Raw genomic sequence first — 57671 nt, 5'->3', positions numbered from 1 at the left:
AGACATGCCTGTCCCGTTATAATTTACAAGCTCCTTTTGCACTTTCTCTAAAACTGGCAAAGGGAGTATTGATGGTCCAGCTGAAAAATTATACACTCTCTCCATCACCCTAATAACCTCCCTATTTCTCATTCGATTATTTTTTAAACTTTCTGAATTATAACCTATATACAATATACGGTCAATTTGTTTTCCGTTATTATGGCGTAAGACGCAATGGAATCGCTTGCATGTGCACCCTATTTTTTATAAACATACAAAAAAGTGTTAAGTACATAATCGTACTTAACACTCTAGTAATAAAGTATAATAGCTACTTACTCGTAAAGAACCGATCAAAAATTTGATAAATAGCTGAAAGACCAAAGAGCCAATAAATGGTATCCACAAGCGCCGGCATAGAACCAAACCATTCCTCAACTACATTGTAATCTAACGCCACAAACAACCAATTCAAACCGCCAAGAATCACCAGTATTACTGTAAGGTAAGACAAAAATTTCATTATGATTGCCCCCTAGGTGATAAGATGGTGAAAGGCCTTTCACTAGAAATATATGTAGTAAACTTCAAAACTTACCTATTTTATAAAAATTATTTTCGATACCATCCATTAATAACTGTCTCTGCTTCTTTACTATGTATTTGATATGAATGATTACTATCATTTGAGCCAATAAACCATATTGAAAACCCTTTAAAATACGGCTTCGGTTCTAATACATCACGGTAAGCACGCCACCCGTTAAGTTGTACGTCCTTTGAAAACACATTCGTAACATCTGGGTTCCACGGATTTTGCAGTCCAAGTTCACGTGCTGGAACGTTAAATCCACCAAAGTAAACCGGTTTTCCTGTTGCTTTATGTAATTGTTCCAATTGCTGAACAACGTTTTGCCCACGATTATATACTGTCGTTGCATATAAACTTTTCTTCACTTCTTCGTATGTTGGATTTCTTTTTCCTGAAACTTCAAACCAACTATCAATACTTACGATGTCCACCTTTTTTAAATACGGACGATTTATTTTCTCTACAAACTTCGCTTCATAAGATGGATCAAAGCTTGCAGTTAACCACCAGTTCATTTGATACAAAACATTTCCTTTATACTGTTTACGAACAAAATCAATTGTATCGCTCCAGTATCCTTCTGCATATTCCATATTCACGAAATTAGAAGCAATCTTGAGTCCATACACATTGTATTTACTAGTAATGGAATCAAAAATATCCTGCAGTACAACCGTTTTCCAATTCCAGAAGAAATCGTTAATATTACTCGGGTCCCATTCCGTCTCTCCAATATTTCCTTGCTGAATAAACGGGAACGGCTCCACTATAACTTGAATATTACGCTTTAATAATTCTTGAATTAAAATAATAGCTTGTTTCTTTTGCGCCTGATTAATTACCATATTAGCAGAATTCACATTCGGAATATCAACTTGGATCGGTACATTCACCGTATTTAAATTCAAACGCTCCACATCTGCTAATACTTTCTCTACATTGCCTACTTCCCATACCGTTACGTTTCCTGATTTTATTTTTCCAGATTGAACAGTATTTACATCTGCCTGTACATTCCCTTGAAAACAAAAAGAAAACAATATAATAAACACTCCTAAAAAACTTACTAAACTCTTATTTTTCTTCACAACTTTCCTCCTATAAATTTTGGCATACTTGTTTATTCTATACAACGTTTCACATATATTCCATAAAAATATTTAATGAATTTTTATAATTGAAAATGACATTCATTATTTATTCACATCTTATTCATACTAACCTCCTAAAAATAGTGCGGCAAATAAAAAAAGAGCGTATTTCCGCTCCTTTTTTATCTTTTTACGATTGAAGTTATTGAACTTCTTTTAGTAATCTCATCAAATCCGTTTTTTCGTATAAATCAATTTTTATACTCAGAAATGTATCAAAAAATTTTAATCTATATTCGCTTTTTGTATTATTTTTACATTTACTTCATTTGTATTACTTTCATGTCTTTGAATATTCATAATTATACCTCCATTATATTTGCGAATAACATGTGACTAATTATGATATTTATGCATGATTTAACTATATTTTTCTAATATTTTTAGGGGCATCTTATTTCGCCTCGTCATATTTCACTAATTGAATTTACAACACATCCGTATGCTATTTAGTAAGATTTACTATTCGAGACGTAATTATTGCAGTAATTACGATAATAATAGCGGTTATCAAGCCAGATTCTCCAATCCAAATCTCAGTTTGATATCCTGTACTTGCACGTGCGAAAGGTCCTTGAATAATGGCATTCCAAGTGGTATGGATGATAACCGAAGGCCAAACGCTACCTGTGGTAAGTCGTAAATAAGCTGTAATATAACTGAATGGCACAATACAAAAATAGATGCCAAGTACTGAAAGTAGGACAGATGCCCCCTCTACATATAGGCCAGCAATAACAATTGGAACATGCCACGTTGCCCAAATCAATCCACTAATAAGGATAGGCCGTGAAAACTCTGCATCGACTAGCCTTGTGAGCATATAACCTCGCCAACCCATTTCTTCTCCCATAACTGGGATTAAGTTAAGCAAGCTTCCTAAAACGCCGCTCAATACTACTAGATAAATGAAACTGAATGGTGCCGGTAAATACTGAAGTCCAAGTATATTGTAGATTGGTTCTAACATACCACCTTCGGGATGCTGAAACCTCGCAATTCCGCTCAACCAGGCGATAGAATAAGTAATTCCACATATTATCATAGGTATTAACAGAGCAAGACCAATCCCCTTCCATATCTTTAAGTTACCGAGACTAAAAGATACATCTTTAAATCCTTCTTTCAGTATTATGCGAGTTAAAATAGAAGAAAATGCTGGGGTAAACATATATACCACAATAAGCGGCATACTTTTAGTAATTATTACTAATACATTTAGGATGATAGAAGTAATGATTAAGATACTCAGAAAGAGTTGAAGTCCTATTTTAGCACGTTGGATTTTATCTTTATTGTGGAACGATTTTACATGTAATATCATTGTAATCCGCCCTTCCCCTTTAATTCACTTGTTTATCGAATTTACTTCTTGTCATTTCCACAGACACAACTTAGAATAAAAATATTTTGGCAGACAGATCATTCATCTTTAAAACCCCTCCCAAACTCATAATCTAGTCTTACTTGCGACTCATCAATGTAATTATTATTTATAAGTTGTCATAGCCGATAGTACAAAAGTGTAATGATTAACCTATGACTTGTGTCAATTTAACCTTATGACAATATGTAACTAGAAAATATGATATGGAATAGATAACAATTGAATTAAGGCAATTGATTCGTGCAAGTACATGAATCAATCTTGCTTATAAAAATAATTCAATTGAGGTGGCAAAGATGAATAAGAAAAGAATAATTGCAATGGTTAGTACAGCTTTATTAGTCACAGGATGTGTGGAAGTAGGAAACGCTCAAACGGTAGCAGTCGAAAATTCAAATCAATCAGTCCAAAAAAATATAGTTAAATCAATACAATCACAGGCTATCCCATTAAAAACGATAGAACCGTCAAAACCATTTGATGATCTAAGACCACTTAAGAAAATGATTGGGAGCGCACAATATGTAGGATTAGGAGAGAATACTCATGGAAGCTCTGAAATTTTCACTATGAAGTTTCGACTTGTGAAATATTTGGTTACTGAGATGGGTTTTACAAATTTCACAATGGAAGAAGATTGGGGAAACGGCTTAAAGCTAAATGAATATATCCAAACAGGAAAAGGAAACCCTAGGGAATTTTTAAAATTGTTATATCCTACTGATGAAATTATAGCCATGATTGAGTGGATGAAAGATTATAATGCTGATCCATCCAATAAAAAAAAGATCCAATTTATTGGGCTCGACTTAAAGGCGTTGGACCAAGGTAGCTTTAATAAAGTAATTGATTATGTAAGGCTGCATCGACCAGATTTGCTGGCAGAAGTAGAAGAAAATTATAAAGAATTGTCGTCTTTTACTGGAAGTATACAGGAATATATGAAACTTGCTCCTGAAAGGAAAGAGAAGTTTAAAGCAAACGCTGAGAGAGTAGCCCGATTACTAAAAGATGAGAATGAGCAACCCAACACAGAAATAATTCCATCCGAGTACATCTGGGTTAAAGCAACGGCGAGTGCAATAGAGAAATTTACCACAATGCTGCTCCCTAACGACTATCCAAGTATGATAAAGCTACATGAACAATACTTGGCCGATCATGCAATGTGGGCACAAGAGACATTGGGTGGTAAAACTATGGTATGGGGACACAATATTCATATAGCTAAAGGAATTATCGATGAGAAATTATACCCTTATGTTGCGGGGCAATTTTTGAAGGAACGTTTAGACAATAATTATGTCACAATTGGTAGTACAACTACGGAGGGAAATTTCACCTTATACAGCGAATATGACCCTTCCACTGGAGGTAAGATTACAACCCGTACAATTCCACAAAATGTAAATAGCTTTAATTATACTCTCGGGAAAGTACCATATAACATGTTTTTATTGGATAACCGTCACCTTAAAGGACAAGCAGAGAAATGGGTTAAAGCAAAAAGACCATTACTAAGTATAGGGGGACAAATCTTCCCGAACGAATCGGCATACTTTGATAAATCATTGCTTGAGCAATTTGATATTATTTTTCATATTCGAAAAACAAGTCCATCTCATATTAAATAAAATTACAAAACAATCCCGTTCTTGCAGATGCAAAAACGGGATTGTTTTGTGGAGGATTAATAACAGCATCTTTTTTAACCAGAAGTGGGCTGCTCTCCCATTTTTAACATCATTTAGAACTGTCATATGACACTTTTACACTAGTGAGAATGACAAAAAAAGCAGTATGGTTCAGTTATTACATAGATAGGAGCGATGAACTTTATGAAATCAAGATTCATCCAGAATGGTTATTTTTTATTGCTAACTTTCGTTACAGGATTGTTTTATTTTTGTTTTTATCTAATAGCTCTGCTATTCAGTTTCACCCTTTCATTTACGGTAGTTGGGATTCCACTAGTTATACGCGTACTACAGACTACCACACCCTTTATCCAATTCGAGCGCATACAGACGAAAATTTATACCGATATTTCGACCGACTCTTACGATAGAAGTATAACAATGGATACATCGAACTGGGCTCAGGTGAAATTAGTGCTTACAGATCGTCGCACTTGGTTTGCTATCTATTGGTTAATGCAGAAATTTGTGATTGGCATTTTCAGTCTCATTAGTGCAATCATTTTTTATGTAATGCCACTTATGTTCCTGTTGGCACCACTACTATATCGATACATCGATATGAATATTATATTCATACAAATAGATACTTTTGCCAAGTCACTCTTTGTAATGTTTATGGGTATAGTATTTACCGCCATAAGTATTAGAATAGTAGATGGTTTGACAAAGAAAATTGGGGGCTATACACGTAGTATGATTCGGCAACTAAATCAATAGAAGTTTGCAGTCTGTGAGTAGTATCGCAGTTTTAAATTTAAAAGTATAATAGGCATGAAAGATTAAATTATAATATAGGAAGTAAAAAGGTAGGCTACTTAGGGGGTAAATGACTTGTTAGATATGGTTAAGTATTGGTTTTGGTACGATTGGATTATGTTAGGGATACGTCTACTTACTAGTGTGTCTATCATCCTAGCTACATTAAATTTTCAGGATGGTTTAACATTACCACTTTGGATTATTATTCTTTGGGAAATTATTGCCTTCTCTGTTCCATGGGTAGCCTTACTTTTCAATTATAAATATTATTTATTCACAGAAATATTGCTTTATGGTGGACTATGTATATATTTAACCTCTTTATTTCCAGAGGCTTACAATATTTTTCTTATATCAGTGTTCCTTATTGCAGCAAATAGTAAGCATTTGTCCTATTATTGGACAGCTCCAACAACAGTTTTTACAACAACTGGAATTTTTTATGCGGTTGCGCCAAGTAATAGCTATTGGGTTATGGTCACCTATTATGGATTCGCATATGTAATGGGCTTCGCTTTTCATTTATTAATCGCCAACCATAAGCAAAATGAAGCAATTCGTAAACAAAACGCATTACTTGAGCAATATATGTCTCAGATTGAACGCATTACACTGGCAGAAGAACGGAACAGGCTGTCGAGCGAGCTTCATGATACAGTTGGTCACGCTTATACTTCTATTATTATGGGAATGGAAACGTTGCGTACCGAACTTGCTACTGAAATGGGTATACAGAGGCTAGATTCTCTGCTTGAAATGGGACGTAAAAGCATCGAGGACGTGAGAGGTTACCTACATCAAATGGATTCTCCGTATCAATCGCCTTCCTTGATTCAATCTCTACAAAATCTTGGAACCGAATTTCAGGAGCACGCTCAGGTAAATGTAAGTTTTCGGGCATACGGAGAGGAATATGAATTGTCTCGGCAAGCGAAGATCGCATTCATTCGCTGCTTACAAGAGTCCCTTACGAATGCAGTACGTCATGGTCAGGGGACTGAAATTATAGTTTCATTGCAGTTTGAACAACAATATACGAGATTAGAAGTTCAAGATAATGGAAAAGGAAATGTAGAATGGCAGGAAGGCTTCGGTATGAATGCGATGAAAGAACGAGCAATGAATTTGCAAGGTCAATTGTCTGTATATACAAAGCCAGATGAAGGAATGCTTGTTACATGTACCATACCGCGACAAACTGAAATAAAAGATGGACTTATTCGTTTGTTAATTGTAGACGACCAGCCATTTGTTCGGGAAAGTTTGAAGACACTACTTGATAGATATGAAGATTTAAATGTAGTCGGTTTGGCCGAGGATGGCAATCAAGCCATCGATTTGTGTGGGCGCCTTCAACCCCATGTTATACTTATGGATTTAGATATGCAGCACATGGATGGAGTCGAAGCAACTAAAAAGATCAAGCAACAATGGCCACATATCCGCGTATTGATTTTCACAACATTTCAGGATACGGAACAGGCGTTGGAGTCATTTCGCAACGGTGCGGATGGTTTTTTACTCAAATCTATTGAAACGTTGGAACTAGCTAATACGATTCGACTTATTCACAAAGGTGGGACACTGATTGATCAGGGAATGTCTCACAAAATATTTGAGAAGTTTGATGAGCAAAAAGAGACACCACAATCAAAAGCAACCGCTTATGAGTTAACAGCTAGGGAGATTGAAATATTGCAACTAGTAGCAAAAGGACTTCGATACACTACCATAGCATCAAGGTTATATTTATCGAATGGTACGGTCAGAAATTATGCATCCACAGCTTATACAAAGCTAGGAGTCCGTAACAAAGAAGAAGCTGTTCAAAAGGCTCTAGAAATTGGAATTATTGAATAACAAAATATTTTTCGGTGTATAAAAAGGAGTGACAAAGAAACAGAACGCTTTGTGTGGTTTCTTTTGCAACAGGGTAAATAAGGCCCGTTATCATATAAGTAAATGTTAAAACACTTACTGTTTTGTAATAATAAAATCATTGAATCTTATTCTCTAAAACACAAAAGCCTACTATCCACTTAACTTATAGTAGGCTTTTAAAATTATTTTAGGAATGGTTTATGTTCTAATTTATAAGTTTTCATCAGTGGAAATATTATCACTTCGGCTGTAAAGTTAACACTTTCCCCTCTATTCCATCCGTATTCAATGTAGTCGTATGATACGTGCCATTTACCCAGTCATCTATTTGATCATGATACCAATCACTTCTAAAATGTCCTGATTGTCCTGGACCTACGATATGGTAACCGTTTGACATATCTTTCGTATCAATTACGAATCGCCAAGAAGCTCCGTGATTGACAATACCGTTATCTCCGTAACTCGCTGCTTGAACAGTAACTTGACTTCCGCCAATTGGAATTGGTTTTTCGCGATTAAACGCAAGTAGCGCTAGCATACTAGATGATTTCGAGATTGGATGTGTAAACGCCAGTTGATGATAATCGCCCCACTTCCACTCCGCAACATCAGGTCCATATTCCTTCTGTAATTTCTTCATTACATTCTCGTACGATGTATGCACAACTTTCGTGAAGCCTCCGTACTTCGTAAACCAAGCGCTATTTTCTCCTGCTACTTGTTTTCGAATCAATTCATCAACAACTTGTGACTTCCCTTCAAATAACTCCATCACATCTTTTGGAATTTCTTTTGAAAATAACGTATTCGAAATTTCTTTCATTAACAAATGGTATATTAACGGTGCCGCTTCATCTTTACTATCGTAATAATTCCACTTTGTTAATTGTTTTACGCCTTCTTTCTCTACTTCATTTAAAGATGCTTTATTTAACTCTTTTAAAAATATAGGAGCAAATTCTTTCCCGTATAAATTTTTTTGATCCATCTGTAACTCTTCTAAATTTTTTACCGTATACTTATCCTTCTCTTGCAAAAACTCTTGAATACGCATTTGCCTATATGGCTGTGCCCACGTATTACTAATATGGTACGGATAATTATCATCAACAATTTTATTATTCGCAGTTGAAATAAACCCTTGTTCTGGATTTATTACTTTTGGAAGCTGATCAAATGGAATATACCCTTCCCATTCATATTCATCTGTCCATCCCGGCACTGGTAAACTACCATCTCCTTTTTTACGCACTGGTATATTTCCATTCGCTTTATAAGCAATTGTGCCGTCGTTTGATGCAAACACAAAATTTTGAGTTGGTGTATGAAAATCTTGAAGAGCTGTTTCAAACTCATTCCAGTTTTTTGCTTTATTCATATTTAATACTGCCTTTAATTCAGCGGAAGGCTCCAAAGCAGTCCATTTCAAAGCGAATACTGTTTTCGTTTTCTCTTTCCCTTTATCTGCAAACTCTGAAATGACTGGACCATGCCTCGTAACCGTCACGTTATACGGAATTGTTTTCCCGCCTTTTACTTTAATAGATTCATCAACAATAGTAGCCTTTTCCCACTTATCGTTATACAAAAATTCATTTTCATTATTAGGATTTCGCTTCTCAATATATAAATCTTGCACATCAGGACCTGTATTCGTAACGCCCCATGCTATTTTGTCATTGTGACCTAATATAACACCTGGCACTCCCGCGAAAATAACGCCACTCACATTTAAGTCTTTCATTTCAAGTTTCGATTGATACCATATGGAAGGCGTCGCAAGCGATAAATGAGGATCATCCGCTAAAATCGGCTTACCAGACGCACTCTTCTCACCGCTTATCACCCAGTTATTACTACCATTAAACTCTGGTGGAATGATCGTTTTTGCAAAACTTTGTGCTACATCCACATTTGTATTTTTCAGTTCAGCTAGCAATCTAGGTGCATCTTTCGGATATGTAGGAAATAGCTCATTTGCTTGCTCTTTCGGTAGATTTTTCAGCGCCCAATATCGAAACGCCTGTCCGTGCCAATGTCCGCCTAAATCAAACGCCATATACTTTCCAATCGTTAAAGAATCCACGATTGACCACTCAGCAGGCTCATAGCCTAATAAAGTAAACTCAACTGGCAATTTCTTTTCCTCTTTCGCCTCGCGTATAAAAGCGTTTATGCCATCAGCAAATGACTGCAAAGCGTATTTCGCTTCCCCATCATATTGACTAACAGACGCTTCTGCTGCTCGCCGTAAACCGAGCGTTCGAAACAACTTATCTCGATCAACAGCTGCCTCCCCTACAACTTCACTTAACATACCAGAAGCTTGTCTTCTACTTAAATCCATTTGAAACAAACGATCTTGTGCTTGTACATACCCTTGCGAGAAATATAAATCATGCGCATTTTCTGCTTTAATATGCGGTACACCTTTACTATCTCGCTTCACCGTAACAGCATGTTGTATATCCTCTAGCTTTATCGTTCCATCTATCTTTGGCATAGATTTAAGCGTATATATGTTCAAAAAAATCGATGTACAAATAACTAACAAAAGAACGATACTACTAGACCAAATAAAAATTCTCTTACCCCTAGTTCGTTTTTTCTTTATGACGACTTCCATATCCATATAACCCCTCCTTTCTCAAACTATTCGCTTCTATTTAAGGAAGAACCTTTTAGAAAAGTTGAAAAACCCCCTTCATTTTCCTACAAATGAAGGGGGTTTTTCTTATCGTCCGCTACGCCAGCTTTCATTATGACCAAGATTTGACTCGGTCGCTAATTTCACATCATATAATATTTCACTAAAGAAGCGCTTATCTACTCGTTTTGGTACAATGCGTCTCTCAACATCAATTTCGTCGTATTCATATGAACCGCGGTTCACTGTGCCCGCTTTATAAAATTGAATTTCAAATACACATACATCCTCTTCAACTTCATATCCGATCGGCGCTCCGCTAAATGAAAGTTCCGCTCCTATTCCAGTTCGAGTATCTTCTTTATAAAACGTATAATAAAAACTGCCATCTTGAACCGATCCGCGAGTCCATCCAAGTTTCGTCATCTTACCAAATAACGAGCGACCATTTAATAAAATACCGCCAAATCTCTCAACAACAATCTCATCATTTTCCTCTACTACAAACACTGGACGTTCAATTTGTAGAAACGGCTGCACAATTCCGGAATTGGTCAGTTGCTCTTTCCATAGCTCCTTTTCCGCTCCTGATAATTCTAACGGATGAATTAAACCAATAATAGTTCCAGGTGAAAGTTCATGATTCTCTCCTATCATTGAATAAAACGAACCATCCGCCGCATAACGGAACATTTTCCGCAACTTTCCTTCCGTATATTCACCCCAAACAAGCGAAATAGCAAATTGCTTCATAATTGGATTTCCCAAAAATACCGACTTCCACATTTCGTATAACCAGTAGCGCTTTCGTGATAGAGCGTCTTCCAAACGTTGTTTCTGCATAGAAAGAGCACTTCGAAGTTCTTTCTTTAATACGGCTAACTCTTTCTTAGCCTCTTCAGCTTTTTCTATATCATCTTTTGCATTCGGCTTTGGAAGTGACTTCATACGTTTTCCTTCTTCTGTCTCAAATTCCATTTTCGTCTCTGCAGTTAAAATAGCAGTAAAACATCTATTTCCAAAATCAATTACCTTTTCACCACGTATATTGAAGCCAAGGTCTGGTACCAGTTGATCTTCCAGCTCTTCCTCCGTTATACCACGTGTTTTTGCAGCAAGACTTAGCGCTTCTTTTGCCGCATTACGCACTAACTTATGCTTATATTTAAATGCCATTGCATGAATAGACATGAGTGCAAGCTTAGATGAGGACAAGCCCAGAGCCCGAACAGCATCCGCTGCAATATTTCCTCTCATATGAAGCACCCATTCATCAATTTTCTTTTTAAGTATGCCGACCATTTTGTCATCGCTATACATTCCATATAATGTAAGGATTCCGCGTTTCTTCACATCTGCATCTTGAGAAATCCACATTTGATATATTGTTTGCACATACTCTTTCAAGTCTTGCTCATTCAAAGTACCACCAATTACTTCAGCTGCCTCTTTCTTCTCAATAACAGAATCTGAAATATACTGTTGTAAATAGGCTAACGGAATTGTTGCATCTGCTATTTCATTTGAATTACGAAGACGGATTTGTGGTTCGTTCCCCATCCATTGCACAAATGAATTTCTTTTTTGTTCCGTTACTATACGACTACAAAGTTCTTCGATATTTTTTGAATCTTCTCCGATTTTTTCCATTTCAAGTAATGGAGCAAACTTCTGAATAAAAGAAGCATTCTTCTTTTCTTGTAAAGCTTCCTGTACAAGTTGCATATACTTTTCAATCTTATAATCTATTAGTATTTCCATCACATGTTCACGGACAATTTTCTTTTTATTATTAAGTTCGGCTACTACATCTTCTGCCGACTCTACATCTTTCGAAAGCAGTCTCACTACAGACTCACGGATTTTTTTAGAAGAAGCACCTAAGCTTTTGATTAAAATCGGACGCATTTTAACCATGTTTTCCCTCGCTAATTCATCCAAAATATATGCTTTTGCCTGAGCAGAATACTCGTCAAATCGTTCAATTATGTACGCTTGTTCTTTTACAATGACATTAACGAGCGCTTCCTTCGCCTTACTTCTCTCTTCCCCGTAGCATGCAGCTTGTTCAACTGCATAAGTGATAAGCTTTGCCTTACTTAATCCATACGAAAGAAGATCTTCTAATACTTGTTTCGGTTCTATCCCTCTGACAGAACATTCGTACAGAAGTTCGTATAAATTAACGTTATATTCATCTCCGAATTGCAGGGTGAGTGCAGCTTCTCTCTTCGCTACATCATCTATATCCCAAAGGATTGCGACCTCTAAAACTGGCATATCCCAATACATATTTCTATATTTCGGATTTTCAAGTATTCGCTCCATATCCTCAAGTGACAATTTCCCTAGTAAATAATCACGATATGTATCACGTATTGTAGACAATTTAATTTGCAAAGCAGCGACAAAAAATTCTTCCCGCATTCTCCCTCTATTTAACTCATACCCTTTTCCAGCTAACGTTCGTGCGATAATGAGATAATTAATTTTACTTACATATTGCAAAGTACGTTGAACAAATTCAGGATTTTCTTCCGCCACGGAGCATAACATTTCATATTCATACGTCTTACAAAATCCTTCATTATTTAAATCATGTTGCCTCAGCCGGTGTGCAAAGAATCTTTCCTCAGAAATCCAAAACTGTTTACAAAAACTTTGAATTTCTTCATATGTTTTCTTATTTACACTCCCTGTTCGTTTATAGTTTTGAGGCTGATTGAGAGCTTGACACACGTAACGCGTAGCATGATTCATAAAACCCCAAACGTTTTTCTTCGCTACTATTTCAACATATCGCTTCGCAACATTTGAATACTGGTGAACATTAAATAATAATCGCCAAATATATTCTGGTAAATTTCTACCTAAAAATACTTCCCTATCACCTTCACCTTTCATATACCGTTCAGCTGCTTCAACCTTTTCCTTTTCTCCATTCAAATTCAATATGAATTCTGCATGTTCTTCTAATCTCTCATCCAACAAAGAGCTATATGTACGGAATCTCTCATAATCTACTTCAAACATTACGAGAAGTAGCGATAATTGCTGTTGATTTGATAATTTTGATAACCACTCTTCTATATAATTCGGATTCTCACCTATTAATTCTCGAAGAAAAACATACGCTTCTTCCACATAACTTGAAATATTGGATAAATATTTGCATGCACTTGCTACAAGTTTCTCCAAAGGAAGTTCACTTTTTTCTAAATAAACCTTCATATTAGAAAAGTCCACATATTTAAACCTTATTATAAGAACATTTAACAATTGCTCCCCTAGCAAATAATAAAATAACCTAAAGAAAGCCGGATTTTGTTTATGCACTTTCCTAAAATCGTTTATAAATTGCTCCGCAAAATCGGCTCTCTTTTGATCTCTAATTGTCGTTTGTTGAATATCTTTTAAAATCGCTTCTTCTCTCGACTCTAAATATCGCAGTGCTAATTGTTTCTGCTCTTCTGTCATATTCATATATTGAAACAACTTTGATGTACTAGTTATCAAACTCTGTTCCTCCCGCATCTTTTTATCTATTATAAAAGCAAAATACCCATATTTTTTCTCTATCATTCAAAAATAGTATAGCATACAACCTACCGAATACGAACGTATATTCTGTATTAAATTTATGTAAATTAAAAAACACTACTCAAAATACTTCTCCTTCGCTCTAAACTTCCTATTACACACTTTTCCTCACTAATATCCCCACTCCAATTCCTCAAAACCCCCTTTACATAAGCGAACGTCCCCTTATTATTTTCAAACGCAATTTTAAGTGCCTCTAGTACTCTATCTCCTGAAATCCTTTGCATCCATTCCTTTAATTCCTTCGCGATATATGGAGATAGATTACTAATGTTTTGTTCGTAAAACTTATAAACTTCACTATGCGGAGTGGCATCCTCTACTCTTTCTACCTCTTCTGCCTCTTCCTTCTCTTGAATAATCGCTTGTTGCGAATTACTACTAACCTCTTCCTCTGGCATTCCAAAATGTTGAAGTAATAACGGAATCTTGCATTCTTCTTCAATACATTTACGTAAAAACATATGCAGGAACTCTTTACTTTTCACCATTTTCAGCTCACGTAATACACATTTCTCTATGTTCATATTAAAAATAGGATTATAGTGTAACCAATTTATAATGAATAACTCTTTCGTTTCCGCATCATATAAAATCTTCCCGTATTCCACAAACCGGTTCAATAACTTCTCAACAGTCTCCATACTGTAACCAGTTTCAAGCTCTGCCAAACGCTTCGGTAATATGTAAATACCACATTGCTTCGTTTTCGTACCAGTTAACAAATATATGTAAAAATAACGCTCTTCTGGCGTTAAATCTAAAATGAATTCATCTTGCCAAAAGTTCACCTGCACATTACGGTACACCGCCATCAGTTTCCCCTCCGCTCTTTACTAGTAAAAAGGAAAATTCCAATCCTTCAATATAAATATAGGAATGAGCAAACGGTTTTGGCATTCGAGTTCCAAATTTTTTTACTACTACTACTACTACGCCGGTTTTATTTTTTCGCACTTGTTTTGTTCTTGTAGTTGTTTTTGTTTTTGTTTTTTCTTAGTGATTTATTACTTGGTAGGTGCTTATGAGGGGCTTTGAAGGGGCTTATATAGTTTTTCCATTCCCCTCTTATCTAATATCTAATTACAAATGTCTCCAACAATCTTCATACATTGCAGACAACCATTATGATTCACCTGCTCATATTTACCCGAAAACAAAAAGCACTTGTTGCCTTCATAGACAATTCAGTGCTTAAGGTTGAAAGTTTATAAATAAGAGTGTCTACAATCGACATAGTTGATTGAAATATTTATTTTAGTAACGATAATATGATACATACCGTATTATCTACAACTGAACGTTCTGGGCGAGATTTCATTAACACTGTTAATCCAATTAATGAAGTGACTAGCGTTTGTGCTAAAGCTTTAGCATTCACATCACTTTGCAGTTCTCCAGACTGAATACCTTTGGCGATTAATTCTTGAAATATAATTGAAAGGTACATTTGATGTTCTCTAGTCAACACTTCAAATTTTTCATTATGAGGAGAAAGCTCAACCATTGTGTTAATACAAAAACAGCCTTTATTTGATTCTCTTTTATATTCCTCTTCCACCATATTTTCAAAAAATGTACGAATGGCCTCTTTTACAGATCGTTCTTTTTGAAGTTTTGTTCGAATGCTGGTCGCGTGTATATTTGTGTATCTCCGTAATGCAGCTTCAAACAGCCCTTCTTTATCACCAAATGCCGCATATAAACTCGGTCTTTGTATTTCCATTTTAGCAGTTAGATCACTTAATGAAGTAGCAGCGTATCCTTTCTCCCAAAAAAGTTGCATAGCAGCATCCAAAGCTTTTTCTTTATCAAATTCGCGTAGTCGAGCCATTTAACCCCTCCTCTTTTTTTACCTGTTTTCTAAATTACAAATCACGTTTTTATGTACCAATCAGTATATTATATATCGTATTAAATTATAAATGATATGTCAAAATAAACTGAAATCAATTCACTTGACACAATAATTTATCCCTGGTTATATTTTATTTAATAAATAACATACCGTTCGGTACATTATTTTAAAAACAAAAGGAGATGATATTATGGATGCTAAAGAACAAATGACAACTGCTCTTACACAGAATAATGATCAGTTCCAATCAACTATCAATACAATCATGCCCCGCTATATAACTCTATTATTTTCAATAGCTTGCGGGATGGCTGTGGCGAATATATACTTCGCTCATCCCCTACTTGATTCTTTATCAAATGAGTTTAAAATCAACCATTCAACTATTGGCTTCGTTATTACTATTACTCAAGTTTGTTATGCACTCGGATTACTTTTATTAGTTCCACTTGGTGATTTGTTAAACCAAAAAAGACTTATTATTTTCCAAATGCTTTTATCCGTTTTCGCTTTAATTGTAATCGGATCTGCTCCTTCAAGTACCGTACTTTTTATAGGTATGGCCTTAGTCGGAATTCTTACGACTGTTACGCAGACACTCGTCGCATACGCATCCATTTTAGCTAATCCAAAAGACCGTGGGCGAATAGTAGGTTTCGTCACGAGTGGTGTCGTAATAGGAATTCTACTTGCACGTACATTTGCCGGAACATTAACAGATCTAGCCGGATGGCGTTCCGTTTATCTTATCTCTGCTGCACTTATGCTCTTCGTAATTTGTTTGTTATATCGTAATTTACCTAATTTTGAACATAAAAAAACAGCTATGACCTATCGTAAATTATTACATTCCGTTCTCTTATTATTTGTAGAAGAGCGCCACTTACGCATTCGCGGAATATTAGCATTGCTCATTTTCACTTCATTCAGTATTTTATGGACTTCATTAGTTTTACCTCTAAGTGCTGCACCATATAATCTATCACATACAGCTATCGGAGTATTTGGTCTTGCTGGAGTTGCTGGTGCATTAGCTGCCACTAAGGCCGGACAACTTGCTGATCACGGATTCGGAGAAAGAACTACTGGCATAGCCTTATCCTTATTATTACTTTCATGGCTCTTAATTAAATTAATGAACCATTCTCTATTCCTACTAGTTATCGGTGTTATCCTTTTAGATTTAGCTGTGCAAGCTGTACATGTAACCAATCAAAGTATGCTGTTCACAGTGCGTCCCGAAGCAAGAAGTCGACTCACTGCCAGTTACATGATTTTTTATTCTATCGGTAGTGCAACAGGTGCAATTCTTTCAACAAATATGTATGCAAAATATGGTTGGGATGGGGTATGCATATTAGGTGTATCTGTTAGTGCTTGTGCTCTTTTATTTTGGATAATTACCTTTCGGCGATCATCACAGCTGAACGAAGAATAATTCATTTATGTTAAATACGTGTTTTTCTACAAGACTATAAAATAGTATTTACTTTTTAACACAAATCAACGGCATTTTTATATAAAAAATGCTGTTGATTCACAATTTCATGATAAGAGATCCTATACTATCGAAATACATCTATTACAAACTCCCTTTAACGTTTTCGACAATCTCATTTATTGTATTTCGATCAAACTTATCACTAATTTCGTATGTATCACGATCTCCTACTAGTTGTACGCCTACGATATCGTTGCGGTCCTTACCAAATTGCACTTCAATAATAGACCCCTGCTCTATCTGTTTCCAAATGTAACCTGCTTCATCTTTATTATCTAAAATAATACAGTCCTCAATATTTTCTTCAATTCCAATTAACTTGTTATCATCTATAAACCCAACCTCATATTGTTGACGTTCTTTCGCTTTGCCGCTTACTAATATACCTTTGCTACCATATGAATAATCCATATAGTTCTTTTTCTCAGATTGTACCACTTTCGTCTCTTGTGCTTTAGTTTTTTCAGCGTTCCCACAACCCATGATAAGACTAATTGGCATCACCATAGTTAGTACTACTCTAGTAAATTTCTTTATCATTTAGAATCAACCTCACATATTTAATGTAAAACTCCATTTATTACCTTATTAAAAGATAACATGATACTACAGCAAAAGCGTCAAAGAGAAAGCATTATTTACATCCCCTCACTTTGTGGAGAGCCATACATCCGTATTGTTTCTTCCCCCTTTTATCTTAATGTTGTATCTTCACAACAATAAATAACTAACTGAATTATCAAGAAATTGCAGAAAGTAGACATCCTACTCACATAAGATTTAAAATTGAAAAGTATGGAAGACATGATAAAAGATATAGGCTAACTCGCAATTAAAATGGTCTTTATATTAAGGAAGAAAGTGCACAGCTTTGGATTTTAAAACAGTTATGCAAGAGCTTGAAGCTCTCGGTAAGGAATGAACGAAAAAAATATACATATCTAACGGTGCACATGAGCCAATTTTCGGCGTAGCTAGGGGCGCTATGAAACCAATCGCTAAGAAAATAAAATTAAATCAAGAGTTAGCTGAGAAACTTTATTCCACAGCTAACTACGATGCTATGTACTTTGCAGGTATTATTGCCGATCCAAAAGCTATGAGTGACTCGGATTTTAATCGTTGGATGGATGGGGCGTATTTTTATATGCTATCTGATTATGTTGTAGCAGTAACTTTATCGGAGTCAAATATTGCACAAGACGTTGCTGATACATGGATTGCAAGTGGGGACGAGCTTAAAATGTCTGCAGGCTGGCGTTGCTACTGCTGGCTTTTAGGCAATCGTAAAGACAATGAATTTTCCGAAAGCAAAATTTCCACTATGCTTGAAATGGTGAAAAATCCGATTCATGATTCGCCAGAACGAACAAAATCCGCTATGAATAATTTCCTAAACACTGTAGCAATTTCATATGTGCCACTACACGAAAAAGCAGTCGAAATTGCAAAAGAAGTTGGTATAGTTGAAATAAAACGTGAAAATAAAAAGAGCAGTTTGCTAAATGCTACAGAGAGTATTCAGAAAGAACTTGATAGAGGAAGACTTGGTTTCAAACGTAAATATGTTAGATGCTAGATGATCAAAAAAGGTGTCAATCTAAGCAAGATTGACACCTTTTTGATGAGAAAAACGAATGAACTCCCCTAGGAAATTATTCATCCCCCCTGTACACCTTATCCGTTAAAAACTTCTTCATTCAATTTATAAACCCTATCTCTTTTCTCATCACTTTTGACAAAAATAAGCTTTCCTTCTTTAACAAAACCTTCTAATAGTAAGCATACTTGTCCATATGCTTTCGGCTTATTCGTAGTGAATCTTTCATCGGGTATTTTACCAGCTCGTATTAATTGTTCGCACAGCTCCAGTGCACTTATTTCTTCAGAATTAAATAATCCTAATATATCTTGTTGCAATGGCGATAAAGGTACTGGTATTTCAGCTACCTCCACCTTTTCTTTTTCTTTTTCGTTTTCTTCTTCAAATAAATCTTCAAATGAAATTTGATTCATTACTTCTTTTCCTTTCTAACGATTGATTTGTATAACATGAACTGAATCCTATAAAGAGTAGTTATTGTTATGTATTACTTACCTTATTACATAAATCTCAAACTCATGTACATCGTTTCATATAGTATGTTTTGATTATACCAAATATACGTTCTGTCTTCTATCGGAGATTGAAAAAAGAAGCATTTTACTGTCCACAAATAGCGAAAAGGTATTTAGATGATTTTGTTGAATGGATTTATAAAAGTAAATTAAGCAAATATAACTTCAACATCAACTTTTATTGTATATTTTTGAGTTACTTTACATTTCACTCTATATACCATTTTTAAATAGAGATGAATATTTATAGATATTATGATTAAGTTTCATGCAGATTAGTAAAATAGATATTTATTCCATAGAAATTTATGGTAAATACTTATCGTTTATATGTTATAATCACGATGTAAATATTTAATATAACAGGGGGGTTCCAAAATGGGCTTTAAAACAAGTAAAGTTAAAAATTTTTTCGGATTAGTAATAACTGCAGCACTAGCAACTACAACGATGGTAGGCACAGTAAATGCAGAAACAACTACGAAAACAAACTTTAATGAAAATAGCTATAAGGTAGTTAGCAATAATGACACTGTATTTACAGATGTACCAAAGGACCACTGGTCAAAAGTTGCTATCGATTACTTAGCGTCAGCAGGGATTTATAAGGGATATGGAAATGGGAAATTTGGTTTTGGGGACAATGTTACTAGAGGACAGGTAGCTTCTTTAGTCAATCGACATTTAGGTTTAATAGCAGACGATAAACAGGCGAATATGTTTAGTGACATTACAAATCATATGTTTGAAAAGGATATTAAAGCCATTGCGCAAGCTGGAATTATGAAAGGTGATGGAACAGGTACATTTCGTCCAGATGATGTATTAACTCGGTATGAGATGGCAGTAGTGTTACAAAAAGCATTTCAATTAAATTCAAAAGGACAAGAGAACTTTAAAGATGTACCAAAAGATCATTGGGCCTACGAATCTGCCAATGCACTGCGTAGTAACCGTATAGCACAAGGTGACGAGGCAGCTAATTTTAATGGCAACATGCTTGTGAAGCGTGAACAGTATGCCCAATTTTTCTATAATGCAATAGCAAAGAACAGATCTTATAATTTCAACATCAATTCAAAAGAAGAACTGAAACAAATGTTAACAACAGCTTTACAGAATGGGACGTTTGGTCCATTTAAATTAGATGCACTAGGTAAAGATATATCTGAGGTAAAAAAAGAATTTGGAGCGCCTGATGTTTGGAAGCAAGCACCATGTACAGAATGTGATGCACCTAATACAGCGGTATATGGAGATTATAATATTGATATGTACCCTTCGGACGCTAGATATATATGGGTGAAAATGGATATCTCTATCAACGAATTAAAAGAGTGGTTTGGTGAACCAGATGGAATCGGAGAGGATATGACTAGTGAAGGCTTTATATATAATCGAGGAAGCTATTCTCTTTATTTCAGCTTCTCTGATGGTTATATTCAACGCGCTGAAATTTCTAAAATTGAACATCATTAATACGTTACAAGCAATATAAAATATATACAGCATAAAAAAACCCTTCAAGAACACCCTTATTCTTGAGGGGGTTTATTTTGTTCCTATCCATTTTACATAATACAAAGCTATAAAAACGCCCCAAAGAACGCGATCAAAAGTAAAATTGGTCAATCCCAAGAATATCTACTATTTCATTCAACCAATCTATTATTAACAAAATATCTCTTCACCCTACTCAGCTCCTAAAATTTTTCCCTACACCAACTATTTCACCTTAACAAATTTCTTAATGTTCTAATAAATAAAAAAAACACTACCAATCGCAGTATTTGGTCTACCTCTACATTTCTATCAAGCTAAGAAAATCCAGCATCCAACACAAAAAAGATAGCAAGGTTAATATTGTAGCACCTGTAAAACAGGCAGCCTCTAAAGCCTAGTTAAGCAGATACAGTAAGTAAGCAAGTATTCTATGTTACGAATGAAAAAGGATCTGATACGAATATCAGATCCTTTTTCACTGCTTCTTGTATAGATTTAAGTTCTTGATACATATATCGGTTCATACGTGCTTACATTATCATACACAGTTTTCGCAATACTAGGAGAAAGATTAACACATCCTCCAGATTCACTGGCTTTTTAATAGAATCAAAGTGTATTTTTATTTGTCGGACTTAATTTTTTCGCAATACTCTTCTAAAGTTAATCCCTTTTCTTTTAGATAAATAGCAACTTCTTTTCCTACATAACGATAGTGCCATGGCTCATACTTAATGCCAGTAATATTCTCTTTATCTTTTGGATAGCGGAGAATAAACCCATACTCTGCAGCATTCTTATCTAACCATTTGAATGCATCGGTAGTTTCAAATTTGGCATTTAAATCTTCTACAGTATTCTGCCATTCAACTGAAATAATGTCTAACGCTAATCCAGTATGATGTTCACTTGCACCAGGATACTGAAGATATTCCAATGCCTTAGCACTAGCCTCTTTATCCGACAAACCTTGAGATTTATAACTTTTAACTGACGCATCATAATAAGTTTGTTGTAATTTTATAGCTCGATAACCTGATCTTAAATAAAGATTGATTCCATCTTTTTTTGCAGCTGTTACCATATCCTGATAGGAAGTTGCAATTCTGCTATCTATTTTCATATTGGGCTTAGCATTTTGGGTGATACTTGTTAATTCAATCCCTAGTTCCTTTGGTAACATATGTTCTCTATTTACAAGAATAATTCTCCAATCATTAAGATCAGAGATAGGTAAAACATCTTTCTTATTCGCATTTATCTCATTTTTATTTTTATCGTTATTATTAGTAGTTTCCTGAGATGTTTGTTTTCCACTACAAGCAGCAAGGCTCCATCCCAATGTCAATACCAATGCTAAAATTATAAATTTTTTAATTGTATCTCATTCCCTTTTTGTTTATTAGTCTTTATACCAATTTCCCAACACATCTCTAGGAATATCCTTGAAATTCTCTAAAGAAACGGGGCCAACAAATTTTTTAATCCCATGATTTTTAGAATCTTCATCCGAATAATCTTTTAAAAATTGAATTTTAAAATGTGTCTTACCATCAGCATAGTCAGTTACTGTCGGTACGAATGCCGCTTGTCGTATACCAAAAGTTTCATCTTCATACTTCACAAATTGTATATAAGATAGTCCGCCAACCAATGTTTCTAATTTTTCTTGAGCAGAAATAAGATTTCCAAGAGAATAATAGATTAGTGTTTGATGTCCATCTTTATTTTGTTTCCACTCAATTGGTTGAATTACGTGTGGATGATTTCCAATTACTACATCTACACCTAAATCTGTTAAATATTGAGCAACTTCTTTTTGTTGCTTTGAAGGTGTAGAGGTATATTCTACTCCCCAATGCACCATAACAATCACCATATCAGAGCTACTCTTTGCCTTTTCCACATCATTTTGTATCGCTTTTTTATCAATTAAATTTAATGCCCAAGACTTATCAGCTGGAATTTTAATTCCATTCGTACCATATGTATAATTAAGTAACGCAAAACGAATACCATTTTTGGTAATCGTTTTTATTTCATTACGCTCGTTTTGACTCTCATTAATACCTACTGGGATAACATCCGGATATTTCTTCCAGTATTCTCTTGTATTCAAAACACCTTTGATCCCCATATCCATAGCGTGATTTGTCGCTTGAGTCACTATATTGAATCCAGTGTCCACTAAAGATTGACCTACTTCTTCAGGTGTATTGAAAGTAGGATATCCCTGTACTTTTAGATTATTTCCTGCAATTGGAGTCTCCTGGTTCACTATAGCAAGATCACTTGATTTAACAGCTTTTTTGATATTTTCATAAATATAGTTATAATCATATGAACCGTCTTTTTGTTTGCCATCTTTAATTACTGCGTCATGATATAAATTATCACCCGTTGCTAATAAATTCACTACCGATTTTACTTTTTTATCTTCAATAAAATTAGGAGACTTTTGAATAGGACTTTTATCTACCCAATTCGGTGTTTTTAATGATTTATCTGTATTTGATTGAGCCGGTGGTAATGATGCTTTAGATGCCTTAACATCTGTTTTATCACAAGCGGTTAAAATCACTAAAAAAATAAGACATAATAAAAAAAACTTTTTATTTCTCTGTAAATTATGTAACATGTAATCCTCTTTTCTGTTTTATTACTTATAACCAATTCTAACAAATAACTTTTTAAACAGCGTATTTTGGTTTTACACTTTCTAACAACCTATCGTTTCCATCAGAATTAATAGATTGCTAGAAAAACATTATCCAACAGGATGTTAAATTTGATATACCAGTTCCAATTGTAGTAGCTGGTTAATCTAAACAAGAGAGGAGAATAGCTCATATAGCCTCCTCTCTTGCTTTACGTTTGTGAGTGGCTCCAAAAAGAGGGAATCGCTGCCGTCCCCTCTTTAGATAGTGCGAAATCTGTGTAACTAATTTCTTTAAGTTGAGCGACAATCATTATTCTGATAACAACAAGTAAGACCCAAGAACTTATTTTATCAATATACGAATAAAGTAGCAATCTTTTCTCCACCCAATATAAAGAAGCCGATTAGGAGAAATAAAAAAGGAAGTAGCATTTTATATTTGTTGTTTCGTACTGTGAATTGTACATAAGTTTTAGCAAAAACAATAAATAAAGGCTCTGTTGCAAAGTTTTATTTTTAATTTATTATAGCAGCTCTAGAATCCATGTCCGTACAACTAATTTCTTTTCGTTCTTCCTAAAAAATATCCGTTCATTCTATTCAATTCCTAATCTCCCTATTTCTTCATTGATCAATAAAGTGAAACTTTAATCAGCCCTCACCAATCGGGCTGCCCGTTAATGTGGGATAAAAAAACAAGCCATCCAACTCAAATGAACTGGATGGCTCTATACCGTAAAGAAAATCTGTTATTAAATTACTTCAATTTCCCCTCAAAAACAATTTTTCTACCACACGGTTCAACTTCTGTTTTCCCGCCTTTCTTCACTTCATGAAAAATTGGCTCTTCCATGCGACGAGATGGTGCATATCCTTCTTGTTCCATACGTGCTAAACAGTCTGTAATTGTTTCATTTTCGAGAACTTCAAATTTCTTTTTATTAGGTTGTTTTGTCATGCCCTAACCTACTTTCTATTTTTCTTGATGCGAATTGATTCTTCATGTAAATAATATATAACATTGCGAGAATACCCATTATAATCATAACCGCAATAAAAAAGCTTGTATACTGTATTTTCTCTATAAATACGCCTCCTAATACAGGGCCCATAATACTCCCTATACTAAAGGCGATTCCTGATAATATATTACCTGCTGGTAGTAAGTGTCTCGGTAATAAATCTGTCATGAATCCAAGTCCTAATGAGAAGCACGATCCAATGACCATACCGGCTAAAAGCATACAGGCAAAGACGATCCAGTAATATTGATTAAATACTGCTGCAAGCAGGAAAATGCCAGTACTTATGCTGAATGTCCATGTTAAAATACGGTCTCTTCCGTATTTATCACTCAATATACCGAGCGGAATTTGTGTAATAATACCCCCAATCGCGAATGCTGGTATTAAGAAAGAAACATCTGATACAGACCACCCTTTGCGAAGGGCGTATACTGGTAAATTACTATTTAGCATTGCTTCAAGCACACCATATGCAAGTGGACCAATAAGTGCAATCCAAGCTAATCCCACGACTTGTTTATAACGAGAAAAGGATGATTCACTTTCAGTTTTCGTTTCATCTTGTGCTGGGAATGCATTTTTCGTTGGTAAAAGTAAAATCCAGCCTATTAAGCAAAGTATAGTAGATATGATAAACGGCGTTGCTAGACCATACTGAACTGTACTTGCCAGATAAGGGCCAATTGCAAAACCAATTCCGCAGAATACGCCGTATATCGATACTTGCCTACCTATTTTACTTGGGTCTGTCGTTGTTGTAATCCACGTTTGTGTTCCGACATGAAGCATATGATCTCCAACGCCAACTAAAAATCTAAGAATAAACCATACCCAAAATGAAAATGTTTGTGTAAAAAAGAGTAATGAAATAATAACGAGAAAAACACCAATTACGATAATTGGTTTCATTCCAAATCTTTGCATCGGTTTTTCAAGAAATGGTGAAATAAATAATATCCCGATGTATAATGCCGTCGCATGAATACCGTTAATAGTTGAACTAACTCCTTCTTGTTCAAAAATCATGGCGATTGTAGGTAGTAACATTCCTTGTGATAAACCGGAAATTGCAGCAACTCCAGCCATAATCCAAAAAGTAAAACGCATTGACATCCCTTTCCCCCTCCTTCTCACACTTTCCACTTTTCATTATAAACGGTTTCTTTACATGCGTGTACGAATATTCACAATAAAAAAGAAGCTAAAAAATATAGTTTTTAGCTTCTTATCCTTCCCAAACTTGCGCTTTCACATGGTAATGAAAATGTTTAAAATATGGATTTTCATAAAATGAAGGACCATATAAGTATTGATGTGAATGAACTATTGGTTGCTGCTGCACTTGTAAAGGAACTACTGCTGGTGAAACTTGCATATACATCGGATCAATAATAATTTTTATATATTGATGATTATATGGAGAATGATATATTAAAAATGGATTATGCATTGACTCTCTCCCCTTATACATACAAATGCTATAGTATATGCAAGGTTTAATATTTCGGGAATTATTTATTGTCTAACCAATCCTCTACATGCTGTATAAATACATCTAAACAATCAATAAACGGTGAATGCCCGCAATCTTCTAACACCTTCAACTCCGCATTTGGCAAATGTTTCGCTAATTCCTCACCAACTACTTGTGGTACGACATAATCGCGGTCACCTTGTATGACGAGTGTTGGAGCTTGGATACGGTGAATGTGTCCATTTCCTCGCACAACACCATTATGTTCATCTGAAATATTAAATGTAACTAATGAATAATTCACATCAACGAAATTGCGCTGTGTTAACATATCATCTAAATACTTTTCATAACGATCCGGTTCAGGTTGATTATGTGTATATATTAATAGATTCCACACTGTACGGTAGTATACTTTATTCATATTTTTTATTGCATCTAGTACTGGTGCAATTTGCACTGGGTCTAGCGCAATTTCTTCTTTCGTTTTTAATAAACTCGATCCAATTGGTTGCCCGTTAATATCTTTTTTAAATATCGGGTACCCTTTCATCCCTACCGATTCTACTAATATTAGTTTTTCTACAAAAGTTGGGTAGCTCGCTGTAAACTCCATCGCAACACCACCGCCCATTGACCATCCCATTAACGAAAACTTCTCTAGCTTTAATTGATCGATAAATAGTTTTACATCTTCTGCGAAGTCTTGTAATGAATCTATCGGCTTATTATACGTCGATTGTCCAAATCCTCTTAAATCAATTGCGTAAATATGATATTGCTTTTGTAGTTTCTCAATAACTAAATCAAAGTGTTGTGACGATGTCATATTCCCATGAATGAGTACGAGCATTTCTTCATTTTGCCTTCCAACTTCTTGATACGCAATCGTTTCTCCATTCGATAGTGAAACAAACTCCATTGTTGCAGGCTTAATCATCACAATTTCCCCCATTCTTTTTAATAGAAAGAAAATTCTTTACTTACTTAAAGAATACCACGCAGAATGTATGTTCTCAACAAAAAAACTATATGAAATTTTTACATAATACAACATGTCTATTACTAGACAATTATAATAAAAAAGTATATAGTTAGCTAGGTAACTAATTTGAAAGGATCCAAATACATGGACGAAAAACAACATTTTTTCCACATTGTCAGTCAAACTTCTCGTAAGTTTACGAAGAAATTTAATGAACGTGTATCTCCAACAGGATTATTTAGTGCGCAGTGGGCAGTTATTTTCCGCATCAATCAAAGTGGATCTTGTACCCAAACAGAATTATGCCAGTATTTAAATGTTGAATCACCAACGATGACTCGCACATTAACTCGTATGGAAACGATGGGCTGGATTATTCGTACAGAAGGAAAAGATCGCCGTGAGAAGCTCATTTCATTATCGGAAACAGCACTAGAAATGATACCAGTATGGCAAGAAGAAGTTGATTCTTTTGAAGAAAAAACGCTAGAAGGTATTAAAGAAGAAGACTTACATCAAGCTTTTCAAGTGTTACAACAAATTATTAAAAATTTAGATTAAATTGGAGGGATGACGATGCAAAGTGAAAAACTTTGGACGAAGGATTTCCTCGGAACTTGTTTTAGTAGTCTATTTCTCTTTTTAACATTTTACATGCTTATGACTACTCTGCCCGTCTACGTTATAGACGGCCTAAAAGGAAAACCTGAGGAAATTGGTTTAGTTGCAACTGTTTTTCTTATTTCATCTGTTTTATGTAGACCATTCACAGGAAAATGGCTCGATGATTTAGGAAGAAAAAAAATATTATTCATTTCACTTTCACTATTTTTAGCCGCTACTGTTATGTATTTCGGTACGCAAAGTTTATTTTTATTACTTGCCCTTCGCTTCTTACATGGTATTGGATTCGGAATGGCAACAACAGCAACTGGAACAATTGTAACTGATGTCGCACCAGCTCATAGACGCGGTGAAGCACTTGCTTATTACGGTGTATTTATGAGTCTACCGATGGTAATTGGTCCTTTTTTAGGTTTAACAATTATTTCTCATTTTTCATTTACTGCATTATTTATCGTTTGTTCGGTATTTTCATTACTCGCATTTTTATTAGGATTAATAGTGAATATTCCTCATGAAAAACCAGTAAGTAAACAAACACGAGAAAAAATGAAATGGAAAGACTTAATTGAACCATCTTCTATTCCGATTGCTCTAACAGGATTTGTTTTAGCCTTTTCTTATAGTGGTATTTTATCCTTTATTCCTATTTATGCAAAAGAACTCGGTTTATGCGAAGTTGCTAGTTATTTCTTTATTTTATACGCACTTGTTGTTGTAATTTCTCGTCCATTCACAGGAAAAATCTTTGATCGTTTCGGTGAAAATGTGCTTATTTATCCAGCTATCATTATTTTCACAATTGGAATGTTCATTTTAAGCCAAGCGCAAACTTCATTTTGGTTCCTTGGCGCAGGTATGCTAATCGGTTTAGGATACGGAACATTAATTCCAAGTTTCCAAACGATCGCGATTTCTGCCGCTCCAAACCATCGACGTGGTTCTGCGACAGCTACTTACTACTCGTTCTTTGATAGCGGCATTGGCTTTGGTTCTTTCATTTTAGGTATAGTCGCTGCCAAATCAAGTTATCATAATATGTATTTTATCGCAGCTATTATCGTTGCGTTCACTTTACTTCTTTATTATGGATTACACGGACGAAAACAAAAATTCAAAAAGCAAAGTACAGACGGACAAATATCTGCTTAACGTTCATAAGGAAAGTAAACTTACCCGTTTACTTTCCTTATTTTGTATTTCTTTTACGACGAGCGTATACTTATAATAGAAACTAAAGGAGGTACCTATATGAAATTAAAAAAATCTCCCCTACTCTTACTTATGCTAACAGTGATATTTGGAATTACAGGGCTTGGTTTTACATACTTCAAACATAATAAAACGACCCCCTCGAAAAATAACGTGACGAAGGAAAATTGGTTAGACGATCCTTACTTACGCTGGTCGTATACACATATGAAAGAATTCACTTTAATAAATGAAGTAAAAAACAACCCTGACCAAGTTGCTCCCTTCCCTACCGCGTTACAAAGCTTAGACGATTTTGCTGTGGAGCGTGGATTTGGAAATACGACTCCCCTAAAAAAACTTTTAGACGAAAACAAAACAGATGCTTTTGTCGTTGTACAGAATGGTCAACTTGTTTATGAACGATATTTCAATGAATATAACGAGAGTGAACCTCATGGAATGGCATCGTTAGCCAAGGTGTTTACCGGTGCCATTATACAATCTCTCGCTGAAGAAAATCGAATTGATGTAGAGAAAACAGCTGAAACTTACATAAAAGAATTAAAAAACACACCATTCGGAACAGCTACACTTCAGCAATTACTGGACATGCAAATTTCCGCTGAATACCCTACTCACGGATATATGCAGCTAGGACTAGAAAATCAAGATGCACAACTATATTTAGCTAGTAATATTTTACCCCGAGGTAAAAACTACGAGGGTCCTATGAAAATTTATGATATGTTACTAGAAGCAGAAGAAACTGCACCACCCGGCTCCGCTTTTTCTTACAATAACGGATCAACAGAAACACTCGCTTGGATTATCCGAACTATTACAGGGAAATCGTTAGCTGAAAATGTAAGCGAACAAATTTGGTCTCAAATTGGTATGGAAGAAAACGCGTATTACGTTACAGATGAAACAAAAGTAGAACAAGCAAGCGCTGGCTTAAATGCAACTGCTAGAGATATGGCGAGGTTCGGACAATTACTATTAAATAATGGTCAATATAACGGAAAACAAATCGTCCCTTCTGCTATTACAGAAAGTTTGAAAAATGTACAAGAAGGTGAGCTCGCAATTAGTCGTGGTGCTTCCATTTCTTATCATAATCAATGGTGGATTCCGCATAATGAACAAGGTGCTTTCGAAGTGTTAGGTAGTTACGGACAAACGCTTTACATCGATCCGAAAGCAAATATGGTAATCGTCCACTTCTCTTCTAACGCTGCGCCTAGTAATGAAATCCATTCGGTTTATTCCGATATGTATATTGATATTGCACATCATTTGGAAAAGCTTTCACAGTAGTGGAGGCTTTTTTTATTTACACAAATCCTATTCCAGTTATCACTTGGTTATTAGAAGTTGCCGAAAGAATTACTATGTGAGCCACGCCTAAACCCTATTTATCGTGATAATATTTTATAAATTTGAAAACACTAGTGCTTAGGAAAGGAGGGATTGCAAATGTCTGTGAAAAAACTATTAACTGGATTAATCATTTCACTTGCGATGATTGTAGTGATGACTACTTTAGGTTCGCTCCGTGTATTTGCCGAATCCGACGCTGTGAGACAGCCTATTGAGGTTGAATTGAATGATGATTACTTTAATCCGAATGTTATCACTGTTCCAGTTGGAAAAACGACAACGTTGCTACTGAAAAACAAAGGAAATAGGGATCACACCTTTACGGTGAAAAAGCTCGGAATTGACGTAGAAGTCCCGTCAGGAAAAGAAATTACAATTACCGTAAAACCTGAAACTCCCGGTACATATGAACTAATATGTCGGTTCCACTACTTGAAAGGAATGGATGGAAAAGTAATAGTCAAATAACAAGCAATGTGGTACTACCCCTTACAAGACAGAATTATCAATCACTGAGTATTAATATTCTATAATTGAGTAACAGCTCCAAAACTGATTTTCAATAGAAAAAAAGGGGTACAAATTCAATTGTAGCCCTTTTTCCAAGTGTTTTTGTTTTTATGCGATTCCTATAATGATTATAAGAGTGAAGTATGGTTCGAAATAGCACTGATTATATGAACCAAATCGTCGCAATGAATCTCGTGCCCCGATCCTTCTAGAGTTAGTAATACAGCATGGGGAATTTCATTAACAAGAGCAAGACCATGCTCGTATGGAAGCACTATATCTTCTGTACCGTGGATAACCAAAGTAGGTATATTAATTTCTTTTAATTTCCCCTCATAAGAATCATCGCCTTTAAGAAGTGAGTAATTAAACATACTGAGTAGGTTATTTGCTCGTTTTATTTCTTTTTCTACCTGCTTATAAGCCCTCTTCTCGTCGAACTTATGCTTTGAACCACAGAGTAACACTGATCCTGTAACCAGGTAATTTGCAACAGATTCTTCATCCGACCAATTTAGTTTGGCCCCATTAGCATGGTAAGTGAGTATCTTCTCATCGATCGGTGGCAAATTCCGTTTGTTGTCTTCAGAGCCAAAAATACTTGATGCAATCAAAGTTATACTTAGAACTCTCTGAGGGTTCCTCAAGGCTACAATTTGAGCAATCATTCCACCCATTAGAAACAGCAGGAAAATAATATTAAATTGGCTTCCATTCACAGGAGTTTTGGCCTTGCATTTATGACTATTTGGTTGAGCAATCGATATGTTGTGCTGAAACGTCAATATATTTAAAAAAGGATCTCTCTTGATAAAGAGAGATCCTTTTCTTATTTCTTCTTCTTTTCTGTCGGTTGGCTTTGTTTAGCGAAATTAGATGAATCATCGAAATTAGGTTGCTTTTTACCAGCATTATTACTTCTACCTTTTCCCATATGTAATGCACCTCCCCTCATCCTTACTATTCCCAATAAAAAAAATCCTCTTGCATCCAAGAGGATTTTTTATTTGGCTCTTATTAATAATGCCAAACTGTTCTCGTAGTACTTCCAACACTTCCCGTCCTACCATAGCTTTTAACCATGGTGTTGATGGTGGCCATCATGCGTATAATTGTCTTGGAGTTTTCCTTTAAACAATACCTAAGTTCGGTTTCAGTCTTCGATTGCTTGGTAGACCGTGGTCCAGAAGTCTTGGATAAGATGCGATGGGGCCGGAGTGGACATCCCAACCTGGGTGAACAGAATTCCAATAAACTGTTTGTCTGGATCAGCGTAAGCTGTAGTGCCAGTTCCGCCATCCCAGCCGAATTGACCGATAGACGCGTAGTCTCCAAGATAGGTACGCACCGCCATCCCAAAGCCCCAGCCACCTTGTATCCCTTGTCCAAACGACAAATGGACGTTGTTTTTGGCCAAATCGTCTCGGTATACTTGTTGTTCAGGAGTAAGACGGTTGGTGGTCATCAGCTGGACTGCGGGCCTAGACAGAATCCGTTTGGTTCCATGCATCCCTTTATTCAACAGCATCTGCAAATACGCGTGATAATCATCGATGGTTGCGAGCAGCCCACCACCGCCTGCTTGAAATGCTGGAGGTTTGCTGTAACGTCCGCCTGCACCCTCATCCCACACGATGAACTCACCTGTCTGATCGGGGTTGAAGGCAGGTGGAAGCCGGTCAATCTTGAGCTCAGGCACGTAGAAACCAGTGTCCTTCATTCCCAGTGGATCGAATATGTGTTCGCGCAGGAACGACTCAAATGTCTGACCCGTGACCCTGGCAACAAGAATGCCGAGCACTTCAATACTGATATGATACTGCCACCGCTCTCCGGGATGGTAGCTTAGCGGAAGTGCACCTAGGCGACACATAAACTCATCTGGATCGGGCATATCCTGCCCTGGCGTGTCGAATATCCCACTCTCGAAGAACGCGTTCATGATCGGAGAACCCATCAACGTGAGATCCACTCCGAGCCCGAATGTGGAGGTCAACAGGTCTCGTACAGTGATAGGACGCCGTGCTGGGACGGTCTCTTCCAGTGGACCATCGGGCTGTTTCAACACCTGCCGGTCAGCGAGTTCGGGCAGCCATTTGTCTACTGGGTCGTCTAAATGCAGTTTGCACTCGTCGAGCAGAACCATTACTGGTGAAACTGCGATCGGCTTACTAGTGGACGCCAATCGAAAGATCGTGTCCCGACGCATTGGTGCGCCACCATCATGCCTCATTGTTCCAAGCGCTTCGACGTGCGTCTCGCCGTTTCGGCTGACTAAGGCGACGAGCCCAGGAATCTTTCCAGAATCGACATGCTGCGCCAGTACATTGCGCATTTTGCGCAATCCTGTTTCAGAAAAGCCTTTATTGTTTTGTCCCATTTTGTTCTCCTTTAGTTTAGAGTGAGATTTCTAATACATATTGACAATCAATTATTAGTTCTTCAAATAGAAAAATTCCCCTCTTTAATAATTTCGACAAAATGTATTTATGTAAATGGAGGCATCATACATCACTATCAACCTAAGATAAATTTATATCCATACTTCACAGAGAACGTTATTCTTTTTGTAGAAATATACAGAATGGATGGCGATGTGTTGCTATCCCATTGTAGATTAAGTAGGAAGAGGCACTCTGAGGATAGTGCCTTTTCTTTATAAAAAATCCAAATGCTGATACATAATGAATTAATAAAGATAGGCTAATTTAAATTTATAGAGATTTAATAATAAGGATAGTAGACTTATAAAATCTTAGTTAAGAGCGTCTCATAAGACTTAATCTCAAAAAAGGGGGTGATGTTTTGCGGAAAATCGGTTATATACATGTCAGTTCGACTAGCAAGAACCCTTCAAGGCAATTTCAGCAACTGAACGAAATTGGAATGGATATTATTTTTGAAGAAAAAGTTTCTGGAGCAACAAAGGATCGCGAGCAACTTCAAAAAATGTTAGAAGATTTACAGGAATGTGACATTATTTATGTTACAAACTTAACTCGGATCACTCGTAACACACAGGATTTAATTAAATTAATTGAGTTTATACGAGGTAAAAAAGCGAGCTTAAAATCACTAAAGGATACATAGCTAGATTTAGCAGATGTTTCTGGACCAAGTGTAATCCCTAGTTCACGAGCAAATTCACATTTCATCTGCTCGATTGCACTTGCAACAGCGGAAATATGAATTTCATTATTATTATTTTCGTGTCTTTGAATATTCATAATTACACCGCCATTTTATTCGTATATAACATGTGCGTAATTATGATATTTATACATAACACGATTCATTTCTGTCTCATATTCTGTCTAGTAAATTGCTTTTCTTTTTTATACTCGATTAGATGAATTTAGAACGCATCCGAATCTTTGATTCCTAAAACATTCATTTCTTCTTTAAATAAACGCCATGGCTCTACTATTATTGCTTTTTCACGACCATCCCTTAAGGTGAAAACTCTTAAATATCCCATCATACACTCTCCTAAATATTTAAATTCACATCTCATTTTTATTGCTATTGCTATACATATTTATAACCTTCAAATACAAAAATAATAAGTTTTCTACTGAATAAAGACCTAAATACAGATACCCCCTATTTACTTTAGGATGCTTTTTTAATTTCATTCACTCATTAGAACAAAAAAATTGATGGCTTCTCCACCAAAAGAATTATGCTTCTGTTTTTAAAGTAACTCCAAAGAAAGTAATATTGCGCTAAATACCACTTATATGTACGGTATATACAGATTTGAAATTCTGAATGATTTGTTACCTTATTTATAGGATCTAAGTGGAATTATAAAGTGGGCAATAGGGCCTTGTTCTGCGGTTCATCTTCAAATTCCAACTCCAATTTATAAAAGTAAGGGGATAATTATGAAAAAACAAGCAATCACTGTCATTTCAACCGCGTTAACGTGTTTTTTACTTTCTAATGTAGGACATGCTCAGGAAAAACCTAAGCAATATTACACCGTTTTATTAAAAGACCCATCAAAATTTGAGCAAGGCATCACTGAGATAAAAAAGGAGAATGGAGAAATTACTTATACTGTCCCGGAGATAGGACTCATTCAATTCAAAGGAGATACACAAATTTCTAAAAATCAATCTCCATTATTTGAATCAGTTAATCCTTCTTTGCAAGTCGAAAAACCAGAGGTTCCTCATTCCATAAAAATGCCTAATTTATCAACTCTTTCAACAAAAACATTAGATACAAACCTACCTCCCTTATGGGATATGCAATGGGACATGAAGGAAATTACTCATAATGGAGAAAGTTATAAAAAAGAAACTGGCTCTCATAATGTGGTTGTTGGAATTATTGATTCAGGAGTCGATGTGGATCATCCTGACTTAGTAAAAAACCTTATTCCTGGATCTAAAAACTTCGTTCCAAAGGGAGGATTGAGAGGTACTGAACCTGAAGAGACAGGTGATATTAATAATATAAATGATATCAATGGCCATGGAACTCTCGTTTCAGGATCTATTGCTGCAAATGGGGAATTAAAAGGCGTTGCTCCTGATACGGGAATCAGAGCATATCGTGTATTTGGAAATAAATCAGCTGATGCAGCCTGGGTCATTAATGCCATCATAGAAGCAGCTAAGGATGATGTAGATGTTATCAACCTTAGTCTTGGTTCCTATTATGTAAATGGAAAAGTCTATGAAAATGGAAAACTTGTAGACAATGGATGGGCAGAAGTAGAAGGTTACAAACGTGCTATAGAATATGCCAATCAGCATGGTAGTGTAGTAGTAGCTTCTGCAGGAAATGATTCTGTAAACGTGGCTAATAAACAGGAGCTAAATAACTTTCTTAAACAAAAATATGAAAAAGAGGGGAAAATATTTACTGGTGTAGGAATAGAAGCACCTGGGGAATTACCAGGTGTAGTAACAGTGTCATCAACTGGTCCAACCGGACAACGTTCTGTATTCTCTAATTACGGAGAAGGGGTCATTGACATATCTGCTCCAGGAGGAGATTATCGTTTATGGCAACAATATGGCGAAGAAGTATGGTGGAATACTGGTCTTTTCCGACAAGAGGAAGTACTGACAACTTTTAATACTGGAAGATACTTATTTGCCGCTGGTACATCAATGGCAGTTCCGAAAGTATCCGCTACACTAGCTCTAATTATCAATCACTATAATTTTAAAAATCAACCGAAAAGATCAATTTCACACCTTTACAAAAACGGAATAAAGAAAGATATAGCACCTGATAAAGCCTCTTGGGGGAACGGACAGCTGGACGTATATAATGCTATTAAATAGTGAAAAGGAACTATGACAATTCATAGTTCCTTTTTTCGTTACTAAAAAGAGAATGTATCGTGAATGAAATGCATGCCCCTTGAATCTCATTATTTTCAGCATGAATTTCTCCACCGTGTTTTTTAACCAATTTTTCCACGATATACAAACCAAGTCCATGATGTAGTTGATTTGACCTTGAAAGGTCACCCTGGTAGAATTTGCTAAATAAAAACGGAATATCTTTTGTATTAAATCCAACCCCAGAATCCGAGATAGAAAAAGACATAACGTCTTTTTCTATCTCCACTTGCACATCAATTCTTCCTTTTTTTGGAGTAAAACGAATGCTATTAGAAATAATATTCGTAAGAATTTGATGCAAACGATTCGGATCAAGTGCAAACTTAAGATTTTTTTCTTCTGATTTAATAAGTAAAGTATAGGTTAATTGTATATCTTCATTTTCTGCCAATTCCTTAAACTCTTCAAGCATTTCTGGAATCATTTCAGCTGGAGCTATATTGCAAATCATAAGAGTGAAATCAGGGTTGTCCACTTCAGAGACTCTCCTCATTTCTTCTGTTAAATGCAATACTCTTTCTGTATTATTCTTAATTGTTTGCAAGTAGTGATGAATCCGTTTTTGATTATTTGGCATGGGTTCCATTAATACTTCTACATGAGACAAAATAATAGTTAACGGTGTTCGCAAATCATGTGCAATGGAAGCAACTATATCCCGACGTTCCTGTTCTAATTTCCATTGAACATACAATGAATTTTTTAATTCTTCCTTCATACTATTGAAAGAATCAATTAATATACCTATTTCATTTTCACTTTCATATTTTATTTCAAAGTCTAAATCCTTGTTTTTAATTTTTTGTGAGGCCATTATTACCTCTTTGATAGGTTTATTCAACTGTTTTCCTAAACGCTTAGCTAATAAATAAGAATAAAGCGTTAAAAATATAAAAGGAACAAGAAAAGCAATAATAAATACATATTCTATGTAATAATCAATAGATGCAGCTAATATGTATCGTGCAGCAAGCACACCAACTAGCTTACCATGACTTATAATTGGAATGTATTTTGTAATTAGTTTACCATTTTGAGTAGATGTATTTATTTTATGATACACTTCTTTATCATTTTTCAATAATTCATCGCTCAATGTACCATATAATCTATTTCCATTCGTATTCATAACTTGATAAGTAATTCCTTGCATTGGAATCACTTTCTCTAGTTTTTTTTGATAGGATAAATCTACTATTTTATCCCCATTCATTTCTACAAATTTTTCAATACTAGGCACTTGTTTTTCATAATGGTTGGCAGGTAAAACAGATTTTTCATTATAAATAAAAAGAAAAGAGTATATTAAAATTAACGTACAAACCGTACTGACAATACTTAAAAATATTACAGCTGCAAATGTTAGAATAAATTGGTTTTTCAACGATAATTTTTTTAACATTAACATTTCTCCAACTTATAGCCAACTCCCCATACGGTTTTAATATGGTAAGTTGACATACCTAAACTTAACTTAGCTCTTAAGTTATTAATATGTACTATTATTGTATTGAGATCCCCAACTGCATCCAGCCCCCAAATTTTTTCATAAATTTGTTCCTTAGAAAAGATTTGCCCTAGATTTACCGTTAAAAGCTCTAATATTTTAAACTCTTTACTCGTTACATCTATTTTTACTCCATCAATGAAAACATCATGCTGTGAATAGTTAATGGTCAAGTTTCCTAAGAAACGTTGATTTTGCAAGTTTACACGTTCTCTTTTCTCACGCCTCAAGTGGGCCTCAACACGTGCAATTAGCTCCTTAACTTGGAATGGTTTTGTAATATAGTCATCTCCACCTAAAGTAAAGCCTTTTACTTTATCTATTTCTGAATGTTTAGCACTCAAAAATAGAATCGGGCATTTTATTTGTTCACGAACGACCTTACAAAATTCAAAACCGTCCATTTTAGGCATCATAATATCTAAAATGACTAAATCAACTTGTGTTTTTAAATGATCTAGCGCTTGTTCTCCATTGTAGGCCTTGAGAACTTTATAATCACGATCAGAGAATATATCAGAGAGTACATCTACAATTTCTGACTCATCATCTACAACAAGAATCGTTCCATTCATAAAAAAAACACTCCTTTCTAATTTAGATTAAAAATCTTATTATTTTGTAAAATATATTTTCTTGTTAATTAATATTCTTTTCATGAACAACTTTTTTATAGTAATAGTGGTTTGAAATGAAGAAAAATATCAATTGGAAGACTAAGAAAATAAAAAATATTAATATTATTGAGTAAATTTTAATTCCTCCCAATATATTTTGCAAGGCATAGATTGCTATAAACAGATTTACCCCCCCCAGAATAATTGGTACAAAGAAAATTATAGCAATTTGAACCCTTAATGTTTTTTTTATTTCATTGAAATTCAAACCAATTTTTCTTAAAGAGTGAAATATTTTTCTATCATTAGATATATCTTCATATAACTTAAACCAAAGAAGACTGGATAAAGCAATTAACAAGATAAAACCGATAAATAATGCTATTATCCATAAAACTGAAGTTAATTGAACTGTATTTTCATAATGTAGAAGACGAACACTGGACTGTTCCTTTATCTCTAAAGGGAGTGTCTCAAATAATTTTTTTAGTGCACTATAACCCTTATTATTTTCCTTGAAATCTAATGTGTAAAATGAAACATGTTGAGTAGGTAATGATCCCTTCTCTAATTCATTAAAAGTATCTGCTGGTACAAAAGCTACATTATCTATCCAAGATACCGAGTTAATCGCCTGTTTTTCGACCATATTTTTTACTATCAATTTTGTATTACCGTTATTTGTTTGGATATACAACTTATCGATATTCTCATTTTTTTTACTAAATAACAGGTTATCTTTTTTTGTTTCTGTCCAGTCCTTTATAAAGAATGAATCTGTTTGTAGTATAAAGGTTTTACCTTCTCCCTTTGATGAATTCAGTAATATACCTTCCCATTTTTTCTTATGAAATCCCTCAACCTCTCCTTTGAAGTTTTTCTCTAAAGCAGATTCTAGTGTATTCTCTTGTTTTTTATCAACAATAAATATAGCTGGCTGTGGGTGGCTATTTCGCATTCTTTGATCATTCAACTCTGAATATAAATATATGGAGCTGATTAATATCATTATCATTGATAAGAGTATTGAAACAAGGAAGATAATTTTAGCATTATAATAAAGTTTTTTCCTTAGACTTATAAATATTAGCATTCGAATGCCATTTAAATGCTTTTTTTCTTTATTGATTAAATAGGATACAGTCCCTACTAATCCGTGCGAACAAAAAAGGTACGTTCCTAATAATAAAAGAGTAGCTACAGGTAGAAAAGAGAATAATAGTACGGGTAAAGATGCATTAAGGATAAAAACATAAGAAATAACCAAAATTAACAGGGAAATAATGAATTTCTTCTTTGAAAACCTAGGTAAATCCTTTGGTTTTCTTGTCTCTTGAAATAATTCCAAAACAGAAATGCGTCCGATTTTATAATAACTACGCAATGAAACAAAAAAGAACAGAACTCCAAACAAAATAACTGTAAAAAAAGTAGCAATTGGAGAGAAGAAATAGGAAAATGACTCGCTTAAGAAGAGCGATTTCCCGATGAAATCAAAAAAGCTTTTGGATAGTACTATACCAATCATAATCCCAATTAAGATAGAAATTGCTCCAATTATCGAATTTTCTAAAACTATGATAATAAATAATTGTTTTTTTGAAGCTCCGAATGTTTTCCAAATACCAATTTCCTTTTTCCGTTCAGTAAGAAAATGGTCATAAGAATATGAAATGAAAAAGCATGAAAATAGCAAGATGATGAATTCACACGCAATTAACAGTTGCTCTATTCCAGAAACTTTTGGATATGAAAGAAATGCTGCGTACATATAAAAAATCGTAACTGATAGAATACAACTTACAAGATACACTATATACAGTGAAAGATTGCGAGTTATATTTTTAAGTGCGAGTGAAAATATTGACATCATTCTCCCCCACTTCTTTAGATATATAGAGTAGTATACGTTGATTGAAACTGAATTGCTTTTCTTCATGGGAACGTTGCATCTCATGAACAATCTTGCCATCTTTCAAAAATATGACCCTGTTGCAAAAACTAGCAGCTACAGAGTCGTGAGTTACCATTAAGATTGTTGATTTATGTGTTTCATTCAATGTTTTTAGTATATTCAATACATCATAAGCAGATTTTGAATCTAGATTTCCCGTCGGTTCATCAGCAAATAACAGATAAGGATCGTTAATTAACGAACGAATAATAGCAGCTCTTTGCTGTTGTCCCCCAGAGATTTCATAGGGATACTTTGGCAAAAGCGGTTCAATATTTAGTTCATTCACTAATGTTTCGAGTTTATCCCTAACACCCTTTTTGCTCCCCATTCTTAAAGCTGCGGGTAGAAGAATATTTTCTTCAATTGTTAAGTGATCTAACAAATTGTAATTTTGAAAAATAAAACCAATATTTTCACGACGATAATTGCTTAATTGATCACTATTCATGTTAGTTAAATTCTGTCCCTTAATTGTAATTTCTCCATTTGAAGGAAAATCAAGAGAGGAAAGCACATTTAAAAGTGTAGACTTTCCACTCCCTGAAGGTCCCATAATCCCTACAAAATCTCCTTCATGAACAGTTAAGTTGACATTATTTAAAACTGGATATTCTTGGAAATTAGTTTTATAAACTTTCTCAATTCCTTTAGCTTCTAACATAATCATGGTAAACCTCCCTTCTATCCTTTTATTAACATGTAAATTCTTTTTTATTCCAAATGCTTATACAAACGCTAACACTAATAATCATGATACCTAGAATCAGGACGTATAAAGTGTTACTTCCTGTGCTGAGAGCATGGAAGATACTTTGAACGGATAATAAAAAGAACGATAACTGACTTATGTACAAGCAGCCGATGTAAATTCCAATCAGAAGGAAAAAGCTAATAACTGCATTTGAAATTATGATACTTATTAAACTAGCAATAGCTAAACCACACATTTGAATAACAAAAAACAATCCATATACTTGTACCGTATAGAATATTGCTTCTATAGAGGTCTTTTGTTGACCGTAGAAAGTAAAAGCATCATCTGCTTTAAAAAACACCAACCCAAGTACTATGCCAATAAAAAGAACAACAAATAAGTAGAGTAATACCATTACAGAAAGAGAAAACCATTTTGACATAAGAAAGGTTAATCGTTGAAAAGGCCTAATTAAAAATAGACGATATGCTCCTGAGTTGTATTCTACATTTAAGCTATTCAAGAAACATACAGGCATGAAAATCAAAGTAATTAAGAAAGAAGATTCCTTTAATAAAAACCATGAAAAATTCCAAGAATTTAGTGGCACTTGTTGCCCATCATTATAAATCCCAACCCCATAGTACTTCAAAAACCAAGCTTGAAGAAAAACAATAACAGTAAAAATCCCCAACATCCATTTACTTTTTTTCTGATTCCATAGTCGTTCCCATTCACTTATAACTAATGCTTTCAATTGAACTCCCTCCTAGTTTTCAAATAAAATAATCTCTTTTCACAAATGACAAGTATGCGAACACTCCAAATAGGAAAATATAAATCGCTTCCACTATAACAATGTAAATATTTATACTATTACTTGATGAAAGTAGAAACGCTATACCTGTATGCTGAATTTTAACGATTGACATGTACATAAGATGTAGTACAGTATTAGCGCTAATTATCGTTTGGCTAGAGAATTCTAAAATCTGTGGAATTGCAATAGCAAAGAAAATAAAGGCCACCCCTGATCCAAGAGTAATCATCGTACTTCTACTTAACGCCCCTATTAATGTAAATACAGAAACAATACAAATCATAGTAATGAAACATGCAAAGAAATACTTTAAGTTATATAGTATCGCCCCTGCAATCGAAACCTTGGTTTCATCTATAAATGTTATTAATGTATCTACTTTTGGAAAGAATAAATAGCCTGCTATGGAATTAAAAATCCAAAACAAAGTTAAATATAGGAACATGGTAGTTAATATAGTAGCAAGCTTAGCTACAAAAAGTTGTGAGGTAGAAAATGGACGAATCAAAATCATTCTTAATTGTCCATTTTCTACTTCATGCGCTATAACAGTAGAAATCAGTATTATAGCAATAATATTAAACGAAACCACAAGATGCTCAGAAATACTTATTATAGGAAAATTTAAAGCAGTAACGTAATCTGGTCTTCCAGGAGAAGTATGTTGATTCCAGTTTAGATAATATTTAACTGACGCAACTACCATTAAAGGTAAGAAAAACAAGATTATCCAAGTTATTTTTTGCGTCCAAAGCCTTTCAAATTCAGAAATAAAAAGCCCCCTCATGATGTCATCATCTCCACAAACACATCTTCCAACCTTTTTGTTGGATCTGTAATTAACTCTTCTTTCCTTCCTTGGGTGATAAGCTTTCCATTTCTAATTATGACAAGGCGGTCACACATTTGCTGAATTTCATCTAGTAAATGGCTTGAAATAAAAAAGGTTAAATTTTTCTTTTCACGAAGTTCAAGAATTAATTCCCTTAGCTCTCTCATGCCCATAGGATCCAGACCATTGGCTGGCTCATCTAATAAAATAACATCTGGATCACCTAGAAGAGCTTGTGCAATCCCGAGTCGCTGTCTCATTCCTAATGAATAATTTTTAATTTTCACATCTGCATCGTCAGTTAACCTTACAATAGATAGTATTGCTTCTACTTGTTCCAATTGTTCCTTTCGAGAAAGAGCAGGGTATAATCTCGCTAAATTTTGTAGCATTTTTCTACCCGTCATATATGGGAAGAATATTGGTGATTCGATAATTGCGCCCATATTCATCAAAGCCTGTTGTCTATTTTGATTTACATCTTGACCACTTATTTTTATGACTCCTTTTGTCGGGCGAATTAATCCTGTAAACATACGCATAACAGTTGTTTTTCCTGCCCCATTCGGCCCCAGAAAACCACAAATATCTCCTTTATATATTTTAGTTGAAAAATCATTTACTATTGTCTTGCCACCTACAGTTTTTGTTAAGTGATTTGCTTCTAAAACTATTTCATTATTCATATAAAATCCCTCCTTATGGACTAATATAGAAGACAAATATTAAAAAAAAATAAAGAAAAGAAAAAAAATAAAGAAAAGAATAAAGAAAAGAAAAAAACTCACAAAAATGTGAGTTTTAGTACATTTTAACCGTTTCATGTACAGTTACTGACTTTCTTTTCTCAAATTCCTTAAAGAGTATATGCAATACTTCTTGATTATTAGGTAAAACATAGTTCGGTTTCAAAGACATAGTCGCAATTTCAAAAGCTGTTGTTTTCAAAGGCGGAATCACTATATGATCATATTCTTTTAAAAGTTTAACATTATTCTGAACTACTTTTTTCTCCCACATTAATTTGTTCATATTAGGAAAAAAGAGAACTGGTTTATCATGAGCAAGAATGACTGTACTTAATAAATCATCAGCTAAACCATGAGCTACTTTTGAAATAGTATTTCCTGTAGCTGGTAATACCATTAGTAAGTCTGCCCATCTAGCCAATTCCACATGACCTGGTTTACCACTTAGGGTAAGTTCCTCATCGATAAATACCTCATTACAATATAATTTCACGGTTTCTGCAGGGATAAGTTTTATTGCACTTTTTGTCATGATAACCTTTACTTCACTAAAATTCGCTTTCAATATAGCTAAATATTGAAAAATTCCAGCTACTGCAATAGAGCCGCTTACTCCTACTAATATTTTCTTAGAATTAAGCAATTGATTCATTTGGTTCATACTGTAACATCCTCTCAATTCTTGATTAGGAAATTAGAAATACTCCGTCCCACCATGGTTCCTCTACTGCGCTTAGACTTAATAATGTTAAAAGTACACCACTTACACCTTCCAATAGTCCTACCTTGTTTAGCTCGTTTGAAGTCTGCTCATTGGATTGTAAGTCTTTAAAGCCAAATGGTGCTTGAGGATCATATGCATCCATTACATAATCTATTAATTTTGTAATGGATTGCATCGATATTTCCCCGTCTTCATCTTTTGCCATCCTAATAGACATTTGTAATAATCCCGCTCTTCCATGACAAAATGTTGGAGACGATAAATCCCATTCTTCCTCACTTTGTAAAAGTGTATCTTGATAAGAACTTAATGCAATTTTCATGGCCTTCTGATCCTTCAAGGATCTCCCAGCCAGATAGAGAGCTCTTGCTACTCCTGGATTTCCATAGCACCAGCCTTTTCGCTTCGGATACACGTGGTATGATTGGTCATTGACCACTTCTTTAAAACTAAGCCTCGCAGGCCACGAACCTTCATCTTGCCATTTTATTAGCCAATCTATCATTTTACGAATCGCTTGCTTTTGTCCAGGAACTTCAATTCCTTGTTCGATAGCCAACGCCATCAAGGAAAGTGGGCCAGGCATTCCATGAGCATGGCCGCAATTGAAATTCCCATCCGGAAATAGTATCTTATCTGTTTCCAAAAACTGATTGGTGTACGGTACGTACCAACCAGGTAGAACTTCTCCATTCACCTCAATGTCATTAGACATACTAACAAAACAATTGAGAATTTGTTTGAGTGCTTCCAAATTTGATTCAAGTTGAATATTTTGCAGCAAATAACGCCCTACTCCAGTAGCACCTTGGATTGTATCGTACATAAATGGATGAACACCACATTCTTCTTTCCCGTAGTTCAATACAAGATGTAACTGCGAAAGTACAAATTCATTTAACTTTTGCAAAAATATATGATATCTTTCATAGTTACGCGAAGCATATGATGTCGCATATGCAATACCAGAAACACCGCCAAACATAGAAATACTATTCACACCTTGTTTTTCTATTGCCTTTTGTATTTCTACCAAGTGACTATGTGCAATAAGATCCCATCCCTCTTTTGGAAACTGTCGATCTAATTCTGCAAATAACATTATAGTACCTGGATAGCCATGGGATAAAGTAATGGGGTCCCATGGATGAAGTGTTCCTCCATTTGGTATATTATCAGGCTCCATAACAATTTTTTCTACATACATCGGATCCTTTAATTGCTCTGCTATATCACGAACTAACTTTAATGCTTTATTTCTTTTTTCAATACTAATTCCCTGTAACCAAAATGACTTTTTTTCTGTAGTTAATTGCATAGTTTTCTCCTCTCTAATTAAACATTCACTTGAATTTTGGAATAATCTATAAAATTTTTAGCTTGTAACTCAAATAGTCTTGCGTATATTCCTTTTATCTTTAATAGTTCATTATGAGTACCTAGTTCCACGACTCTACCTTTATCGAGGACCATAATTTTTGTAGCATGCCTTACAGTTGAATACCGATGGGATATAAAGAGCCCCATACAATTCTTTGTAATTTCTTTAAAATCTCTAAAAACCTCTTCTTCTGCTTCTGGATCTAATGCGGCAGTAGGTTCATCTAGAATATATAGGCTCGCATCCCTCATGTATGCTCTTGAAATGGCGATTCTTTGCCATTGCCCTCCAGATAACTGAATTCCGTTCGCAAAAGTTTTCCCAAGTTGTGTATCCATTTGGTTAGGCAAACTATTAATCATCTTTAATGCTCCAGATTTTTTAGCAGCAGCTTGTATAGCCATTACTTGATCGGCTTTTTTATAGTCACCATAGCCAATATTATCTTTAACATCTAGTTCATATCTAACAAAGTCTTGGAAAATAGCACTAATCTTATCCTGCCATTCGTTTGTACTGTATTGATGAATGGGTTTTCCATCTAATAGAATAATCCCTTCAAAGTCCGTATAAAGTTTTGTAATTAACTTTACAATCGTAGATTTACCCGAACCATTAGATCCGACAAGAGCCAATGTTTCACCTGGTTTTATGTGAAAATTCACTTTTTTTAATGTATACTCTTTTTGACCAGGATACTTAAAAGAGACATTTATAAATCGAATACCTTTTTCCTCAAAAGAGATGCTATCTAAATAAGTATTGTCTCCATTATTTGAAACATCCCTTTCTTCAGGAACGTCCAAAAATGAGAATAGTTGAGTCATATAAAGATTGTTTTGGTGCATATTAAAAATCATATACATTAATTCATTAGATGTTTTTTGTGTAGTATTTACAGCTTGAAAATAAGCGATAAGACTTCCAATAGCAATAATCCCTGTTACAGCATCCATAACCACCATAAACTGCACAAACATTACAAAAGCCACGCTAATTAATTGAAAAAATAGGTCAATCCTCATCTTTTTTAAAAGCAGACGTCTATCTTGCAGATAAAATCGATTGAACATATTTGAATAATTTTTTAGAAGTAAATTGCCCAATCCAAATAATTTCACTTCTTTTACTGTGATGTCTGTCGTTAGCAAATAGTAGTAGTAAAATTGTTTTCTTGTTTCTTCGGCACGCTTATGACCAATTAAAAAAATTTCTTTTCCAATTTTCATGATTGACCAGGAAGAGATTAGTGGTAATAGAATTAAAATTAGGGTAAACTGCCAGTTCCAAATCATTAAGATACCGGAAATAGAAATCACAGTTATTCCACTTTTTATAATCCCCATAAGTTCTTCAAAAATAGCAAATGGTTTATATGTGGAATCTTGGCGCGCCCTTTGAAGTTTATTGTAAATTTCTGGGTTCTCGAAACTGGAATAAGGTAATCTTTTTGCTTTTTCTATTAATTTTACATTGATTTTATTAGAAAGAAGATTTCGGTAAAGCTGTTTATATGTTTCCAAAACTGATCCTGTAACACCCGTTAAAATTGTAACTAGTGCAAAGGCTATAAAAAACGGTAAAACATGAGTAAAATAATCATCCTTGTACCCATTCTGGTAGATGTTTTGTACTGTATTAACAAGGTATTGGATTGTCAAAATCAATGCTGCAGGTAATAATCCATTTAAAAAATTTAAGGTAAGCACACAGAAGAAATATCCTCTGTGCGTTTCCCATAAAAGTTTAAATAAACCAGGCCAATAATGAAAAGACTTTAAAATATTTGAAAATGATAGTTTCTCATCTTCAGGTGTGTGATTGAGTATCTGTTTCATTCTGATTCCTCCAATATCGCTGGCTTGATAAGATATGCCGCGTAAAGGCAAGTGCTTTTTTTTCTAGTTCCCGATTAGCTCCCAATAGTCGATTACAATGCATATGAATAATTGCTCCCATAATTGTTTGCTGTTTATTCCAGAGCTTGTCTTCATTTTTATATTGTTTAATACTGGAAACATATTCTTTTAATGATTCTCTCCGAACTAATAGACTTTTATAAATCTCTAGTCCAATTGATGAATTGTAATTACGTAAATTATTCCAATCACCTTCAGGATTTCCAATGTTACTTAATAATTTTCTCATTGGTCTAAATTCATCCATGAATTCATATTTATCTGTATTTCTTTCAATAGTTTCCAATTGTTGTTCATAAGTTAAACCAAAATTCTCCATAATCTCAATTATGTTTAAGGATGCCAGTGCATGTACTGGCAGTTCAGCTTGTTGTCCGATCACATTAAGAAGCATTGTTACTGACCTACTATCGTAATGGAAGAAATTCTCGGCCAATTCTATCAGATACGGACCACCATATCGCTCTACTTCTCGTTCATACGTATCAATCGTCATTTTGTGAATAAATCCAGAGTTCATTAAATTATTTGCCCAATCCCTTAAATGAGTAAGAACAGATGCATTCAACTTCTTGGGATCTCCATAAAATCGCAAACGAATATGAGCATCTGGATCACGATATCGCATGAAGAACCATGATTGAGCCAAACCATTTTGTACAATATTATTAGCAAATGATGTCATATATTTTGAAATAAATTCATTCTCTCTTGCTTGTGGAACATAGAGCTTAACATATAGCCATTCACTTCCGGGCAAACGATAAATCATTTTCTCACTAACCATCTCTTTTTTTCCGTCTTCAACAGCTCCTAAACTCTTCCTTTTAGCGACATCGTTCATTTTTTTCAACGGAAATACAACTTCCATTGCATGACTACCCAGCGGGCTGCTAAGGCAATTTTTATTGATGTCATGTAATGATTCCCTCAACTGTAATCTACCCTGCTTAAAAAGTTCATTCTTTAATTCTCGAAGATGAAGAATATTTTCAAGATCAATTAAAATCCTATTGTCACTATACGTCATAAATACATAGCGTGGAACAGCCCATTTCACTCTCCATTTTTCAAATAGGATTAAAAATTCATCATCACTTTTAGGTTTATTTTTCATACCGATAGTTTCTCTATTTAACTTCCAAATTGCAGGAGACAGAATGATATTTTTGTAACGAATCCTTGGATAATAAGGTGAAGATGTCATATTACCCCAATTGAATGTTCTCCAGTGGTCTAAATCATTTAGGGAAACTTCTCTCATAAAGCGATAAATATTAGGGCCACTTTGGTAATTTAGTACATTACCAGCTACCACTTTAATTCTTTTCCCTAATTTTTTAGATTTCAGATAAAAGTTTTCTAATGATGCTCCAACGACAATATCATCAATTGGAATTTGCAAAGTATCTTCATCTCCATTTGTTCCAAGAGTTACAGTTACTTCTCTTGTAGTTTTTCCAATTGCCACATTCGCTGAACGGCCAGTTGCCGGAAGAAAACTTCCCTCTACCATAACGACATCATTATTAAATTGATGGTCAATCTCCACTTCTTGTTGCTGAATTTCACGTCTAACATTTGGATCTAAGATATCTAAAAATCGACCAAATGTGCTTCCTGCTGCATGAGATCCTGGATTTGGGCTTAGGCATAAATTATACTTTCCATTGTCTAATTCCTCTTGCGAAGTAGCATACAATTCTCCATATACTTCAAATGAATCTGGAGCGTATCGAGTATCTTTTTCTATTCCAATTCTGCTAATTATTTCATCAGTAATTTCAATTTCTTTTTGCTGATTATGAATAGCTTCAATAAGCATACATGATAATTGGACATTACGTTCTTCATCTAAAGGCGGCGTAAAATTTTCTCCATCCCTATTTCCTTTTGGATTTTTATATGTCGCGGGTGCTCCAAGCCCTAATTCCTCACTTAAAAGTTCTACCAATGGAACTTCCCTAGTTGTTCCGTATTTTTCTAAAAATTCAATATGATATTTTTGGAGATGAGGAAATCCAACTCCGCTATCGGCTATGCTCCATAACACTTGAGCTGCTTTACTAACATCATTTGCTACGTTTTTTCCTATAGCTAAATCATGCATATTTAAAGCGAAATCTACTTGAAGAGGCGTTGAAACTTCATAAATCCCCTTCATTAATAGGATAAGATCGTTGTATATAGAAAGCCCCTTTCCAAGCTGTAATTGATCATAAACAAGTATTAAATCTTTTACCTTCAATAAATCTTCCCATATTTGATTTTCACCAACTCTTACTTTTAACTTGTCAATCACATAATCAAATGGGGAGTCATATGTAAGTGGCGGTCTTAGCTCAGTTATAAGGTATTCTTGCTCTACCAACTGGAGAATAAAGTTTTCCATTACCTTTATATCTGTGCCTGGATAGTCATTATTCAACTTTTGGAGAAGCTCTTTCACTGTAATATGTGTTTCAGCTAAATCTAAAACTTTCTTAACAACTTCACTATATGTAATTGAAATATTTTCTTTTTTCTCCATATCTTTCTTACGAAGTTGTCCACATTCAGTTGAAAAAGGTAAATATAGGCGGTTTCCGACACGATAAGTAGCATGATTTTTACTAACCATTAAAAATTGGAGAATACAAGGATTTTTTTCAAGTGATGAAACCACTCCCAATAACCATTCCATATCAGGCCGAGTTCTTTTCTTAAATTGTTCAAAATGGCTCATTTCAAGTAAAGATTTTTCTTTAAACTCTCCGGATGCTACCCCGGAAAAAGCTCCAAAAGGTGTTGGGCGTGTTGTCATTCTTAACATATATCTTAATACAGAAGATATTACTTGTTGTGTTTTCCTATTACTTAAATCACCATGTATATATTTAAGAGATTCAAGCAATGAAGGACTTGCAATGGCAATGGCTTCCTTAATGTAATCCATTTCTGCGTATTCCCTTAATTTTCCAATCAATAATTCTTGATCCTTAATTTGATATAGTGCGTTAAATGGTAAAAACGGGGATCTAATCATAAAAAATGGTAGAGGTTCAAATATATTATTACATGCGGTTTTATTTGATGTATGAATAGTCTTCCTTTTTTCTGTAATCATTTGGAATCTTCCCTTCTGTTCTAATCAAATATTATAATAGGAGAAAAAGAGGGACACATCTGTGTTCCCTCTTTTTGGGCATTCAATTAGCAACAGAAGCTATTGAATGAACCTGTGTTTCCACAGCCAGGCGTACAAGCTGAAATACTTGTAATTTGTGGATCTACATCACCTGAAGCTGTTGTTACTTGAACATCTAAATCAAAAAGGTTTTTTTCATTAATCATTTTCTTTTCCCCCTAAAATTTTTATTAAGACGTTATGTCTTATGTGTCTAATTTATCAGATAAATATCCTAGTAGAATCCGTATATTCCGCAAGTTTATATTGTAAATTCACGCATAATAAAAAAATATATGTAAATTAAGTATTAAAAATTTAAGGACTATATTGAAAATATCCCGTTTTTATTGTATTTTTTTATATAGAACTAAAATACAGAATATTTGGAAAGAGGGTTTTTTATGAATAAAGCAATATGGGAATTTTTAATGGAGATGAAAAAAAACAAACTTACCTTTGAAACTTATGAATTATGTCCTTCATTGGAGACACTATCAGTTGAAGAGCGAATTGTATTAGATGAGTATGCAAAGGATTTCCGGGTGAAAATTGATGGTGGAAATCAGTGGGTTTAAAGATTGTTTAATCAATCATATTGATTACCATATCTCCTACCGTAATCAAAGTGATGAATCTGAAATACTTCTACTTATTCAGAAATGTCTTTCTCATAAAGGAAAGATTTTAAATCCTGAATCTTCTGGCTTCTCGTGGGGAGAGCTATATCTAGCTCTTTCTTTTTTGACCAAACGACAACCAATAACAAAAAGAGAATTAGATAAGGCAATGGGGGTTGAATTTATCTTTTTATCAGCGGATATAATAGATGATTTGTGTGATGGAGACGTATTAGATCCATTATATTTTAAAAACGAATATCCTCGTTTTTTGTTAGTTTCTCAATATTTACTTATGCAAGGACTGATATACTTAACTTATAAGACAAAAGATACTGCAACACGAGATCTTCTCCAACAATTGATACATTCGTGTTGTGGAGAATGGAAAGATATCCAATTTTGTTTTTCAATAGATAAAAAAATAATTTTAAGTGAAGAAGAATATGTGAAACTTATTGAAAAGAAATCTGGTCTACTCACAGAAATTATCTTTCGAACTATTAATCCTGAAAATAGAATTTTAAAAGAAATCACATCTTATATAGGGATAGCTGGTCAGCTAAGAAATGATGCTAATGATGCCATGACAGATAATAAAAATGACCTTCAGGACTTAAAGGCTTATCTTCCTTTTTTAAAAGCTTATGAATATAGTTGCAAAACACAGGATAATTTTTTTGAAAATTTAACGGATAAACAAATATCTTCTTCACCTGAAGTTCGGGCATTAGTCCGGGATTACATAGAACAATCTGGAGCACTACACTATTGTCGTATCCTATCTCAACTATATTATAGAAAAGCATTTGCACTCTTAGAAATGCATTTTGTTCTTTCTAAAGACGAAATGACTTATTTTCAAATGATGGTTATGGGCAGAGGTCACTCCTATGCGTAATATTTGGTTCTGTATACCTTTAAGCATTTTATATTTATTAATACTTTTAATAAATAACTACTATTTTCACTCTAGTAATTTTAAAGAAAGCGTTAACTCTTTATTAATTAGTCATTTTTATATGATCAGCGTTATTAGTCTTATTTTTTTTACTATAGGATTAATTAGCTTTTTAAAAAAAAGACAATCTATTGTAGCAAAAAAATTCTTTTCTCTAACATCAGTCTTTGGGATAGCTATTTTAACATCCTTATTATCTAGCTATGATATAAATATTTTTAAAGCTATAGAGGTGAGTAGTATTTTTATGCTTTCTTATCTCTTAATAAGTTTTTTCTCTAATTTCCCTGTATCTACTAAACCAAAATATGTAAAAATATTCAACCTTGTATCATTTGTAATTTCAACAGGATTGACAATTATTTATATAATTTTTTGTTGTTTTGGATATATGTCTAACAATAATTTTAGCTTTTTATTTAAAGTTTTACTAATTACTAACCTATTTCTGAGTATTAGCATCTGTGTTTTTCTTGTTTCATTACATTTACGAGAAAATAATCTTAAGGTGAAAAGTCAATTATATATTCTGATTTTTGGTATTATTCTTAGTTTTTTACCTATTGTTCTACTTAATCTGATTCCCGGTCTACTTTTTGGGGAATCTAAAATTCCATTTACATATTGTTTACCTAGTATTATTATATTTCCTTTAACTATTTCTTATTTATTAATAAAGCAAGAAGTTATCGAATTTGAGATTAGAATTTCTAAATGGCTAACAAACTTACTCTTTTACTTGCTCAATTTCTTATTTTTTAATTTTTCAGTTGAGCAATTCATAGATTTGTCACAAAAAGAAATATTTATACTATGCAGCTTAAGTGTATTATCTGTTGTACTCTCTGTATATATATATAAACTTATTCTCTCATTATTTAGGTATTTAAACATAAAAAAGGATGCACAATCAGGTTTACATAAGATTGAGCTTTTTCAAACACTCTCGAAGGAAAAACATGCTAAAGAGCTTGCAAAATTAGTCGGACAGCTTATTAACCAGATGTTTAACATTAACGGCGTTTCCGTAATATGGAACTCAAATAGTATTTATCATTCATTATATGAGACAGGTATTTTTCAGGATATGGATAAATTTGAGCTGTTTAACCAATTGAATCAACTTGAACAGAATTACTTACTAAAGGAAGGTACTACTCCAATTCATATTCAGTTTGAAAAATACCACTTAATTTGTTTTCCAATACTCATTTACCAAGGCATGCAGGGAGCTATTATTATTGGTGAAAAAAATGATTATACATTATTTAAACCTCAAGAAATTAATGAACTTGAAGAGGTTGTAATAAACTCGGCAAATTTACTATTAAGTGTTAATACTCTCAATAGTAATAAAAAAGAAATTCGAAAAGCAAAGGTAAAAGCTCAAAACTGGAAACAATTTAATTATCAGATTATTCAATCTCTAGAGAGTGAAAGGAAAAGGCTTTCGATTTTCTTACATGATGAAATTCTTCAAATTCTTATTTTGCAATTAAACGAAATAAGAATGCTTCAGACCAAAAGAAACTTTTCTATAGACATATTAAATTCAATGGATGAGCAACTTGAAGATATTATCTATAGCATTAGAAAAATGTGTCATAATCTTCACCCTATTATCGTAGAAGATTTAGGTTTAGAAGCGAGTTTACACACACTAAAACGCGAGTTCGAATTAAATTATCGCATTCTCATTCATATACAATTTAATTGCAAATTAAAAATTCTCTCGAAAAATATCGAAATACAGATTTATCGTATTATAAAAGAGCTACTGAATAATGCTATAAAGCATTCCAAGGGGAATAATGTTCAAATACATATCATAGAAGAAAGAGGCTGCTATGTTTGTACTGTTGAAGATGACGGCATAGGCTTTTGTGTTCCGAACAGTTTTTCTGAATTTAGTACAAGCAACCACCTTGGTCTAATGACCATCCAGCGTCAAATTTCCGAGTTGAACGGAAATTTGAGGATATCTTCTGAAAAAGAACATGGAACATTAGTCACATTTACCATACCAGTAAATTGGGAGGAAAATAATGAGTATACATACACTACTAGTGGATGACCATTTGTTGGTTATGCTAGGCATCCAAAGACTACTAGAATCTGAGGAAGATATTGAGGTGATTAATACCGTTCACGATCCTTCCATATTAATTAAAACTGTGGAAGATACCCGTCCCGATGTAATTGTTACAGACATCAGGATGAAGCAGTATAATGGTATTGAACTTACAAAAGATTTATTGTCAAAATTTCCGGATGTAAAGGTTGTAATTCTATCAGGATATGATCATGAAGAATATTATAATGCGGCCTTTGAAGCTGGAGCAAGTGCATACATTACGAAAGAAAGATCAGCATTTGACCTAGCTAACGCAATTCGTCAAAGTCACATGGGATATATACTATTTTCTAAGAATCAGATTATAGGAAATAATATTGAAGCACTAACTTCTGCTGAACAAAGAATATTACTCTTAATCTCAAAAGATAAAACAAATTATGAGATTAGTACGGACCTTTCAATCAGTAAAAGAACTGTAGAATATCACATTTCTTCAATTATTAGAAAACTGGGTGTAGATTCAAGAGTTGGAGCAGTCGTAAAAGGGATTAAAAAAGGATTAATTGAAGGTTTTTAAGGATAAGGGGACATTGCAGAACTGTTATGTCTAAAAGTTTATTGATAAATACAGAGACACAGAATCATAGTATATAACCACCAATACCTGCAAATGAAGAAATAGGACTCATGATTGGGTCCTATTTCTTCATTTGAGATAAATTTAACCAGATAAAAATTACAATCTTTTATTATATTCATAAATTCCCTTCCCATTATATTTTAAATTCATTCTGTATATGTTCCCACCACATTTCTCTCAGGCTGGAAAAGCAAAATCTTGCTCAAAATGAAAACACGCCATCCTTTCCTATGATTCTACAGAAAGAATAGCGTATTTATTCATTTTAGGGGGATTTTATTTTGTTAGCTTGATAGCGATGTGACGCTACCCCATTATGCAAAAGATAAAAATTGGAAGCTAATAGATGAAAAATAATAATTCCTTATTCAACTAACGCATGCATTAGTTGAATAACCTAAGGCTGCTTCGGTAGCCATTTTTTCGTACCAACTGGCAGTTTAGTTTTCAATATGTGAAAAGGGATTTCTAAGTGATTAATTGAATATATATTTATTGTTTACTAATTTTTTGGAGGAGCCTTTAGGGGAGATAAGCTTTACTTGCTATCAAGTTCTTAATGAAGAAAGACTAAGAGCTTCGCACGGTTCTATAATAACTTATAGTGATGCTGTGACAGGATCTCCTGTTAGTGAGATAGGGTGTTTTTTAATTTATGTATTATAGTAACGTACCCGAAGAGATTGATATGGTGACATATCAACCAACTGAGGTGGTACCACGAAATTGCAACTCTCGTCCTCAAGAATTATTTCTTTTGGGTGAAAGTTTTTTTACTATATAAGTTTCATTCTGTCATAGTTTAAAGTTTTCGAGAGGAGAAATGATATGAATCCTATTTTATTAGATGTTCCGTTACAAATAGAAACAGACAGACTAATTCTTCGAGCACCACCTCCAGCTGGTGAAGGGAATGTCGTACACCAAGCTATTAATGATTCAATTAGTGAGTTAAAGCAATGGTTGTCTTTATTCCAGTCAATTCCTACTGTTGAAGAAACGGAAATTCTCCTGAGAAATGCGCATATAGATTTTTTGAAAAGAGAAAGCTTTCGCTATCTTATCTATAATAAGGAGACGAATGATTTCGTTGGAACGGCTAGCCTTCACCGAATTAATTGGAAGGTTTCTAAATGTGAAATTGGATACTGGATTAACACCCAATTTAGTGGCAGTGGATATATGACAGAAACAGTAAGTGCTTTAACAAACCTTGGATTTCAGTTATTCAAATTTAGAAGGATTGAAATACGATGTGAATCTAATAACACGAAAAGTCGTGCGATCCCTGAAAAACTAGGCTTTGAACTTGAAGGGATATTACGTAATGAAGATTTTTCAGCTGACGGCAAACAACTAACTGATACCTGCATCTATACAAAGGTAAATTAGATTGAAATTTTAATACTCAATTGAGTCTGTGTACATAGTTTATTCCCCTTCTAATCCATTATTGTGATTTGTTCAGAACTATAGTACATCTATATATTTAAAATGCAATGTACTGAAATGATATATTCTATTAAAACAATAAATTTTACTTCTCATAGTAATAATATCAGTATTATAGATGTTACAATCATTTTATAAATAACTTCATGAAGTTATAAAATTAGGACCGTACATATTAGACATATCTAAAATGTACGGTCCTTTTACAATTTGAATTTCTTTTTAAGCTTCTTATATTTTCTATATGAACGTCTAACAATGTTTAACATGAAATATGGTATTTTAACAGGGAAAGGCAATTTATAAATAAAAGGCAAGTAAAATGTAAAATATGCCTTTTCTAGGTCTCTCCACTTACTATCTTCTTTTGTTTTTAAGAAATCAGATACATCGACTACATATCCCCTTCCGTTTTCCATCATCACATTTTTCCCGTGAACATCACAAGGAGTTAATCCTTGCTCCCTTGCATACTCTATAGCTTCATTGATATCAAGGATTACCTGCTTAGGAATTTTAATCCCCTTATGAATAGCATCGTATAAGGTAATTTCTTTTAAACGTTTCAATACTATGAAATTTTCTCCTTTATATATAAGCTTCGAATAAGAAGGATGATTTCCGATTCTTCGGTATACTTCTGACTCTTTTTCAATTCCTTCTCCTTCTCGCGCGTAAACTTTCACTACCCAATCTTTGTATTCTTTGTGCATAAATACTGCGGCATAATTACCTGTCCCTAAACACTTCCAAAGTCTAGGAATATCTTTAACTACTACAGGCTCGAATTCATCCTCACTTCTTATGCTTACCTCTTTTAATAATTCGTCCTTTATCAATCTTACAAAACTATTTATACTCATCATTTCCACTCCGGTTTTGCTAAAAGGTGTACTACCCCATACCCATCAAGTTAAAAAGTACATTTTTCCCTAATACAAAAAAATGAGCAGACTTCACTAAGTAACTAACTTTAGAGAAATAAAATTTTCATTTAGGGGGGTACTTCAAAAACTTAAAATGGATATTCTACGCAAATATATACTATTAATAAGTTATGTTAACTTCACATGATTATATTATACAAAAACTCTGCAAATACCGTTACAAAAAGTGTACACGCTACATTTATTAATAATATACAACTTATACAAGTTGTTCAATGAAGAATATTTCGCAGATAAAATTGACTGTTTTAAACCAGAAACTTCAAACCATTTACTCCCATATACTCAAGGAGTTAACAAATGGATTGGTTTATTTTTTGTCGGAGGAAATAGATTAGCAGATGGAGAAAGCACTGGGTGCACTTCGTATGTACCGATTGTTCAGAATGGTGAAACAACTGATTTTCAAGCAACATTAATAAATGAGGTACTGTCACATTCTCATAAAACTAAGGCTTCAAACCATTCATTAAGCAAAAAAAGACCGTATTATTTGATATTATCCCCTTTAGGTAGACAGTGTAAAAAGACCATGTACATACATGGATGTTACACTGTCTACCTAAAGGGGATTTTTCATGACTAAAAAAGGTTCAACATTTAATACATATTCAGAAGAATTAAAGTTATCAGCTGTTCAAAGTTATTTAAACGGAGAAGGAAGTTACAATATGATAAAGGAAAAATATCAGATTAGAAGCTCTACACA

Annotated in this window: 48 protein-coding genes and 4 pseudogenes (1 of these 52 running past the window's edge); 17 read left to right on the top strand and 35 right to left on the bottom strand. The window is 34.2% G+C overall.

Going from position 1 to position 57671, the window contains the following annotated elements:
* From serC to JDS80_RS18775, 4 genes are all read right to left on the bottom strand, one after another.
* On the bottom strand, nucleotides 1-105 hold the 5' portion of the coding sequence (gene serC / locus JDS80_RS18790; protein WP_199639654.1) for a 3-phosphoserine/phosphohydroxythreonine transaminase. The gene continues 978 nt to the left of window position 1, outside the view; only the first 105 of its 1083 coding nucleotides appear in the window; its start codon is at nucleotides 103-105; its stop codon lies off the left edge, out of view.
* Nucleotides 106-313: 208 nt separating this feature from the next.
* Nucleotides 314-505 (bottom strand): DUF378 domain-containing protein, encoded by a 192-nt coding sequence (locus JDS80_RS18785; RefSeq protein WP_000670797.1) that lies wholly within the window; start codon nucleotides 503-505, stop codon nucleotides 314-316.
* An 89-nt stretch (nucleotides 506-594) separates the two neighbouring features.
* On the bottom strand, nucleotides 595-1662 hold the full coding sequence (locus JDS80_RS18780; protein WP_199639652.1) for a glycoside hydrolase family 113: 1068 nt from the start codon (nucleotides 1660-1662) through the stop codon (nucleotides 595-597).
* 508 nt (nucleotides 1663-2170) lie between these two features.
* Nucleotides 2171-3049, bottom strand: a complete 879-nt coding sequence (locus JDS80_RS18775) for a CPBP family intramembrane glutamic endopeptidase (RefSeq protein WP_199639650.1) — start codon at nucleotides 3047-3049, stop codon at nucleotides 2171-2173.
* Nucleotides 3050-3408: 359 nt separating this feature from the next.
* On the opposite strand from JDS80_RS18775, the gene JDS80_RS18770 reads away from it, so the two are divergent.
* From JDS80_RS18770 to JDS80_RS18760, 3 genes are all read left to right on the top strand, one after another.
* Complete coding sequence (locus JDS80_RS18770; RefSeq protein WP_199639648.1) at nucleotides 3409-4746, top strand: erythromycin esterase family protein; 1338 nt, start codon at nucleotides 3409-3411, stop codon at nucleotides 4744-4746.
* 204 nt (nucleotides 4747-4950) lie between these two features.
* The gene (locus tag JDS80_RS18765; RefSeq protein WP_071710598.1) at nucleotides 4951-5529 is read left to right on the top strand and encodes a sensor domain-containing protein; all 579 of its coding nucleotides are present in this window, start codon (nucleotides 4951-4953) and stop codon (nucleotides 5527-5529) included.
* A 114-nt stretch (nucleotides 5530-5643) separates the two neighbouring features.
* The gene (locus JDS80_RS18760) at nucleotides 5644-7431 is read left to right on the top strand and encodes a helix-turn-helix transcriptional regulator (RefSeq protein ID WP_199639646.1); all 1788 of its coding nucleotides are present in this window, start codon (nucleotides 5644-5646) and stop codon (nucleotides 7429-7431) included.
* Between the two features lie 259 nt (nucleotides 7432-7690).
* Here the strand turns inward: JDS80_RS18760 and JDS80_RS18755 are convergent, their stop codons facing one another.
* The 5 genes from JDS80_RS18755 to JDS80_RS18735 form a co-directional block, all read right to left on the bottom strand.
* Nucleotides 7691-10081 (bottom strand): penicillin acylase family protein, encoded by a 2391-nt coding sequence (locus JDS80_RS18755; protein WP_199639726.1) that lies wholly within the window; start codon nucleotides 10079-10081, stop codon nucleotides 7691-7693.
* Between the two features lie 108 nt (nucleotides 10082-10189).
* Entirely contained in the window at nucleotides 10190-13636 is a 3447-nt protein-coding gene (locus JDS80_RS18750) for a DUF4132 domain-containing protein (protein WP_414645736.1), read from the bottom strand.
* Nucleotides 13637-13749: 113 nt separating this feature from the next.
* Nucleotides 13750-14517: a DnaD domain-containing protein gene (locus JDS80_RS18745; RefSeq protein WP_199639642.1), complete on the bottom strand. Its 768-nt coding sequence runs from the start codon at nucleotides 14515-14517 to the stop codon at nucleotides 13750-13752.
* Nucleotides 14501-14659, bottom strand: coding sequence for a hypothetical protein (locus tag JDS80_RS18740; protein ID WP_199639640.1), 159 nt, complete (start codon nucleotides 14657-14659; stop codon nucleotides 14501-14503). Before JDS80_RS18740 ends, JDS80_RS18745 begins: the two co-directional genes overlap by 17 nt.
* Nucleotides 14660-14954: 295 nt before the next feature.
* Entirely contained in the window at nucleotides 14955-15536 is a 582-nt protein-coding gene (locus tag JDS80_RS18735) for a TetR/AcrR family transcriptional regulator (RefSeq protein ID WP_071744192.1), read from the bottom strand.
* Between the two features lie 214 nt (nucleotides 15537-15750).
* Between JDS80_RS18735 and JDS80_RS18730 the strand changes: the two genes are divergently transcribed.
* Entirely contained in the window at nucleotides 15751-16998 is a 1248-nt protein-coding gene (locus JDS80_RS18730; RefSeq protein WP_199639638.1) for an MFS transporter, read from the top strand.
* A gap of 144 nt (nucleotides 16999-17142) precedes the next feature.
* Here the strand turns inward: JDS80_RS18730 and JDS80_RS18725 are convergent, their stop codons facing one another.
* Nucleotides 17143-17601 carry a hypothetical protein gene (locus tag JDS80_RS18725; protein ID WP_199639636.1) on the bottom strand — a complete coding sequence of 153 codons (459 nt, stop codon included), beginning with the start codon at nucleotides 17599-17601 and terminating at the stop codon, nucleotides 17143-17145.
* A 391-nt stretch (nucleotides 17602-17992) separates the two neighbouring features.
* Here JDS80_RS18725 and JDS80_RS18720 point away from each other — a divergent pair, with 391 nt between their 5' ends.
* On the top strand, nucleotides 17993-18640 hold the full coding sequence (locus JDS80_RS18720) for a DNA alkylation repair protein (RefSeq protein WP_346011387.1): 648 nt from the start codon (nucleotides 17993-17995) through the stop codon (nucleotides 18638-18640).
* A gap of 98 nt (nucleotides 18641-18738) precedes the next feature.
* On the opposite strand, the gene JDS80_RS18715 is transcribed toward JDS80_RS18720, so the two are convergent.
* Entirely contained in the window at nucleotides 18739-19077 is a 339-nt protein-coding gene (locus JDS80_RS18715; RefSeq protein WP_071744191.1) for a DUF3895 domain-containing protein, read from the bottom strand.
* 480 nt (nucleotides 19078-19557) lie between these two features.
* Between JDS80_RS18715 and JDS80_RS18710 the strand changes: the two genes are divergently transcribed.
* Nucleotides 19558-20658 carry an S-layer homology domain-containing protein gene (locus tag JDS80_RS18710; protein ID WP_071744190.1) on the top strand — a complete coding sequence of 367 codons (1101 nt, stop codon included), beginning with the start codon at nucleotides 19558-19560 and terminating at the stop codon, nucleotides 20656-20658.
* Between the two features lie 646 nt (nucleotides 20659-21304).
* On the opposite strand, the gene JDS80_RS18705 is transcribed toward JDS80_RS18710, so the two are convergent.
* The 7 genes and pseudogenes from JDS80_RS18705 to phaZ form a co-directional block, all read right to left on the bottom strand.
* Nucleotides 21305-22036, bottom strand: coding sequence for a M15 family metallopeptidase (locus JDS80_RS18705; RefSeq protein WP_071744189.1), 732 nt, complete (start codon nucleotides 22034-22036; stop codon nucleotides 21305-21307).
* A gap of 48 nt (nucleotides 22037-22084) precedes the next feature.
* Nucleotides 22085-23320, bottom strand: coding sequence for a CapA family protein (locus tag JDS80_RS18700; protein WP_199639635.1), 1236 nt, complete (start codon nucleotides 23318-23320; stop codon nucleotides 22085-22087).
* 230 nt (nucleotides 23321-23550) lie between these two features.
* A pseudogene (locus tag JDS80_RS18695) lies at nucleotides 23551-23833 on the bottom strand (DUF817 family protein); the annotation flags it as partial.
* Nucleotides 23834-24098: 265 nt separating this feature from the next.
* Nucleotides 24099-24299 carry an NETI motif-containing protein gene (locus JDS80_RS18690; protein ID WP_071744187.1) on the bottom strand — a complete coding sequence of 67 codons (201 nt, stop codon included), beginning with the start codon at nucleotides 24297-24299 and terminating at the stop codon, nucleotides 24099-24101.
* Nucleotides 24283-25479 (bottom strand): MFS transporter, encoded by a 1197-nt coding sequence (locus JDS80_RS18685; RefSeq protein ID WP_071744186.1) that lies wholly within the window; start codon nucleotides 25477-25479, stop codon nucleotides 24283-24285. The genes JDS80_RS18690 and JDS80_RS18685 overlap by 17 nt, the downstream gene beginning before the upstream one ends.
* Before the next feature lie 112 nt (nucleotides 25480-25591).
* Complete coding sequence (locus JDS80_RS18680; protein ID WP_071744185.1) at nucleotides 25592-25816, bottom strand: hypothetical protein; 225 nt, start codon at nucleotides 25814-25816, stop codon at nucleotides 25592-25594.
* Nucleotides 25817-25877: 61 nt separating this feature from the next.
* Nucleotides 25878-26780, bottom strand: coding sequence for an intracellular short-chain-length polyhydroxyalkanoate depolymerase (phaZ, locus tag JDS80_RS18675; RefSeq protein WP_071744184.1), 903 nt, complete (start codon nucleotides 26778-26780; stop codon nucleotides 25878-25880).
* Between the two features lie 189 nt (nucleotides 26781-26969).
* On the opposite strand from phaZ, the gene JDS80_RS18670 reads away from it, so the two are divergent.
* The 4 genes from JDS80_RS18670 (at nucleotide 26970) to JDS80_RS18655 (ending at nucleotide 30491) form a co-directional block, all read left to right on the top strand.
* The gene (locus JDS80_RS18670; protein ID WP_071744183.1) at nucleotides 26970-27386 is read left to right on the top strand and encodes a MarR family winged helix-turn-helix transcriptional regulator; all 417 of its coding nucleotides are present in this window, start codon (nucleotides 26970-26972) and stop codon (nucleotides 27384-27386) included.
* Between the two features lie 15 nt (nucleotides 27387-27401).
* Nucleotides 27402-28601 carry an MFS transporter gene (locus tag JDS80_RS18665; RefSeq protein WP_199639633.1) on the top strand — a complete coding sequence of 400 codons (1200 nt, stop codon included), beginning with the start codon at nucleotides 27402-27404 and terminating at the stop codon, nucleotides 28599-28601.
* A 99-nt stretch (nucleotides 28602-28700) separates the two neighbouring features.
* Nucleotides 28701-29960, top strand: a complete 1260-nt coding sequence (locus tag JDS80_RS18660) for a serine hydrolase domain-containing protein (RefSeq protein WP_199639631.1) — start codon at nucleotides 28701-28703, stop codon at nucleotides 29958-29960.
* A gap of 159 nt (nucleotides 29961-30119) precedes the next feature.
* Nucleotides 30120-30491, top strand: a complete 372-nt coding sequence (locus JDS80_RS18655; protein WP_098889615.1) for a cupredoxin domain-containing protein — start codon at nucleotides 30120-30122, stop codon at nucleotides 30489-30491.
* A 170-nt stretch (nucleotides 30492-30661) separates the two neighbouring features.
* Here the strand turns inward: JDS80_RS18655 and JDS80_RS18650 are convergent.
* Nucleotides 30662-31210 (bottom strand): annotated as a pseudogene (locus JDS80_RS18650) (alpha/beta fold hydrolase); the annotation flags it as partial.
* A 476-nt stretch (nucleotides 31211-31686) separates the two neighbouring features.
* Nucleotides 31687-32913: a serine hydrolase domain-containing protein gene (locus tag JDS80_RS18645; RefSeq protein ID WP_199639630.1), complete on the bottom strand. Its 1227-nt coding sequence runs from the start codon at nucleotides 32911-32913 to the stop codon at nucleotides 31687-31689.
* 425 nt (nucleotides 32914-33338) lie between these two features.
* Here JDS80_RS18645 and JDS80_RS18640 point away from each other — a divergent pair.
* Nucleotides 33339-33620, top strand: a pseudogene (locus tag JDS80_RS18640) (recombinase family protein); the annotation flags it as partial.
* A gap of 2 nt (nucleotides 33621-33622) precedes the next feature.
* On the opposite strand, the pseudogene JDS80_RS18635 reads toward JDS80_RS18640, so the two are convergent.
* Together JDS80_RS18635 and JDS80_RS31955 are read right to left on the bottom strand one after the other, a co-directional pair.
* Nucleotides 33623-33760 (bottom strand): annotated as a pseudogene (locus JDS80_RS18635) (small, acid-soluble spore protein, alpha/beta type); the annotation flags it as partial.
* Nucleotides 33761-33888: 128 nt separating this feature from the next.
* Entirely contained in the window at nucleotides 33889-34011 is a 123-nt protein-coding gene (locus tag JDS80_RS31955) for a hypothetical protein (protein WP_000541014.1), read from the bottom strand.
* Between the two features lie 409 nt (nucleotides 34012-34420).
* Here JDS80_RS31955 and JDS80_RS18630 point away from each other — a divergent pair, with 409 nt between their 5' ends.
* Nucleotides 34421-35836 carry a S8 family peptidase gene (locus JDS80_RS18630; protein WP_000743643.1) on the top strand — a complete coding sequence of 472 codons (1416 nt, stop codon included), beginning with the start codon at nucleotides 34421-34423 and terminating at the stop codon, nucleotides 35834-35836.
* Nucleotides 35837-35846: 10 nt separating this feature from the next.
* On the opposite strand, the gene JDS80_RS18625 is transcribed toward JDS80_RS18630, so the two are convergent.
* From JDS80_RS18625 to JDS80_RS18570, 12 genes are all read right to left on the bottom strand, one after another.
* On the bottom strand, nucleotides 35847-37301 hold the full coding sequence (locus JDS80_RS18625) for a sensor histidine kinase (protein WP_098889617.1): 1455 nt from the start codon (nucleotides 37299-37301) through the stop codon (nucleotides 35847-35849).
* The gene (locus JDS80_RS18620; protein ID WP_001014563.1) at nucleotides 37301-37981 is read right to left on the bottom strand and encodes a response regulator transcription factor; all 681 of its coding nucleotides are present in this window, start codon (nucleotides 37979-37981) and stop codon (nucleotides 37301-37303) included. Before JDS80_RS18620 ends, JDS80_RS18625 begins: the two co-directional genes overlap by 1 nt.
* A gap of 64 nt (nucleotides 37982-38045) precedes the next feature.
* Nucleotides 38046-39893, bottom strand: a complete 1848-nt coding sequence (locus JDS80_RS18615; protein WP_071744174.1) for an FtsX-like permease family protein — start codon at nucleotides 39891-39893, stop codon at nucleotides 38046-38048.
* A complete protein-coding gene (locus JDS80_RS18610; RefSeq protein ID WP_002128192.1) occupies nucleotides 39868-40647 on the bottom strand; it encodes an ABC transporter ATP-binding protein in 780 nt (259 codons plus the stop codon). The genes JDS80_RS18615 and JDS80_RS18610 overlap by 26 nt, the downstream gene beginning before the upstream one ends.
* Before the next feature lie 25 nt (nucleotides 40648-40672).
* Entirely contained in the window at nucleotides 40673-41431 is a 759-nt protein-coding gene (locus JDS80_RS18605) for an ABC transporter permease (protein ID WP_000646187.1), read from the bottom strand.
* 19 nt (nucleotides 41432-41450) lie between these two features.
* Nucleotides 41451-42281: an ABC transporter permease gene (locus tag JDS80_RS18600; protein ID WP_001214556.1), complete on the bottom strand. Its 831-nt coding sequence runs from the start codon at nucleotides 42279-42281 to the stop codon at nucleotides 41451-41453.
* On the bottom strand, nucleotides 42278-43012 hold the full coding sequence (locus JDS80_RS18595; protein ID WP_001058380.1) for an ABC transporter ATP-binding protein: 735 nt from the start codon (nucleotides 43010-43012) through the stop codon (nucleotides 42278-42280). Before JDS80_RS18595 ends, JDS80_RS18600 begins: the two co-directional genes overlap by 4 nt.
* A gap of 115 nt (nucleotides 43013-43127) precedes the next feature.
* Nucleotides 43128-43736, bottom strand: coding sequence for a flavoprotein (locus JDS80_RS18590; protein WP_199639627.1), 609 nt, complete (start codon nucleotides 43734-43736; stop codon nucleotides 43128-43130).
* A gap of 25 nt (nucleotides 43737-43761) precedes the next feature.
* Entirely contained in the window at nucleotides 43762-45117 is a 1356-nt protein-coding gene (locus tag JDS80_RS18585) for a lanthionine synthetase C family protein (protein WP_071744172.1), read from the bottom strand.
* A 17-nt stretch (nucleotides 45118-45134) separates the two neighbouring features.
* Nucleotides 45135-47018 carry an ABC transporter ATP-binding protein gene (locus JDS80_RS18580; protein ID WP_071744171.1) on the bottom strand — a complete coding sequence of 628 codons (1884 nt, stop codon included), beginning with the start codon at nucleotides 47016-47018 and terminating at the stop codon, nucleotides 45135-45137.
* Nucleotides 46990-50205: a lantibiotic dehydratase gene (locus JDS80_RS18575; protein ID WP_199639625.1), complete on the bottom strand. Its 3216-nt coding sequence runs from the start codon at nucleotides 50203-50205 to the stop codon at nucleotides 46990-46992. Before JDS80_RS18575 ends, JDS80_RS18580 begins: the two co-directional genes overlap by 29 nt.
* 86 nt (nucleotides 50206-50291) lie before the next feature.
* Nucleotides 50292-50432 carry a gallidermin/nisin family lantibiotic gene (locus JDS80_RS18570; RefSeq protein ID WP_000606628.1) on the bottom strand — a complete coding sequence of 47 codons (141 nt, stop codon included), beginning with the start codon at nucleotides 50430-50432 and terminating at the stop codon, nucleotides 50292-50294.
* Nucleotides 50433-50669: 237 nt separating this feature from the next.
* On the opposite strand from JDS80_RS18570, the gene JDS80_RS18565 reads away from it, so the two are divergent.
* The 5 genes from JDS80_RS18565 (at nucleotide 50670) to JDS80_RS18545 (ending at nucleotide 55955) form a co-directional block, all read left to right on the top strand.
* A complete protein-coding gene (locus tag JDS80_RS18565) occupies nucleotides 50670-50843 on the top strand; it encodes a hypothetical protein (RefSeq protein WP_001030236.1) in 174 nt (57 codons plus the stop codon).
* Complete coding sequence (locus JDS80_RS18560) at nucleotides 50818-51786, top strand: polyprenyl synthetase family protein (RefSeq protein WP_071744169.1); 969 nt, start codon at nucleotides 50818-50820, stop codon at nucleotides 51784-51786. The genes JDS80_RS18565 and JDS80_RS18560 overlap by 26 nt, the downstream gene beginning before the upstream one ends.
* Complete coding sequence (locus JDS80_RS18555; RefSeq protein WP_001244598.1) at nucleotides 51779-53920, top strand: sensor histidine kinase; 2142 nt, start codon at nucleotides 51779-51781, stop codon at nucleotides 53918-53920. Before JDS80_RS18560 ends, JDS80_RS18555 begins: the two co-directional genes overlap by 8 nt.
* Entirely contained in the window at nucleotides 53892-54500 is a 609-nt protein-coding gene (locus JDS80_RS18550) for a response regulator transcription factor (RefSeq protein ID WP_000022202.1), read from the top strand. Before JDS80_RS18555 ends, JDS80_RS18550 begins: the two co-directional genes overlap by 29 nt.
* An 891-nt stretch (nucleotides 54501-55391) precedes the next feature.
* Nucleotides 55392-55955 (top strand): GNAT family N-acetyltransferase, encoded by a 564-nt coding sequence (locus tag JDS80_RS18545; protein WP_199639623.1) that lies wholly within the window; start codon nucleotides 55392-55394, stop codon nucleotides 55953-55955.
* Between the two features lie 263 nt (nucleotides 55956-56218).
* On the opposite strand, the gene JDS80_RS18540 is transcribed toward JDS80_RS18545, so the two are convergent.
* Nucleotides 56219-56887, bottom strand: a complete 669-nt coding sequence (locus tag JDS80_RS18540) for a protein kinase family protein (protein WP_116733427.1) — start codon at nucleotides 56885-56887, stop codon at nucleotides 56219-56221.
* Nucleotides 56888-57671 lie beyond the last annotated feature (784 nt).

Source organism: Bacillus cereus group sp. N8 (assembly GCF_016483685.1).
Lineage (GTDB): Bacteria > Bacillota > Bacilli > Bacillales > Bacillaceae_G > Bacillus_A > Bacillus_A proteolyticus.
The sequence above is the reverse complement of the archived record's forward strand: the minus strand, read 5'-3'. Positions and strand labels throughout refer to the sequence as shown.

Bases quoted from the DNA above. Each gene is read 5' to 3' on its own strand.
- JDS80_RS18580 (WP_071744171.1), bottom strand. From the start codon at position 47,018: ATGAAACAGATACTCAATCACACACCTGAAGATGAGAAACTATCATTT.
- JDS80_RS18570 (WP_000606628.1), bottom strand. From the start codon at position 50,432: ATGATTAATGAAAAAAACCTTTTTGATTTAGATGTTCAAGTAACAACA.
- JDS80_RS18595 (WP_001058380.1), bottom strand. From the start codon at position 43,012: ATGAATAATGAAATAGTTTTAGAAGCAAATCACTTAACAAAAACTGTA.
- JDS80_RS18775 (WP_199639650.1), bottom strand. From the start codon at position 3,049: ATGATATTACATGTAAAATCGTTCCACAATAAAGATAAAATCCAACGT.
- JDS80_RS18750 (WP_414645736.1), bottom strand. From the start codon at position 13,636: ATGCGGGAGGAACAGAGTTTGATAACTAGTACATCAAAGTTGTTTCAA.
- JDS80_RS18725 (WP_199639636.1), bottom strand. From the start codon at position 17,601: ATGATAAAGAAATTTACTAGAGTAGTACTAACTATGGTGATGCCAATT.
- JDS80_RS18565 (WP_001030236.1), top strand. From the start codon at position 50,670: ATGAATAAAGCAATATGGGAATTTTTAATGGAGATGAAAAAAAACAAA.
- JDS80_RS31955 (WP_000541014.1), bottom strand. From the start codon at position 34,011: ATGGGATATTTAAGAGTTTTCACCTTAAGGGATGGTCGTGAAAAAGCA.
- JDS80_RS18630 (WP_000743643.1), top strand. From the start codon at position 34,421: ATGAAAAAACAAGCAATCACTGTCATTTCAACCGCGTTAACGTGTTTT.
- JDS80_RS18545 (WP_199639623.1), top strand. From the start codon at position 55,392: ATGAATCCTATTTTATTAGATGTTCCGTTACAAATAGAAACAGACAGA.
- JDS80_RS18685 (WP_071744186.1), bottom strand. From the start codon at position 25,479: ATGTCAATGCGTTTTACTTTTTGGATTATGGCTGGAGTTGCTGCAATT.
- JDS80_RS18665 (WP_199639633.1), top strand. From the start codon at position 27,402: ATGCAAAGTGAAAAACTTTGGACGAAGGATTTCCTCGGAACTTGTTTT.
- JDS80_RS18765 (WP_071710598.1), top strand. From the start codon at position 4,951: ATGAAATCAAGATTCATCCAGAATGGTTATTTTTTATTGCTAACTTTC.
- JDS80_RS18755 (WP_199639726.1), bottom strand. From the start codon at position 10,081: ATGGAAGTCGTCATAAAGAAAAAACGAACTAGGGGTAAGAGAATTTTT.
- JDS80_RS18600 (WP_001214556.1), bottom strand. From the start codon at position 42,281: ATGAGGGGGCTTTTTATTTCTGAATTTGAAAGGCTTTGGACGCAAAAA.
- JDS80_RS18710 (WP_071744190.1), top strand. From the start codon at position 19,558: ATGGGCTTTAAAACAAGTAAAGTTAAAAATTTTTTCGGATTAGTAATA.
- JDS80_RS18590 (WP_199639627.1), bottom strand. From the start codon at position 43,736: ATGAACCAAATGAATCAATTGCTTAATTCTAAGAAAATATTAGTAGGA.
- JDS80_RS18745 (WP_199639642.1), bottom strand. From the start codon at position 14,517: ATGGCGGTGTACCGTAATGTGCAGGTGAACTTTTGGCAAGATGAATTC.
- JDS80_RS18730 (WP_199639638.1), top strand. From the start codon at position 15,751: ATGGATGCTAAAGAACAAATGACAACTGCTCTTACACAGAATAATGAT.
- JDS80_RS18555 (WP_001244598.1), top strand. From the start codon at position 51,779: ATGCGTAATATTTGGTTCTGTATACCTTTAAGCATTTTATATTTATTA.
- JDS80_RS18615 (WP_071744174.1), bottom strand. From the start codon at position 39,893: ATGTCAATATTTTCACTCGCACTTAAAAATATAACTCGCAATCTTTCA.
- JDS80_RS18585 (WP_071744172.1), bottom strand. From the start codon at position 45,117: ATGCAATTAACTACAGAAAAAAAGTCATTTTGGTTACAGGGAATTAGT.
- JDS80_RS18645 (WP_199639630.1), bottom strand. From the start codon at position 32,913: ATGGGACAAAACAATAAAGGCTTTTCTGAAACAGGATTGCGCAAAATG.
- JDS80_RS18735 (WP_071744192.1), bottom strand. From the start codon at position 15,536: ATGGCTCGACTACGCGAATTTGATAAAGAAAAAGCTTTGGATGCTGCT.
- JDS80_RS18715 (WP_071744191.1), bottom strand. From the start codon at position 19,077: ATGAATCAAATTTCATTTGAAGATTTATTTGAAGAAGAAAACGAAAAA.
- JDS80_RS18680 (WP_071744185.1), bottom strand. From the start codon at position 25,816: ATGCATAATCCATTTTTAATATATCATTCTCCATATAATCATCAATAT.
- JDS80_RS18670 (WP_071744183.1), top strand. From the start codon at position 26,970: ATGGACGAAAAACAACATTTTTTCCACATTGTCAGTCAAACTTCTCGT.
- JDS80_RS18550 (WP_000022202.1), top strand. From the start codon at position 53,892: ATGAGTATACATACACTACTAGTGGATGACCATTTGTTGGTTATGCTA.
- JDS80_RS18655 (WP_098889615.1), top strand. From the start codon at position 30,120: ATGTCTGTGAAAAAACTATTAACTGGATTAATCATTTCACTTGCGATG.
- JDS80_RS18785 (WP_000670797.1), bottom strand. From the start codon at position 505: ATGAAATTTTTGTCTTACCTTACAGTAATACTGGTGATTCTTGGCGGT.
- JDS80_RS18700 (WP_199639635.1), bottom strand. From the start codon at position 23,320: ATGTTACATAATTTACAGAGAAATAAAAAGTTTTTTTTATTATGTCTT.
- JDS80_RS18610 (WP_002128192.1), bottom strand. From the start codon at position 40,647: ATGATTATGTTAGAAGCTAAAGGAATTGAGAAAGTTTATAAAACTAAT.
- JDS80_RS18575 (WP_199639625.1), bottom strand. From the start codon at position 50,205: ATGATTACAGAAAAAAGGAAGACTATTCATACATCAAATAAAACCGCA.
- JDS80_RS18770 (WP_199639648.1), top strand. From the start codon at position 3,409: ATGAATAAGAAAAGAATAATTGCAATGGTTAGTACAGCTTTATTAGTC.
- JDS80_RS18620 (WP_001014563.1), bottom strand. From the start codon at position 37,981: ATGAATGGAACGATTCTTGTTGTAGATGATGAGTCAGAAATTGTAGAT.
- JDS80_RS18625 (WP_098889617.1), bottom strand. From the start codon at position 37,301: ATGTTAAAAAAATTATCGTTGAAAAACCAATTTATTCTAACATTTGCA.
- phaZ (WP_071744184.1), bottom strand. From the start codon at position 26,780: ATGATTAAGCCTGCAACAATGGAGTTTGTTTCACTATCGAATGGAGAA.
- JDS80_RS18660 (WP_199639631.1), top strand. From the start codon at position 28,701: ATGAAATTAAAAAAATCTCCCCTACTCTTACTTATGCTAACAGTGATA.
- JDS80_RS18690 (WP_071744187.1), bottom strand. From the start codon at position 24,299: ATGACAAAACAACCTAATAAAAAGAAATTTGAAGTTCTCGAAAATGAA.